Source organism: Streptomyces sp. SBT349 (assembly GCF_001083795.1).
Classification (GTDB): Bacteria; Actinomycetota; Actinomycetes; order Streptomycetales; family Streptomycetaceae; genus Streptomyces.
Genome location: NZ_LAVK01000003.1, coordinates 1 through 56,869 on the forward strand (window position 1 = coordinate 1; position 56,869 = coordinate 56,869).

Genomic DNA, 56,869 nt, shown 5'->3' on the forward strand with positions numbered 1-56,869 from the left:
GGGGGCGGCGGGGGGGGGGGGGGCCCCGAGGGGGGCGCCGGGGCCGAGGGCGACGCGTTCGCCACCGTGCTGGAGACGAGCCTGGCTCCGGGCGAGAGCGAGACGGCGGTCTTCGAGGTGCCCGACGACGGCTTCCTGCTGATCACCGACATCGTGGCCGACGCGCCGCAGGGGGACACCGGCACCCTGCGCGTCACCATCGACGACAGGACCGTCACCTCGCTGGCCCTGGAGAACTTCCGCAGCCACGACAACCACTGGGTGACCCCGATCGAGGCGCCGCCGGGCAGCACCATCGAGATGTCGGTGACCTGCCATCAGCCGGGGAACCCGCCCGACGGACCCACGCCCAGCACCTGCGAGGAGTCGCTCTTCGTCAACGGCACCTGGGGCGCGTTGCCCTGAGGGGGCGCCGGGGGATCCACGGTGATCGAAAACCCGTCGACACGGGTGATCACCCCGGGGATCGTTGGACGGCATGCGACAGGAAGAGATCTGGAACACCGACGTTGCCCACGGCTACGACACGCCCGGCACCGGCATGTTCGCGCCGGAGGTGCTGGAGCCGACGGTGGATCGCCTGGCCGAGCTCGCCGAGGGCGGACCGGCGCTCGAGTTCGCCATCGGCACCGGCCGGGTGGCCGTCCCCCTGGCACGACGTGGCGTGCCGGTCACCGGCGTCGAGATGTCACAGCCGATGGTGGACCGACTGCGGACCAAGGTGGACGAGGCGACGATCCCGGTCGTCGCCGGTGACATGGCGACCGCCCGCGCCCCGGGAACGTTCCAGCTGGTCTACCTCGTCTACAACACGATCTCCAACCTGCTCACCCAGGACGAGCAGGTCGCGTGCTTCCGCAACGCCGCTCGCCACCTGGCACCGGGTGGACGGTTCGTCATCGAGCTGTGGGTCCCCGAACTGCGGAAGCTGCCGCCCGGCCAGCAGGCCGTGGTCGGCGGGGAGTCGGGGACGGGCCACTTCGTCCTGGACGCCTACGACGTGCTGCGCCAGCACGTCGTCTCCCACCACTTCTGGTTCGGCGACGGCGAGGAGACGCGGATGTTCCGCAGCCCGCACCGCTACATCTGGCCGACGGAGCTCGATCTCATGGCCCGGCTGGCCGGCTTCCGGCTGGAGTCCCGGCACGCGGACTGGCACGGAGCCGAGTTCACCGCCGAGTCGCGGTCCCATGTCTCCGTCTACCGGCGTGGCGAGAAGGGCCCGGACCAGCTCGGCGGCTGAGCCCGCGCTGTCCGGGCACCTCCTAGCCGGCCACCCGCGTGGTGCGCTGGCCCGCGTCGAGGACGGTGATCGCGCCCGCCCACAGGCATACGCACGTTGAGCGGGCGGTGAGCGCGGGCACCCGGGCGACCAGCACGGTCGGGGAGCCCGGGGCCCAGGGCGCGGACACCGCCGGGACGCACGGCGCCGGGGTCGGCACCCCCGCCGCGGCGGCGGTGGCCGCCACCACCGCCGGATTGGTGCGGCTGTTGCACAGGCCGAACGGCGCCAGGTTCGCCACCGGCCGGATGTCGTCGATCCGGGCGACCGGCCTTCCCGACGCCGTGACTCCCCGGGGCGGCACCGCGAGAGGGGCGGGGGAGAGCCCGAACGAGCACCGGAGCATCGCGCCCGCGACGACCACCGCGCTCATGACCCCTCCCCGGCAACGGTCTCGGTGAGGAGGTCACGGGCGGTGGACCGCCGGGCGGGGAGGCCCTCGGCTTGTCGGAGCATGCGCACGACGGCAGTGTTCCCGGCGACGCGTGCGGCACGGCAGGGACGCGGGGGCAGACTTCCGGGCAGCGTGCGCGAGGCGTCGGGCGCGAGGCGTCGGGCGCGGGTGCCGCGCCTGGCCGCGCCTCGCCGCGGTCGGCGTCGGGTCACCACCGGGGGATGAGCGGCGCGTCCGGTTCGTGCTGCCGCCAGGCCGCGGTGAGGCGGGCGAGGCGGGTGGGGTGGGCGATGCCGCGCACGGTCGCGATCCTGCCGCCGGTGATGTCGAACGCCACGACGCCGACGACCTCGTCGCCGGGCACGAAGAGGATGGCGGGGGCGCCGTTGACGCGCGCGTAGTGGATGGCGGGCGTGCCGCCGGCGAAGCGCCGTTTCGCGGGTGTCGGTGTGAAACCGGCCCGTGCGACGGCCGCGATGCCCTGCGGAGTGTCATACCGCAGCAGCGTCCCGGCCAGGCCGCGGGCGCCGTCGGAGATCGCGGTCGCGTCGTCGGTGAGCAGCGCCACCAGCCGTTCGGTGCGGCCCGAGGAGGCGGCGGCGAGGAATTCCTCGACGATCCTGCGGGCGGATGCCGGGTCGCCGTCGCCGTTGCCGCTGCCGTTGCCGCGGCGGCGCGCGGCGGTGATGCGGTGCCGGGCCCGGTGGAGGTGCTGCTGGCTCGCGGACTCTGTGACGCCGAGGATCTCGGCGATCTCGGCGTGGCTGTGGCAGAACGCCTCGCGCAGGAGGTAGACGGCCCGCTCGACGGGGGACAGGCGTTCCATGAGCGTCAGCACGGCCAGGGAGACCGATTCGCGCTGCTCGAACGTGTCGGCCGGGCCGAGCATCGGGTCGCCGTCGAGGAGCGGTTCGGGCAGCCAGGCGCCGACGGCGCGTTCGCGGCGGGCTTGTGCCGAGCGGAGCCGGTCGAGGCACAGGTTGGTGACGACCCTGGTCAGCCACGCCTCCGGCACCTTGATCCGCCGCCGGTCGGCGGCCTGCCAGTGCAGGAACGCGTCCTGCACGGCGTCTTCGGCGTCGGCGGCGGAGCCCAGCAGCCGGTACGCCAGCGGGGCCAGCCGGTTCCGGCTGGCCTCGAACCGGCCGGTGTCGAAGCGATCAGCGGCGGCGCCGTCCACGCGAACCACCCTAGGCGGCTAGGCGACCGCCTGCCCGGCCGGCGTATGCGCGGATCCATCCGGCACGGCGGCCAGGCGGCGCGTGCGCCTGGGCAGGCCGAAGGTCGGGTGCGAGGAGCTCCACAGCGCGGCCGTGACGATGCCCCACTTGATCCGCGCGGCCTTCCGGCCGCCCACGTACGTCGGCCTCGGCCGCGCCTCGTCGTCGACCCTCTGCAGGATCCCGTCCCGCCGCCCGAGGCTGATGGCGTTGTACGCGTAGACCAGCCTGGTGTTCTCGATACCGCGGCCGGTCAGGCGTCCCACGATCGCGTCCGTGGCCTGCCGGCCGGTGTAGCCCGCCGAGGCGCAGGACATCGGCAGCGGCCGGCCGTTGTCGCCGATGGCGTGGGCGCTGTCGCCGACGGCGTAGACGTCCGGGTGCGAGAGCGACCGCATGGTGCGGTCGACGACGATCCGGCCGTTCGCGGTGACCTCAAGACCGCCGGCGGCGGCGATGGGGCTGACCGCGAACCCGGCCGCCCACACGGTCGCGTCGGACGCCAGGGCGGTGCCGTCGGCGCACAGCACCCGCGTCGCCTCGACGGCTTCGACGGTGGTGTGCTCCAGGACGGTGATGCCCAGCCGGTCGCAGGCCCGGCGCAGGTGGCCGCCGGCCCCGACGGCGAGCCGGGCGCCCAGCTCGCCGCGGGCGACCAGCGTCACCGGCAGGCCGGGCCGGGATTCGGCGATCTCGGTGGCGGTCTCGATGCCGGTCAGCCCGTCACCGACGACCAGCACGCTCCCGCCCGCGCCCCGCCGCTCCAGGCCGTCCAGGCGCTCGCGCAGGGTCAGCGCCGAGGGCCGGCCGGCGACGTCGAAGGCGTTCTCGGCCACGCCGGGGACGCCGTGGTCGGCGACGCGGCTGCCGAGCGCGTAGAAGAGCGTGTCGTAGCCGAGCTCGCCGCTACCGCCGTCGGCATGGGCCACGGCGACGACCCGGCGCTCGGGGTCGACGGCGGTGACACGGGCCAGGCGCAGCCGTATCCCCGTGCCCGCGAAGACGTCGGCGAGCTTCGGAGCCGCGATCTCCTGGCCGGCCGCGAGCTGGTGCAGGCGCATCCGCTGGACGAAGTCCGGCTCGGCGTTGACCACGGTGATCTCGGTGTCCGCCGGGGACAGCCGGCGGGCCAGGATCCCCGCCGTGTAGGCCCCGGCATAGCCGGCGCCGAGGAGGACGATGCGGTGCTTCATGTGGCGCTCCTGTCGGTTCGCTTGCTCCCTCGGTGGGTTGAGCGGAACAGCGCCCCGATTGCTGACAGGAACCGCGTGTGGCGTGGGTCACAGGGCTGGGTCACAGGACTTGGCCCCAGAGCTGGGTCACAGAGTCGTCCCCGGACGCCGCCCCGCCCCTCGTCCCTGCGCTGCCGGGCCATGCGCGGACCGGGTCGCGGATGATCGGTATTGTCCTCGCGGTGCGCGGAATCGTGCCGATTCTCCCCCCTACGCTTACCGTCCGAGTGGCCCGAATGACCAGGGGCCTTCCGCTCCGTGAGGGTAAGCGCTTACCGAGTCGAGGTCTCGCGCCCGGGGGCCGCCCGCCTCGCTGTACTCGACGACGAAAGGCGAGCCAAGGATGAGACGTTCAATGGCGTTGCGACTCTCCGCGGTGCTGGCCTCGATGGCCATAGCGACCGCGACCGGTGCGTTCCTGTCGATGCCCGAAGCGTCGGCGGCGGCCGGCAGCGCCACCGGCTACGCGACCCAGAACGGCGGGACGACCGGCGGCGCGGGCGGGCAGACGGTCCGGGCCACCACGGGAACCGCGATCCACGCGGCCCTGTGCGGCCGGGCCAGCAGCGAGACCCCGATCATCATCGAGGTCGAGGGGACCATCAACCACGGCAACACCAGCAAGGTGTCGGGCGACAGCTGCAACACCGCCGCGGGCGTGATCGAGCTCAAGCAGATCAGCAACGTCACGATCATCGGCGTCGGCAGCGGAGCCGTCTTCGACCAGCTGGGCATCCACGTGCGCGAGGCCAGCAACATCATCATCCAGAACGTGACCGTCCGGAACGTCAAGAAGTCCGGCTCGCCCACGTCCAACGGCGGCGACGCCATCGGCATGGAGAGCGACGTCCGCAACGTCTGGGTCGACCACGTCACCCTGGAGGCGTCGGGCGGGGAGTCGGAGGGCTTCGACGGCCTCTTCGACATGAAGGACAACACCCAGTACGTGACCCTCTCCTACAGCATCCTGCGCGACTCCGGCCGCGGAGGGCTCGTCGGGTCCAGCGAGAGCGACCGCTCGAACGGCTTCGTCACGTACCACCACAACCTCTACGAGAACATCGACTCCCGCACCCCCCTGCTGCGCGGTGGCACCGCCCACATCTACAACAACCACTACGTGAGCCTCCACGAGTCCGGGATCAACTCCCGAGCCGGAGCTCGCGCCAGGGTGGACAACAACTACTTCGAGGACTCCAAGGACGTCCTGGGCACCTTCTACACCGACGAGGCCGGCTACTGGCAGGTCGGCGGCAACGTCTTCGACAACGTGACCTGGTCCAGCCCCGGTGACGAGAACAACCCCGCCGGCCCGGACCCGCAGTCCACCACGACCGTCAGCATCCCGTACTCCTACAGCCTCGATGACGCCGGTTGCGTGCCGGACGTCGTCAGCCGGACGGCGGGCGCCCACACCGGTCTGGCCGAGTCGGACGGCGACTGCTCGCCGTAGACGCGGGGACGGCCCGGACCGAGCCGGATCAGCGGGGGTCCCGGCCGCGCCTCGCGGCGAACGCCGCGAAGCGCAGGGCCACCTCGCGCCAGACCTCGACGAGGGCGGGGTCGTCCGCGACGGCGCGACGGTGCAGTGCCTCCCGGTCCACCCCATGACGCGCGAGCCGCCCGGCTGACCACTGGGCGATCCGCTCCGGGTCGCTCTCCGGATGGAACTGAACGCCCCACGCCGCCTCGCCGACCCGGAACGCCTGATACGGGCACCGGTCGCTCTCCGCCAGCCACCGCGCGCCCTCCGGCAGCCGGACGATCGCGTCCACGTGGTTCTCGATCGCCACGGGACGCGGCGGCAACCGGCGGAACAGCGGGTCCTCCGCCGCCTCGCCGCGCAGCGTCAGCCGCGTGCTCCCGAACTCCGGCTCCCCGTGCTCCGCCCGCACGGCTCCGCCGGCGACGCTCGCCAGCATCTGTCCGCCGAGACAGATGCCGACCATCGGGATCTCCCGGTCCAGCGCGTCCCGCACCAGCCGCCGCGCCGGGGCCAGCCAGGGCGCTCGCTCGTCGTCGTCCGGCAGATAGGCGCCGCCGAGAACGAGCAGCGCCGCGTGGTCCAGCCTGCCGGGCAACGGCTCTCCGGCGTAGGCCCGCACGACGCGCAGATCGAGCCCGCCCTCGGCGAGCCACCCGGCCCACCGACCGGGACCACCGGCCGCCATGTGCTGAATGACCAGAGCCTCGGTCCTACGAGCCATGTTCCACTCCCGTGTCGTGCGCCTGCCCGGCCGTGCCGGTCTCCCTGTCGGAGACCGTTCTGCCCCACCCCACCGCACACCACCCCCCGGCGGGCACGCGCCATCAGCCGATCGGCTGATGCTCCTTCGAGCGCGATGGGCGATGTCCGCCCCCGTCCCGCCGCGGCACGCTCATTCCCATGGCAATCATCGAAGTCAGCGGCCTGCACAAGGGCTACGCGGGAAGGAAGGCCGTCGACGGCGTGTCCTTCACCGTCGAGAAGGGAGAGATCTTCGGGATCCTCGGCCCCAACGGCGCGGGCAAGACCACCACGGTCGAGTGCGTGGAAGGACTACGGCGCCCCGACGCCGGCAGCGTCCGCGTGGCCGGGTACGACCCCGTCGCCGACCGCGACTCCGTCACCCGCATCCTGGGCGCGCAGCTCCAGGAGAGCGAACTACAGCCCAAGATCACCGTCAGGGAGGCGCTCGAACTGTACGCCGCCTGCTACCCGGACCCCGCCGACTGGCGCGCCCTCGCCGAGCGCCTCGGACTCAACGACACACTCCGCACCCGGTTCGCGAAGCTCTCCGGCGGCCAGAAGCAACGCCTGTCCATCGCGCTCGCCCTGGTCGGCAAGCCCGGCATCCTCGTACTGGACGAGCTGACCACCGGCCTCGACCCGCGAGCCCGCCGCGACACCTGGCGGCTCATCCAGGACATTCGCGACAGCGGGGTCACCGTGCTGCTGGTCACGCACTTCATGGAGGAAGCACAGCGCCTGTGCGACCGGATAGCCCTGATCGACAAGGGCCGGATCACCGCACTGGACACCCCGTCCGGGCTGATCGGACGCACCGCGGGCAGCACGGCGATCTCCTTCACGCCCTCCGCCCCGCTCGACGTGCGGCTGCTGGCGGAACTGCCCTCGGTCGCGTCCGTGACGCACGAGGACGGCCGGATCGTGGTCAACGGCACGGACGAGACGGTGCACGCCGTGCTCTCGCTGCTCGCCGGGCAGGGCGTCTCCGCCCACCAACTCCGCGTCACCGAGGCCACCTTGGACGACGCCTACCTCGACCTGACGGGACCGGACGCATGACCACGTTCAACCTCGGCCGCAACCCCGGCCGCACGGCGGCCGTCAAGGGCAGCGCCACCGCCGTCCTCAAGGCGGAGGGACGCCTGATCCTGCGCGAGCCCGCCGCCCTCTTCTGGGTGCTGGCCTTCCCCGCGATCCTGCTGTGCATCCTGGGCGCCATCCCCTCCAACCGGGAGCATTCGGCCGAACTGGGCGGCCTGCGCGTCGTGGACCTCTACGTCCCCGTCGCCATCCTGCTCGCCGTGATCACGGCCGGCCTCCAGACCATGCCGCCCGTCCTCACCGGCTACCGCGAGCGCGGCATCCTGCGCCGCATGTCCAGCACCCCCGTGCGGCCCGGCTCCCTCATCGGCGCGCAGATCGCGCTGCACGGCGCGGCCATCGCGGTCTCCGCGCTGCTCGCCCTCGCCGTGGGCCGGATCGTGCTCGACGTGGCCCTGCCCCGCCAGCTCTTCGGATACCTGGTGGCGCTCGCTCTCGTCACCCTGGCCACCCTGGCGCTCGGCGCCACCATCTCCGCCGTCTGCCGCACCACGAAGATCACCCAGGCAGTAGGCTCGGCGGTGTTCTTCCCGGCGATGTTCGCCTCCGGTGTCTGGCTGCCGGTCGCGGCCATGCCCGACGTGCTCCAGCGCATCGTGAGCCTCACCCCGCTGGGCGCCGCCGCACAGGCCCTCGACGAGGCCGCCGCGGGAGACTGGCCTGACTGGACACACCTGGGGGTCATGGCGCTGTGGGCGGTCCTGCTGATCGCCGCGGCCCGCCGCTGGTTCACGTGGGAGTAGCTCGTGCCATGACGATGACGGTCGAGGAGCGCTGGGCGCAGTTCTTCCGGTACGGGCCGTACGCCCTGCTGGGCCTCGCCACGCTCCTCGGATCCGTGGCCGCCCCCCTGATCATGACCCGGTGGGAGATGTACGTCGCGGGGGCTCTGCTCCTCGCCACGCTGGCCGTGCAGGCGTGGTGGTCCCGGGCCATGCCGCGGCTGCTGGCGGCGGCCCCGGGCGAACACGCGGCCGACGCGGAACGGGGGGCCGGCACCCCGTTGCTGCCGGAGGGGACCACGGCCGGTCGCGTCTACTTCGTGCTGCGCACCGCCCTCGCCTTCGCCCTGACCTGGTTCAATTCCTTCTTCGCGATCTATGCCTGCCTCGGCTACTTCGACGCCGCGCAACTGCTGCCGCCGCGCGCCGCCCGGGCCGGGATCATGGTCACCGCCGTCGCCCTGGCGGGCTCCCAGTCCGGCGGACTGCCGCCGGACTCGCCGATGCAATGGGTGGTCTTCGGCGCGCTGCTCGTCTTCAACGCGACGCTCGCCATCAGCCTCAACCACCTCGGTGCCAAGGAGGCCGAGAAGGCCGAGGAGCGGGCCGAGACCATCACCGCCCTGGAGAAGGCCCTCGCCGAGAACGCCGCCCTGCACGCCCAACTCGTCCTCCAGGCGCGGGAGGCCGGCGTCGCCGACGAGCGACGCCGCCTCGCCGCCGAGATCCACGACACCATCGCCCAGGGCCTGACCGGCATCATCGCCCAGCTCCAGGTGGTCTCCTCCACCGCCGATCCGGACCTGGCCCGCGAGCACGTGGGCCGCGCCCAGGCGCTGGCCCGCCACTCCCTGGGCGAGGCCCGGCGCTCCGTGGCGAACCTCTCTCCCGCCGCCCTGGAGCACGACACGCTCCCCGAGGCGCTGAAGAAGACCGTCGGCGAGTGGTCCGAGCGCACCGGCGTGGCGGCCCGGCTCACCGTCACCGGCACCGAGGAGCCGCTGCACGACGAGGTCGCCGCCACCCTCCTGCGGATCGCCCAGGAGGCCCTCGCCAACACCGGCCGCCACGCCCGCGCCGCCCGCGCGGGCGTCACCCTCTCCTACATGGGCGACGAGGTCACCCTGGACATACGCGACGACGGCCGCGGCTTCGACCCCCTCGCCGCGGCGACGCGCACCGGCAGCGGCGGCTTCGGCCTCGACGGGATGCGCGCCCGCGCCGAACGCATCGCCGGCACCGTCGCCGTCGAGTCGGAGCCGGGGCAGGGCACCGCGATCAGCGCCCGCGTACCGTTGGTGCGCCATGGCTGACCGGACCATCACGTTGCTGATCGTCGACGACCACCCCGTCGTCAGGGACGGCCTGCGCGGCATGTTCGCCTCCGATCCCGGCTTCGCCGTCCTCGGTGAGGCCGCGGGCGGTGCCGAGGGGGTCGAACTCGCCCTGCGCCTGGACCCGGACGTCGTCCTGATGGACCTGCGCATGCCCGCCGGCAGCGGCGTCGAGGCGATCGCCGACCTCACCCGGCGCGGCGCCCGCGCCAAGGTCCTCGTCCTCACCACGTACGACACGGACTCCGACACCATCCCCGCGATCGAGGCGGGCGCCACCGGCTACCTCCTCAAGGACGCGCCCCGCGACGACCTGTTCACGGCGGTCCGCGCCGCCGCCGAGGGCCGCACCGTCCTGTCGCCCGCCGTCGCGTCCCGCCTCGTCGGCGCCGTCAGGAACCCCGCCACCCCCGCGGCCGAGGTGCTCTCGGCCCGCGAGCGCGAGGTGCTCGAACTGGTGGCCAGGGGCACCTCGAACCGCGAGATCGCCCGGGAGCTCTTCATCAGCGAGGCGACGGTCAAGACCCATCTGACCCATCTGTACAGGAAGTTGAGGGTCAACGACCGGGCGGCAGCGGTGGCCGTGGCGTACGACCGCGGCATCCTGGGCTGAGCCTCAGGCGCGCCGGCCGCCGCTCCGCGGCCGGGCTCAGCGGTGGCTCAGCACGTTGAGCACCCGGCCGTTGGGGTCACGGACGAAGAACCGCCGCACGCCCCACTCCTCGTCCTGGAGCGGATGGACGATGTCCGCGCCGCTCTCCTGCAGGGCGGCGTAGGCCGCGTCCACGTCATCCACCTCGATGCTCATGTCGGGGATGACCGGGGCGGTTTCGTCGCTGGTCATGAAGCTGATCTGCGCCGCCGGCAGGGTGGGGGAGGCAAGCGTCATGATCCACCCCAGGTTCATGACCTCCTCGAAGCCCAGTCGGCCATAGAACTCGCGGCTCTCTTCCGCGGCGGCCTCCGACGGGACGACGGGCATGACACGGCGAACGGACATCGGTGACTCCAGGTGAGGACGGAGGTGGTTCTCGGACTCTCCCGCACTACACCACACCGCCGCCGGCCGGCCGGGGGTCGGCGACCTCATGGCAGGGTCCAGGCCAGACCGTCCGCGGTGACGGCGAGTCCCCCGGAGGCGGCGGGGCCGGGGTCGTCGAGCGGACCGCCGTACAGCGCCTGCTCCTGGAGCTCGTTGCCGGTACGGAAGGTCGCGCCGACGACCCGGGAGGAGAGCAGCGGATTGACGCGGTCGCCCGCGGTCGCCAACCGGCCCACCGCGCCGTCCAGTTCGGCCGCCGCGGAACGCCAGTGGGCGCCGAGCCGCTGGGTGCCGACCACCGCCGCGTCGCCGGACACCAGCCCGCCGGCCAGCTCGGCGAACGCGGCGGCCTCGCCGGTGTCCACCCGGGCCACCTTCTTCGCCGACCAGAAGTACGAGCGCTCGTCGCGTTCCATGTCGTAGAACGCCATGAGGAACTCGTAGAACACGGCGTACTCGCGGCGGTAGCGCGCCTCGAACTCGGCGAAGCCGCGCGCCTCGGGCACGCTGCCGTCCAGCGCGGCGTTCACCGCGCGGGCGGCCAGCAGGGCGCCGTAGGTGGCCAGGTGCACCCCCGAGGAGAGCACCGGATCCACGAAGCACGCGGCGTCGCCGACCAGCGCGACCCCGCGCGCCCAGAACGCCTTCTTCCAGTAGGAGTAGTCCTTGCGCACCCGCACCCGGTCGTAGGGTGGCTCGGTCGCGACCGGCACGTCCGCCAGCAGCCGTCCGACCTCGGGGCAGGCGCGGATCATGTCCCGCCAGGCGGCGCGCGGATCGCGCTGGACCGCCGGGGTGTGCTCCGGCGCGATGACGGCGCCGACGCTGGTCAGGTCGTCGCGCAGCGGGATGTACCAGAGCCAGCCCGCGTCGAAGGCGGCGCAGAAGATGTTGCCGCTGTTCGGCTCGGGGAGCCGGCGCCCGCCCGCGAAGTAGCCGAACACGGCCAGGTTGCGGAAGAACTCGGAGTACACGCGCGCACCGCCGACCCGGCCGTGGATCCGGCTGGTGTTGCCGGACGCGTCGATGACGAAGGGGGCGTGCGCCGTGCGCGGGGTGCCCCCGGGGTCGGTGTACTCGACGCCGCGCACCCGTTCGCCGTCGGCCACCAGGCGCCGCACCGGGCTGCCCTCGCGGATCTCGACCCCGGCGCGGCCCGCGTTGCGCAGCAGGATCTCGTCGAACCGGGAGCGTTCCACCTGGAACGCGGTCGCCGTCGGCTCGGGCAGGCGAGGCGTCATGGAGAAGGAGAACTGCCACGGCCGTGGGTCGCGCCCCCAGCGGAACGTGCCGCCGCGTTTGGGTGTGAAGCCCGCCCGGGCGACCTCGTCGGCGACGCCGAGGATGCGGCACAGGCCGTGCACGGTGGCGGGCAGCAGCGACTCGCCGATCTGGTATCTCGGAAACGTCTCCCGTTCCAGGAGCAGCACCCGGTGACCGCGCATGGCCACGGCGGTCGCCGCGGTCGAGCCGGCCGGGCCGCCGCCCACCACGATCAGGTCGTAGTCCGGGGTCATCGGGGATCTCCTGTTCTCACGTGCTCTCACCCGGCCGGCCAGGCGCGGATCGCCGCGGCCGTGGTGTCGGCGTCGCGGTGGACGAGGGAGTAGTGGTCGCCGGGGACGTCGACGACGTCGTGGGGCAGCGGCCAGTGCGGGCGCCAGTCCCGGTCGGCGTCGATCCGCCGCATCTCCGCCGTCGGCCGGCCGCGGAGCAGGAGGGCCGGAACCGGCGACGGTTCGGGGCGCCAGTCCTCCAGCACCCGCGCATAGCCACCGCCGGCGATCAGCAACGAGTCGTCGAACTGCTCGACCAGCTCGTCCGGCAGGGCGGCGCCGGCGGCCATCAGGGCCAGCGCCCGCGCGTCGTCGCGGCGCAGCACGCCGGCGTGCGAGTCGAGCAGGACCACGCCGGCCGGTGGCCGCCCCGCGCTCGCGAGGTAACGGGCCACGGCGTGCGCGACGGCGCCGCCGGCGCAGAAGCCGACGAGGACGACCGGTCGGCCGGGCGACAGCGCGTCCACCGTGTCGGCGTGCGCGCGCACCAGCGCGGCCACGCTGTCCGGTACCGCCCGGCGGCCGCCGAATCCGGGATGTTCCAGGAGGAACAGGTCGCGTTCGCCGTCGAACCGCTCGGCCAGGCCGGCGGGGACGCGGTGGTGGGGCGTGAGGTAATCCGGGATGTACGCCAGCGCGGTGCCCTCGCCACGGGCCAGCCGAACCGGGGGGACGGCATGCCGGGCGCGCTCGGCCGCGGCGAAGGACGGCACCGCGGAGGACGCGAAGTAGCGCAGCGCCATCGCCTCCAGCGGGCCCCGTTCGCGCAGGACCCGGTGGTAGACGGCGCTCAACCGGTAGGACGGCGGCGGAGCGTGGCTCTCGGCGTCGGGCCCTGCCCCCGCTTCGGCCCCGGTCCCCGGCAGGCCCCCGCCGTTTCGCAGCTCGGCGTGGACATGCGCGGCCAGCGCGGCGAGCGTCGGGTGGTCGAGAACGACCGTCGGCGCCAGCCGCACGCGCGTGAACGCGCTGAGCCGGTTGCGGACCTGCACCGCGGTCAGGGAGTCGAAGCCGAGCCGGCCGAACTCCCGGTCGGCGGGGAACGCGGACGGGTCCGGAAAGCCCAGCACCGCGGCCAGCTCGGCACGGATCAGCTCGGTCAGCACGCTCTCGCGCTCCCGCGCCGGAACGGCGGCGAGCCGCTCGCGCCAGGCGCCGGGCGCCTGCGCGGTGGCCGACGGGGCGGCGCTCGTCCCCTCCGGAGACGGACGCGCACGCGCCAGGTCCGCCAGGTCCGCCAGGACCGGCGGTCCGGACGGGCCGCCGGCGGCCGCGGGATCCAGCGGGAGCGGCACCAGCACCGGCTCCGCACGGCGCAGCGCGGCGTCGAGCAGGCCGATGCCCTCCCGCTCGGTGACCGGCCGGATGCCGCCCTCGCCGAGACCGAGCGGCGCGACCCGGCCCGCCATTCCTCCGCCGTCCGCGGCGGACCACGGACCCCAGGCCAAGGATTGCGCGGGCAGGCCGCGGGCGACCCGGTGGCGGGCGAGCGCGTCGAGAAACCCGTTCGCGGCCGCGTAGTTCGACTGCCCCGGCCGGCCCAGCACGCCGGCGGCCGAGGAGTACAGCACGAACGCGGACAGCCCGAGATCCCTGGTCGCCTCGTGCAGATGCCAGGCGCCGTCCGCCTTCGGCGCCAGTACGGCCGCCACCCGGCGCGGGGTCATGGCGTCCACCACGCCGTCGTCCACCACCCCCGCGAGATGGAACACCGCGGTCAGCGCCGGTCGGCAGGCCGCGACCAGGGCGTCGACGGCCGCCCGCCCGCTCACGTCGCACGCCACCACGGTCACGGTGGCCGGCAGATCGGCCACCCACGCGGGGACCCGGCCGCCGCGGCCGGCCAGCAGCAGATGGCGGACCCCGCGTTCGGCCACGAGATACCGGGCGAGGCTCGCACCGAGCCCGCCGGTGCCGCCGGTGATCAGGACCGTGCCCTCGGGATCCAGGGCGGGCGCCTCGGCGGTCCGCGGATCCGCGGCGGTCAGCCGGGGCACCAGGACGACGCCGTCGCCCAGCGCGACCTGGGGTTCGCCGGTGCGCAGCGCCGCGTCCAGGGCCTCCGGGGAGGCGGGACGGCCGCGGCGGTCCACCAGCGCCATCCGGCCGGGGTGCTCGGACTGGGCGCTGCGCACCAGCCCGGCGACCGCGGCCTCGGCCAGGTCCGGATCGTCTCCGGTGGCGTTGCGGGTGAGGATCAGCAGGCGGCCCGGCCGCGCGTCGGAGACCCAGTCGCGCACCCGCGCCAGCGTGGCCGTGACGAGGTCCCGGACGCGTTCGGGCAGGTCGGCGCCCTCGGGCAGGCCCGCGGCCAGGCGTGCAACGTCGAGCAGTTCGTGCTCCGCGCCCGCGTCGCCGGCCGGCGCGGCGGGCCGCCAGAGAGGCCGGTACACCTCGGCGCGGGTGGCGGGCACCGCGGGGATCGCCCGGGTGACCACGGACTCGATCGCGGCGAGTAGCCGGTCGGCCGGGTCGGTGAGGGTGATCCGGAACTCGTCCGGTCCCAGCCGCCGCAGACGGGCCCGCGCGGCGGTGGCACCGGTCGTGTACACGGTCACGCCGGTGCAGGCGAGCGGGGCCCGCGGCTCGTCCGGTCGTTCGGCCAGCAGCGCGGCGTGCAGCGCGGCGTCGAGCAGCGCCGGATGCAGGGCGTACGAGCCGGCGGTCGCCGCCTCCCCGGGCGGGAGCGCCACGTCGGCGAAGAGTTCCGCCCCACGGCGCCACAGGGCGGTCACCGCGCGGAACGCGGGCCCGTAGCGGTGGCCGTACGGGGCGAGGCCTGGGTAGTCGACCGGGATCTCCTCCGCGCCCGGGGGCGGCCACGCCCCCGGCGGAACGGCGGGTGGCGCGCCGGCAGGCGCGATCGCCGCGGTGGCGTGCCGGGTCCACGGCCCCGTGGCGCCGGCGGTGCGGGCCCAGACGGTGACCGGGCGGGTCCCCGCCTCGTCCGCCGCGCCCGCGACCACCTGGACCCGCGCCGGATCGGCCCCGGAGAGGATCAGCGGCTCGTGAAAGGCCAGTTCGGCCAGGCGCACGGCGCCGGACGCCCCGGCCGCGCGGCAGGCCAGCTCGGCGAACACCGACGCGGGCACCAGTGTCCGGCCGCCGATCACATGGTCGGCGAGCCAGGGCTGACGGGCGGTGGACAGCACTCCCGTGTGCCGGACGCCGGGCCCGTCGGCGTCCGGCCGCTCCTCGCCCAGCAGCGGATGGCCGGCCGCGACCCGGTGCCGCGAGGCGTCCAGCCAGTAGCGCTGCCGCTGGAAGGGGTAGGTGGGCAGCGGGCGGCGACGGGCACCGCTGCCCGCGTACACCGCCCGCCAGTCCACCGGCACGCCGTGCACATGCAGGGCGGCCAGCGCCGCGAGCGTCGCGCGGGGGTCGGCGCACGCCGTGAACACCGCGCCCGCGTCCGGTGCCACGCACTCCTCCGCCGACACGCCGAGCGCGGCGGAGGGACCCGCCTCGACGAAGGCCGTGACCCCCTGGTCGGCCAGCCACTCCACCGCGTCGGCGAACCGGACCGTCTCGCGGACGTGCCGTACCCAGTGGTCGGCGGTGGCGAGCTCGTCCGGTTCGGGACGGCCGGTCACCGTGGACACCACCGGGACGGACGGCCGGTGGTAGGTCACCGACTCGGCGATCTCGCGGAACTCGGCCAGCATCGGGTCGAGCAGCGGGGAGTGGAACGCGTGGCTGACCCGGAGCCGGGTGGCCGGGTGGCCGATGCGGGCGGCCAGCTCGACCACCGCCTCCTCGTCGCCGGAGAGCACGAGGGACATCGGCCCGTTGACCGCCGCCACCGCGACCCGCCCGGGCACCTCGCCGAGCCGGTGCGCCACCTCGGCCAGCGGAGCGCGCACCGCGAGCATCGCGCCGCTGGCGGGCAGGGCGGCCATCAGACGGCCGCGCGCGGCGACCAGCCGTACCGCGTCGGCGCGGGAGAACACGCCGGCGAGGTGGGCGGCGGCCAGCTCACCGACCGAGTGACCGACCAGGTAGTCCGGTCGTACGCCGCACTCGGCGAGCAGCGCGTGCAGGGCGACCTCGAAGGCGAACAGCGCGGGCTGCGCGTAGTCGGTGCCGTCCAGCGGGCCGCCGTCGGGGTCGTCGATCACCTCCGACAGCCGCCGGTCGAGCCACGGCGTGAACGCCTCGCACACCTCGGTGAACGCCGCGCCGAACACCGGGAAGGACGCGGCCAGTTCGCGGCCCATCCGGGCCCGCTGACCGCCCTGGCCCGCGCACAGCAGCGCCACCTTCGGCCTGCTCCGCGCGGTTCCCCGGTACAGCGCGGGGCTGCCGGTGCCCTCGGCCAGATCGCGCAACCCCGCCAGCAGGCCGTCGGCGTCGGCGGCCAGCACGGCCGCGCGGCGGGCCAGCGGCGCCCTGGTGGTCGCCAGCGAGTACGCGACATCCAGCGCGTCCTGTCCGGTCCGGCCGGTTCCGCCGGTTCCGCGGGTCCCGTCCGCGAGCGTGGCCGCCAGCTTCGCCGCGTGGGCGCGCAGACCGGCCTCGTCGCCGCCGCTGACCAGCCAGGGCCCGATCGGCAGGCGGCGCGCCGGCTCGGTCGGGCCCCGGCCGGACCCGATGGCCGTGCCGGCGCCGGAGTCGACGCCGGAGTCGGCGTCGGCGCCGACGTCCGGCGGCTGCTCGATGATCACGTGCGCGTTGGTGCCGCCGATGCCGAACGAGGAGATCGCCGCCCGTCGCGGCCCCTCGCGCCGCGGCCAGGGCCGCGCCCGGTCGAGCAGCCGCACCGCACCGGCGGACCAGTCCACATGCGGCGACGGCTGCTCCGCGTACAGCGACCTGGGCAGTTCGCCGTGCCGCATGGCCTCGATCATCTTGATCACGCCCGCCACCCCGGCCGCGGCCTGCGTATGCCCGAGGTTCGACTTGACCGAGCCCAGCCACACCGGGTCGTCCGGGTCGCGGCCGGCGCCGTAGGTGGCCAGCAGGGCGCCCGCCTCGATCGGATCACCGAGCGCGGTGCCCGTGCCGTGTCCCTCGACCACGTCCACGTCCGTCCCCCGCAGTCCCGCCTCGGCCAGCGCCAGCCGGATCAGGTCGCGCTGCGCCTCGCCGTGGGGGGCGGTCAGCCCGTTGGACGCGCCGTCCGAGTTCACCGCGGAGCCGCGCAGCACGGCCAGCACCGGATGCCCGTTCCGCCGCGCGTCTGACAGCTTCTCCAGCAGCACCAGCCCGACGCCCTCGGCCCACGCGGTGCCGTCCGCGCCCGCCGCGAACGACCGGCACCGGCCGTCCGGGGACAGGCCGCGCTGGCGGCTGAACGCGATGAACGGCTGCGGGCTCGACATCACGGTCACACCGCCGGCGAGCGCGAGCGTGCACGCGCCCGCCCGCAGCGCCGCGGCGGCCAGGTCCATGGCGACCAGTGAGGAGGAGCACGCCGTGTCGACGGTCATGGCCGGGCCGCGCAGGCCGAGGACGTAGGAGATCCGGCCGGACGCCACGCTGCCCGAGGAGCCGATGCCGATGTGCGCCTCCAGCTCGTGCGCCGACACGCGGCTGCCGTAACTGGCGTGCATCAGGCCGACGTACACCCCGGTGTCGGTGCCCCGCAAGGACGGCGCGGGAATGCCCGCGCGTTCCAGCGTTTCCCAGGCGACCTCCAGGAGCAGGCGGTGCTGGGGGTCCGTGGCCAGCGCCTCGCGCGGCGAGATGCCGAAGAACAGCGGGTCGAAGTCCGCCGCGGCGCTGAGGAATCCGCCGCGCCGGGTGTACGTGGTGCCGATCCGGTCCGGGTCGGGATGGTGCAGGGCGGCGACGTCCCAGCCGCGGTCGGTGGGGAAGTCGCCGGTGGCGTCCACGCCCTCGGCCACCAGCCGCCAGAGATCCTCGGGCGAGTCCACCCCGCCCGGGTAACGGCAGCCGACGGCCACGATCGCCACCGGCTCGGCGTCCGGCCCGCGCCGCGGCGACGCCGTCGCGGGGGCGCCGCCGTGCAGCCGGGTGTCCAGGTAGGCGGCGACCTCGGCCGCGGTCGGGTGGTCCCAGACCAGCGTCGCCGGCAGCCGCAGGCCGGTGCGCAGGCCGAGCCGGTGCCACAGGGTCATCGCGTCCAGTGAGGTCAGCCCGAGATCGGCGAAGGACGTGCCGGCGTCCGGGGCGCCCGGCTCGGCGGCCGTCCCGCGGACGGCCGCGGTCTCCGCGCACACCAGGGCGGTCAGCGCGGCCCGCCGCTCGCCGGGCGTCCGGTCGGCCAGCCGCGCGAGCGCCGGCTCGGCCGGACGCGCGGCGAGCGCCTCGCGCAGCACCGCCCGCCGCGGCTTGCCCCCGGCGGTGCGCGGAACGGCGGGCGTGAACAGGACGTCCTCGGGCACCTTGTGCGCGGACAGCACCGTGGCGCACGCCCGCAGCAGGCCCGCGGGATCGAGCGTCTGCTCCGCCGGGACCACGAACGCCACCGGGACCTCGCCGAGCAGGGGATGCGCCCGAGCGACCACGGCCGCGTCGCGAACGCCGGGCAGGCCGAGCAGCACCTGTTCCACCTCGGCCGGGTCGACGTTCTCGCCGCCGCGTACGATCCGGTCGTTCACCCGGCCGGTGACGGTCAGACGGCCCTGCTCGTCGAGCCGTCCCAGGTCACCGGTGTGGTACCAGCCGTCGCGCATCGCCTCGGCGGTGGCCTCGGGCCGGTTGTGGTAGCCGAGCATGAGGCCGGGACCGCGCACGCGGATCTCGCCCTCGGCGCCGGTCGCGTCCCGGCCCGTCCCCGGATCGACCAGCCCGATGTCCATGCCGGGGACCGGCGGCCCGCTGCCGCCGGGCGGGCGCGGCCCGTCGACCGTCTCCATGGCGATCTTGCCGCAGGTCTCGGTGCTGCCGTAGCCGTCGAGCAGCGGGGCGCCGAACCGCCCCTCGACCCGCTCCCGCAGCTCCGGGTCGCTGGGCGCGCCCGCGGTGACGCACAGCCGCAGCGAGGGCACCGCGCCCAGCCCGGCGTCGAGCAGCCGCAGATAGGTCAGCGGCACGCCGCACAGGACGGTCGGCGCGAACTCACCGATGAGCCGTACCAGTTCCGCCGGGTCCGGTGACGCGGTGATCCGCGCGGTCGCCCCGGCCACGGTCGTGCCCAGCACGCAGAGCGAGTGGGCGTAGGTGTGCGCCAGCGGCAGGGGCCAGAGCAGGCGGTCCGTCGCCGACAGCCCGAGCCGCGGTCGGTAGCAGGCGACCGGGGACCAGAGGGCCGAGCGCTGGCTGGCCACCGCGGCCCTGGGCGCCCCGGAGGTGCCGGACGTGTAGAGCAGCCACGCCGGATCGTCCAGGGCGAGGTCGTCACGGGGCGCGGCCGGCCCTTGGGTGGCGAGGGCCTCGAAGTGCGAGACGGTGTCCGGCGCCGCGCCCTCACCGGTCACCACCAGGCGCGGAGACCGGCCGGCGGTCACCCGGGCTATCCGCGGCAGGTTCCGCCGGTCGGTGACCAGCACGGCCGGATCGCAGTCCTCCCAGAGCGCGGCGAGTTCGGCGTCGGTGCCGCGGGGGCTCAGCGGCACGCCGACCGCGGCGGCCCGGACGGTGGCGAGGAGGCCCTCGACGAGCTCGACGCCGTCGTCCAGGCAGAACGCCACCCTGGCGCCGCGGTCGACGTCCAGCCCCGCCGCCAACCGGGCGGTCCTGCGCTCCAGTTCCGCCCAGCTCACCCCGCGCCGGTCGTCGGTGAACGCGAGCTTCCCGCCGTGCCGTGCGGCGTTGTCGGTGAGCAACTCCGGGACGGGCCGGACCTCGATCGCTTCCGCCGCATCCATCGGGCCTCCGTCTCGGTGGGGCGTCCGCCACCGTATCGGACCGCCGAGCGGCGCCCGGCCCGGCACCGGACCCCCGGCCGTTCGCCGGAGCGCCTCGGTCAGAGAACGGGCCTGCCGCCGGTGACCGCGACGCGGGCGCCGGAGATGTAGCCCGCCTCGTCTGAGGCGAGCAGGACGTAGACGGGGGCCAGTTCGGCCGGCTGGCCGGGGCGCCCCAGGGGAGTGTTCTCGCCGAACGAGGCGACCTTCCCGGCGGGCATGGTGGAGGGGATGAGCGGGGTCCAGACGGGGCCGGGCGCGACGCTGTTGACGCGGATGCCCCGGGGGCCCAGCAGTTGGGCCAGCGCCGCGGAGAAGTTGGCGATGCCCGCCTTGGTGACGTCGTAGGCGAGAAGGCCGGGGGAGGGGGTGTCGGAGTTCACCGATGAGCTGTTGATGATGGACGCGCCGGAGGTCATCCGGGGCAGCGCGGCCTTGCAGAGGTGGAACATGGCGCTCAGGTTGGTGGCGAGGGTGCGGTCCCACTCCTCGTCGGGGATCTCCTCCAGCGACTGGTAGACCCGCTGCATGGCGGCGTTGTTCACCAGGATGTCGAGACGGTCCACCTCGTCATGGGCGCGGGCGATGACGTTCCGGCAGTGCTCCGGATCGGTGAGGTCGCCGCGGATGGCCACCCCTTTCCGGCCCGCGTCCTCGACCCAGTGGACGGTCTCCTCGGCGTCCTCGTCCTCCTCCAGGTAGGAGATGACGACGTCGGCCCCCTCCCGGGCGAAGGCGATGGCCACCGCCCGGCCGATTCCGCTGTCGCCCCCGGTGATCACGGCCGCCTTGCCGGCCAGCCGGCCGCTGCCGCGGTAGCTCTCCTCCCCGTGGTCGGGGACGGGCCTCATCTCGGCGGTGGTGCCTGGCGGTTGCTGCTGCTGGTCGGTGGGCATGGCGGGGGATCCCTCTCTGAGGCGGGGGTACGGAGGAGACGGGCGCGGCGCCGGCCGGGAAGGTCCCGCCGCATGGTCCGGTGACGGACGCCCCATTCATAGCCCTCCGGCCATCAGGCGCCCGGCACGCGCGCCGCGGGCCCGAGCCGATACCCGCGTATGGACGCGGCCCCGCCCACGCGGCGACGCCGGGCACCGTCAACTCACCGGCGCCGTGCGGATTCCCAGGCGTCTGACGTGCTGCCTTCCCCGGTTTGCCGTCCCTCGCCCCCGCCGCGCGCCCGCGCCGCGCGGTCCGTTCACGACTCCCGTTCCCGGGGGTTGACACGGCTGGGGCGGTGGGGCAGGGTCGTACGGGTAGTGCACAAGTGTGCGCTGTGCGAACATCGGGCGCCCGCCGTCCGGTCGTGCCCGATCGCGTGAGACGGTCAGTGAGGAGCGGCTCGTGGATGCCCTGTCGAGCCTGATGGACGGCTTCACGGTGGCGCTGCAACCGTGGAATCTCCTGTTCGCCCTTGTCGGTTGCGTGCTCGGCATGGTGGTCGGGGTCCTGCCGGGCGTCGGCCCGATCACCGGCATCGCGATCCTGCTGCCGCTGACCTTCTACCTGGACGCGACCGGGTCGATCATCATGCTGGCGGCCATCTACTACGGCGCCATGTACGGCGGGACGATCACCACCGTGCTCCTCAACGTCCCGGGCGAGGGCTCGTCGGCCATCACGGCGATCGACGGGCACAAGATGGCCCAGCAGGGACGCGCCGGGGCCGCCCTCGGCATCGCGGCCATCGGATCCTTCATCGGCGGCATCGCCGCGGCCGTCCTGCTGGCCTTCGCCGCGCCGCCGCTGGCCCGGATCGCGCTGGACTTCGGGCCACCGGAGTTGTTCGCGCTGCTGTTCCTCGGGCTGACCCTGCTGGTGGGTCTGGGCAGCCGATCGGTGTGGCTGAGCATGCTCAGCGGTGTGCTCGGGCTCGCACTGGTCATCCCCGGCACCGATGCCGTCACCGGGACGCCGAGGCTGACGTTCGGCAGCGTGGAGATGCTCAGCGGGCTGAACTTCGTGCCGATCATCATGGGCCTGTTCGGGCTGAGCGAGATCCTGTACCGCGCCCACCAGCGGCCCGAGAACGTGGGCGGCGACGCGACGGCCTACGCCCGGGTCAACCGTCAGGACCTGAAGGACTCGGCCGGTGCGATCGCCCGCGGCTCGGTGATCGGCTCGGCGCTCGGCATCGTGCCCGGCATCGGCACCACCGCGCCGACGCTGATGTCCTACGCGCTGGAACGGCGCGTATCGCGGACCCCCGAACGGTTCGGACGCGGCGCGATCCAGGGCGTCGCCGGGCCGGAGACGACCAACAACGCCTACGTGAGCAGCTCGATGATCCCGCTGTTCACCCTCGGCATCCCGGCGTCGCCGACGATCGCGATCCTGCTGGGGGCCTTCCTGATCAACGGACTGACGCCGGGGCCCGCGCTGTTCACCGAGGAACCCGACCTGGTGTGGGGCATCATCGCCAGCCTCTTCATCGGCAACCTCATGCTGCTCGTGCTCAACCTGCCGCTCATCCGGGTCTGGGTGCTGATCCTCAGGATCCCGGAGTCGATCCTGTTCCCGCTGATCATGATCTTCATGGTGCTCGGCTCGTACACCGTCAGCCGGAGCATGTTCGACGTCTGGGTGCTGATCGCGTTCGGACTGCTCGGCTACGCCGCCAAACTGCTCGACTTCCCGGTGGTGCCGATCGCCCTGACGATCATTCTGGGACCCCTGCTCGAAAAGACCCTGCGGCAGTCGTTGCAGATATCCGACGGGCACCCGGAGGTGTTCCTCCGGAACCCGTTCTCCTCCGCGCTGATCATCACCGCCGGACTCGTGCTCGCGTCACCGCTGCTGCGGCGGCTGGTCGGGCGGTTGCGCCCGCGGACCGTTTCCTCCCGGTGAGCCCGTCCCCCGACCGCCACCCACGACGACGTCATCGAGGATCGATATGAAGAAGCGGATCACCACTGTTCTGGCGCTGGCCCTGATGTCGGTCCTCTGCACGGCGTGCGGCAGCGGCCGCGGCGCCGGCGGGGCCGAGGCGGACTTCCCGACCCAGCCCATCTCCCTGATCGTCCCGTACGGGGCGGGCGGCAGCACCGACACCATCGCCAGACTCCTCGCCGACCACATGGAGGGCACCCTGGGGCAGCCGGTCACGGTCGAGAACGTCCCCGGCGGGGTGGGCGCGGTCGGCGTGCAGCGGGTGTTCAACGCCCAGCCGGACGGCTACACCCTGGCGATGGCGTCGGGGTCCATCCAGACGGTGACCCCGCAGACCACGGACCTGGGGTACGACCCGCTGGAGATGACCTTCGTCGCCTCGACCCACGAGTCGGTCGCCGCCCGCTTCGTCTCGGGCGACTCCGCCTGGCAGGACATCGACCAACTCGTCGAGTGGGGACGGCAGGACGGCCACGAGCTGGTCGACGCGACGTCCGGCGGCTTCGGCGTCAACGACATCGGCACGGCGGCGCTCTCCGAAGCGGTCGGCGGGCTCAACAGCCGGCCCCTCGCCACCGACGGCGGTGCGGAGGCGGTGCTGCGGATCCTGGCCGGCGACGCGGACATGAACCAGAACTCCGCGACAGCGGCACTGCCGTACGTGGAGTCCGGCGAGCTGCGCCCGTTGCTCATCGAGAGCCCGGCCTGGCCCGAGCTGGAGGAGAGGGGCGTGCCGACCTCGCAGGAGCTGTACGACTACACGATCATCAATCCGTCCTCGGTGCTGGCCCCACCCGGGCTGCCCGAGCCCATCCGGCAGACCCTCGAAGACGCCGTCCGGGCCGCCGTCGAGGACGAGGAGGTCGCCGAGCGGATGGCCGGGACATTCGAACTGGTCACCTTCCGCACCGGCGAGGAGGCCGAAGCCTACGTCCGCGAGGCGTACGAGAGCTACACGCCCGTCATCGAGGCGATGGGGGCGGGCACCAGCTGATGGCGAAACGAACGGAGAGCCCCGGCGGAGTACCGGACAAGACCGTGTCCGACCCGGCCGCGGCCGTGGCCGGAGTCCGCGACGGCGCCGTGGTGCTGGTCGGCGGCTGGGGCGGTATCGGAGTGCCCGAGGAGCTCATCGGCGCGGTGGCGGCGTCAGGCGTGACCGACCTGGTCCTGGCCTCGAACAACTGCGGCATGGGCCGCCCGGGCGACGTCGGCCAGCTGTTCCGCAACGGGCAGGTGCGCCGGGCGATCGCCACCTTCCCCGCGCACCCCGCGGCCACCGACTTCCGTACCCGGTTCGAGAACGGCGAAGTGGAGCTGGAGCTGATCCCGCAGGGCACGCTGGCCGAACGGCTGCGCGCCGCGGGCGCGGGGCTGGGCGGGTTCTTCACCCCGACCGGCGCCGGAACGCGGCTCACGGCCGGACGCGAGACCCGGGTGATCGACGGGCTCCCGCACATCCTCGAACCGCCGCTGCGCGGCGACATGGCGCTGATCAAGGCGGACCAGGCCGACGGGCTCGGGAACCTCCGGTTCCGCTACGCCGCGCGCGGGCTGAACCCGATCATGGCGATGGCCGCGCGCACGACGGTGGTCCAGGCCGACGAACTGGTGCCGGTGGGCGGCATCCACCCGGACGACGTGCACCTGCCCGGCATCTTCGTCGACCGCGTCCTCGTGACCGGGGGTGGCCGATGAGCCGCCAGGGCTGGGATGTCGCCGCGCAGGCGCGGCAGGTGGCGCGACGGCTGCGGCCCGGCAGCTACGTCAACCTGGGCGTCGGCATGCCGACGGCGGTCGCCGACCAGGTCGACCCGGAGCAACGCGTCATCTTCCACTGCGAGAACGGGCTGATCGGGTACCGCGGTCTCACGGACGGCGAGGAGGGCGACCCCGACGTGATCGACGCGGGCAGCCGCCCGGTGGCGCTGGCGCCGGGCGCCGCGATCGTCGGCCACGACATGTCGTTCGCGATCGCCCGTGGCGGCCGGCTGGACGCCACCGTGCTCGGCGCCTACCAGGTGTCCGCCGACGGCGACCTGGCCAGCTGGGCCACGCCCGAGGCGCGGCTGTCCGGCGTGGGCGGCGCCATGGATCTGGCCCTCGGCGCCCAGCGGGTCATCGTCATGATGCGGCACCGGGCCAGGGACGGTTCACCCAAGATCGTCCGCCGCTGCTCCTACCCGCTGACCGCCCCGCGCTGCGTCCGGCTGGTGGTCACGGAGCTGGCGGTGCTCGACGTGCTGCCGGACGGCCTGACGGTCACCGAACTGGCCCCGGACGTCACCTTCGAAGAGCTGGAGAACGCCACCGACGCGCCGCTGCGGCCACCGCCGCCGCCGGTCGGCCAAGGAACTGCGTGAGCAAGGAACCACGAGAGGAGCCCCGATGCTCGGAAAGACGATCGGCGATCTGGAGCCGGGCGACGTCTTCGCACCGATCCGTTACACCCTGACCTCCTTCATGTGCACCGCGTACGCGCACGCCATGGAGGACCCGACCGAGTGCTACTACTCCGACACGGCGGCCTTCGGGCGCCAGGTGCGACCGCCGACGATGATCCACGCGGACAAGATGCGGCTGCTGGAGGCCAACTGCGATCAGGAGCGGCGCATCGAAGGCATCCACACCGACGACGCGCGCATCCACTACGAGTACCACGCCAAGCACCACAGCCCCGCCTTCGTGGGGGAGGAGCTGGTCGTCAGCGGCCGGATCGTCGACAAGTACGTGAAACGCGGGCGCGAGTACCTGCACTACGAGCTGAGCGTCGAGACCTCCGACGGACGGCCGGTGACGACCTACCACGACCGCACGCTGCTGCGGTTCAAGAAGAACGAGGAGACCGAGAATGCCTGACGGGTCCCCCCTCCCCGACCTCGCCGTGGGCGCCGAACTGTCCGGGCCGACCCGCCCGCTCACCATGGAACGCGTCGAGTGGTACAGCATCGGCATGCTGTCGGCCGCGAGCGGCGTGCGCCAGGGCGTCCAGCGCAACATCCACACCGATCAGGAGTACGCCGCCTCGCAGGGCCTGCCCGCCGCGATCGCGGACGGCATGCACTCCACCAACTGGCTGTCGGCGATGATGGCCCACCACTTCGGGGGCCACTACCTCACCAGCGGCGAGCTGCGGACGAAGTACATCAAGCCGGTGTTCGTCGACACCCCCCTGACGCCGCGCGGCGTCGTCACCGCCCGGGAGGAGGGCCCCGACGGCGTCACCTACCGGCTCGACGTCTGGTGCGAGGACGCCGACGGGGTCAAGCTCACCGTCGGCGACGCCGCGGTGACCGTGACCGCGAGCGTGAGCGTGAGCGCGAGCGCGGGCGGTGACGCGTGACAGCGGCGGGGCCGCTGGCCGGGATCACGGTGCTCGACTTCACCCGGGTCTTCGCCGGTCCCTTCGCCACCCAGATCCTCGGGGACCTCGGCGCCGACGTGATCAAGCTGGAACGGGTGGACGGCGGCGACGAGTCGCGCGACTACGGCCTCACCGAGACGATGCCGCGCCCCGGCGCCCCCTTCCTGTCGCACAACAGGAACAAGAGGAGCGTCGCCGTCGACCTGAAGACGGAGGACGGCCGTGCGGTGGTGCGCCGGCTGGCCGAGACCGCCGACGTGCTCATCCACAACTACCGGCCCGGCGTCATGGAGCGGCTCCACCTCGACCACGCGAGCCTCACGCCGCTCAACGCCCGGCTCGTCTACTGCTCGATCTCCGGCTTCGGGGCGCACGGCCCGATGCGCACCAGGGCCGCGAACGACCTGTCGATCCAGGCGTACAGCGGCCTGCTCAGCATCACCGGCCAGCCCGGGGGCCCGCCGGCCCGCGTGCCGACGTCGGTGTGCGACCTGACCGCGGGCCTGTACGCGGCCATCGGCATCCAGGCCGCGCTGCACCACCGGTCGGTGAGCGGGGTGGGCCAGGAGGTCAGCACCTCCATGCTGGAGGGCCAGCTCACCATGCTCAACCACTTCCTCACCGACTACTGGATGAACGGCCGGCTGGCGGAGAAGATGGGCACCGCGAACGCGCTCGGGCTGCCGAACGAGGCGTTCCCCACGAAGGACGGCTGGGTCTGCATCACCTCCGCCAACGAGAAGATGTGGCGCCGGTGCGCCGCCGCCCTGGGCGTCGGCGAGCTGGCCGACGACCCGAGGTTCCGCACGCTGCGCGACCGTTACGCGCACCGGGAGGAACTGGTGACGCTGCTCTCCCGGGCCACGTCGGCGATGACCTCGAAGGAGTGCCTGGCCGCGCTGGAGGAGGGCGGCGTGCCCTGCTGCCCGGTGAACACCCTCGACCGGATCGCCACCGACCCGCTGCTCGACGCGCTCGGCAGCACCGTCGACATGGAGGTGGAGGGCGACCGGACGGTCCGCCTGGTGCAGACGCCGCTGCGCTTCTCCGCCACGCAGGTGTCGGCGCGCATCCCGCCGCCGCGCCTGGGCGAGCACACGGACGACGTCCTGGCCGGCGCGGGCTTCGCCGCCGACGAGATCGCGCGCATGCGCGCCGCCGGGGCGGTGGCCTGACGCCTGTGACCGCAATCATCGAGGGAGCGCACGCATGAGAAAGCTCGTCAACGACCCGGCCGCGTTCGTCGACCAGACGCTCACCGGGATCACGCTGGCCCACCCGGACCGGCTGCGGCGGCCCGACGGCGAGCCGGGCGCCATCGTCCGCGCCGACACCGCGTTCGCCGGCCGCGTCACCGCGGCCACCGGCGGCGGCTCCGGTCACCTGCCGCTGTTCCTCGGCTACGTGGGCCAGGGGCTGGCCGACGGGTGCGCCGTGGGGCAGGTGTTCGCGTCACCGAGCACCGACCAGATGCTCGCCGTGACCCGCGCGATCGACGGCGGGCGCGGCGTGCTGTACCTCTACGGCAACTACAGCGGCGACCGGATGAACTTCGAGCTGGCCGCCGACCTGGCCCGCGCCGAGGGCATCGAGGTCGAATCGGCCGTGGCCGCCGACGACGTGGCGTCGGCCCCACCGGAGCGGGCGGAGAGCCGGCGGGGCATCGCCGGCATCCACTTCGCCTACCGGGTGGCGGGCGCCGCCGCGGCCACCGGCGCCGACCTGGCGACGGTGGCGGCGACCACCCGGCGGGCCATCGCCCGCACCCGGAGCATGGGCGTGGCGCTGGCGCCGTGCGTGCTGCCGGCCGTCGGCCACGCCAACTTCGAGATCCCGGACGGGCAGATCGAGGTCGGCATGGGCATCCACGGCGAGCCGGGCGTCGGACGCGAACCGCTGCGGACCGCCGACGCCGTCGTGGACGACCTGGTCGACCGGCTGCTGGCCGACCGGCCGCCGTCGGACACGGACCGGGTGGCCGTGCTGGTCAACGGGCTGGGCGCCACCTGCCTCGAAGAGCTCTACATCGTCTACCGGCGGGTGCACGAACGGCTCACGGCGGCGGGGCTGACCATCGCGCACCGCTCGGTCGGCGAGTACGCCACCTCCCTGGAGATGGCCGGTGCCTCGGTCTCGCTGCTGTACCTGGACGACGAACTGGAGCGGCTGATCGGCGCGCCGGCGTCCTCGCCGCTGGTGCTGGTCCCGTGAGCGGCCAGGCCGCGGGCTCGGCCGCCTGGTCGGCGGACCGGCTGGCGCACGCCCTCGCGCTGGTCGCCCGGCGGGTGGCGGACGGCGCCGGGGAGCTGTCCCGGCTCGACGCGCTGGCCGGGGACGGCGACCTGGGAACGTCGCTGACGACCGGGTTCGCGGCGGTGGGCGCGCGGGTCGCCGAGCTGACCGGGCCCGACCCGGCGGCGGTGCTGACCGCGGCCGGCCGGGCGCTGGCCCAGGAGGCGCCGTCGACGATGGGCACGCTGCTCGGCACGGTCTTCCTGCGCGGCGCCGCGGTGCTGCACGGCCGCGCCGTCCTCGACGCGCGCGGCCTGGCGGACCTGCTGGCCGCCGGCCGCGAGGCCGTCGAGCGGCGGGGCGGCGCCCGCGTCGGCCAGCGCACCGTGCTCGACGCGCTGAGCCCCGCGGCCTCGGCCGCCCGCGCCGCGGCCGACGCCGGCCGCGGCATCGCCGGGGCGCTGGCGGACTCCGCGGCGGCGGCGCGCGAGGGCGCGGCGGCGACCGCCGCCATGGAGCCCCAGGTCGGCCGGGCCGGCTGGATACCCGACCGGGCCCGGGGCCATGTGGACGCCGGGGCGTCCGCATGGGCGCTGGTCATGACGGCCCTGTCCGACGCGGCCCGCCCGGCCCCGGCCAGCGGGCGCGCCGAGGGGAGCGACGATGGCTGACACCACCGAGGAGAAGGCCGGCACCGCCGAGGAGAAGCAGGCCGACGCGCACGACGACGCCCTGGTGCCGGTCGGTCCCGTCGTCCGGTACGGGCGGCTGGCGTTCGCGGGGGTCCTGATCCTGCTGGGCCTCTACCTCGTCCGCGAGGGCCTCGACATCGGCTACGACAGGGAGAACGAGCCGGGCCCCGGGTTCTTCCCGCTGTGGGTGGGGGCCGTGCTCGCCGTGCTCAGCGCCGGCTGGCTGGTGCGCGAGCTGCGCCGGCCGGCCGACGCGCCCGCGCAGAATCTGGAGGCGCGCGGCCCGTTGCGGGTGCTCGGCCTCGTGGGTTCGATGGCGCTGCTGACCCTGTCCTTCGAGCCGCTGGGCTACAACCTCTCGGTGCTGCTGTTCTTCCTCGTCCTGTCGATGACCACGGCGCGTGGCCACACGCTCGCCAAGGTCCTGGTGGCGGTCGGCGCGAGCTTCGGGGTCTACCTCGCCTTCGACTACGGGCTCGGCATCATCCTGCCCGGCTCCGTGCTGCCGTTCCTCGAAGCACAGGGGCTGTGACCGGCGTCGCCCCCGCCGCCCTGGTCCCCGGCCGCGACCCGCGGCCGGGGACCAGGCCGCGGGTCACGCCTCCAGGACGACCGCGAGGCCCTGGCCGACGCCGATGCAGAGGGTGGCCAGCCCCCAGCCGCCGCCCCGCCGGCGCAGCGCGTGGGCGAGGGTGGTCAGGATGCGCGAACCGGAGCTGCCCAGCGGGTGGCCGAGCGCGATCGCGCCGCCGGACGGATTGACGAGGGCCGGGTCGAGGTCGCGCCACTCGGCGAGGCACGCGAGCGTCTGGGCGGCGAACGCCTCGTTGATCTCGACGGCCGAGAGGTCGGACCAGGTGATCCCCGCCCGCCGCAGCGCGGTGCGGGCCGCCTCCACCGGCCCGATGCCGAAGACGTCCGGGTCGACGGCGGCGACGCCCCGCCCCGCGATGCGGGCCAGGGGCCGCAGCCCGAGGTCGTCGGCGACCCGTTCGGTGCCGAGCAGCACCGCCGAGGCGCCGTCGTTGAGCGGCGAGGAGTTGCCCGCGGTGACGGTGCCGTCCTTGCGGAAGGCCGGCTTCAGGCGGGCCAGCGCGTCCAGATCCGTCGCGGGCCGTATGGACTCGTCGGTGGCCAGCTCGTTGCCGGGGACCGCGACCACCTCGGCGTCGAAGGCGCCCGCCGCCCAGGCCGCCGCGGCGCGGTGCTGGCTTTCGAGCGCGAACGCGTCCTGGGCCTCCCGTCCGATGGCGTACCGGTCGGCGAGCACCTCGGCGCTCTCGCCCAGCGTGATGGTCCAGCGCTCCGGCATCTCCGGGTTGACCATCCGCCAGCCCAGCGTGGTGGAGAACAGCGTCTCGTGGCCGCGGGGGTAGGCCCGCGCCGGCTTGGGCAGCACCCACGGCGCCCGGCTCATCGACTCCACGCCGCCGCCGATCACCAGGTCCGCGTCGCCGGTGGCGATGGCGCGGTTTCCCTGGATGACCGCCTCAAGTCCGGAACCGCACAGCCGGTTGACGGTGGCGCCGGGCACGCTGGTGGGGAGCCCGGCCAGCAGCGCCGCCATCCGCCCGACGTTGCGGTTCTCCTCGCCCGCGCCGTTGGCGTTGCCGAGGAGCACGTCGTCGATCCGGGCCGGGTCCAGGCCGGGGGCCCGGTCGACGAGAGCGCGGAGGACCGTGGCCGCGAGGTCGTCGGGGCGCACGTCGGCCAGCGCGCCGCCGTACCGGCCGATCGGCGTGCGGACCGCGTCGAGTACAAAGGTTTCCGTCGTCACATCAGACCTCTCGCTTGGGTGGGGGCGGGCGCGCGTGCCGGTTCCGGGCGCGCGTGAACCCGCGTCATCGGGCCCGGCCCGCGGGCCGCCGCTGCCAGCGTGACGACCGGCCCAGGGTCAGGGCCAGTACGACGACGACGCTGGTGACCAGGCTGACGACGGTCCCGAGAGCGGCCAGGTCGGAGAACGTCCCGTGGTCCCAGATGTCGAGGAACACGAAGCCCACCACCGGGTTGGTCGTCCCGGCCAGGATGGCCGAGGCGGTGAGGTCGCCGACCATCACCACGAAGAGCAGCGCCCACCCGGCCGTGAGCCCCGGCCGCATCAGCGGGAAGAGGATGGTCCGGAACGTGCGGCCCTTCGACGCCCCGGACATGCGGGACGCCTCCAGCAGCTCGTCGCCCACCTGCCCGTGCGCCACCTCCACCGCCGTGGACGCCTGCGGCAGATAGATGATCACGTAGGCGATCAGCAGGATCTGCATCGTGCCGCTGAGGTAGAACGGTGCCCCGGCGAAGGTGACCAGCAGGGCGACCCCGAAGACGATGTGCGAGATCGCCCCGGGCGTCTTGGTGGCGCCCTCGACCAGCCTGGCGGGTACGCCGCCACGGTCGCGGCCGAACGTGATGACGACGGCGACCGCCACGATGCCGGTGGTCGCGCCGAGCACGCCGAGCGTCAGGCTGGTGCGCAGCGCGTCGAACGAGCGCCCGCCGTCACCGAAGAAGCCGCGGAAGTTGTCCAGGGTCAGCGTCGACAGGTCGACGCCGGCGGTCCAGAACGGCTGCAACGCCACCAGCGCCAGCGCGAGGAACGGCAGCACCGACACGCACAGCAGGTAGCCGATCATCACCGCGCGGGCGGGCCGGCGCCACCTGCCGAGCCGGACGACGGTGGCGTGGGCGGCCTTGCCGGAGATGGTGGAGTGTCTCCCGCGGGCGGACACCCGGCGCTGGAGCAGCCACAGGGCCCCCATGACCACCAGGACCAGCAGGCTGACGGCCACCGCCTCGTCCAGCCGGGAGGGGAAGCTCTGGGTCAGCCGGACGATGTAGACGGAGATGGTGTCGACCCGCGCCGCCGTGCCGATGGTCCGCGGGATCGAGTACAGCGAGGACCCCACGATGACCACCAGCAGCGCGGCGGCGGCGACCGCCGGGCGGATCGCCGGGAGCGAGACGCGCACGAGCGTGTTCAGCACCCCCGCGCCGGACATCCGCGACGCCTCCTCCAGCGACGGGTCGGCGTTCTTGAGCGCCGAGGAGACGATGAGGTAGACGTACGGCACCAGGGAGATCGTGTAGACGAAGATCAGTCCGGGCCACGTCGAGATGTTCAGCGGTCCCTCTCCCGGCATGTCCAGGCCGACCGACTCGCCCAGCGACCGGATCGCGCTGTTGACGAAGCCGGCCCGCTCGTCGGCCAGGAAGACCCAGCCGATGCTCAGCGCGATCGGCGGCAACAGCAGCGGCACGACGGGCAGCAGGTCGGACAGCCAGCGCAGCCGCGCGTCGGTGCGCTCGTTCAGCCAGGCGAACGCCGAGCCGATGAGCAGCGCCAGCGGCCCGGCCGTCACCAGCACGGTGCCGGTGTTGCGGGCGGCCCGGTGCAGGGCGCTGTCGGTCAGGACCAGGCGCATCGGGGTGAGGTCGAGGGCGCCGCCGTCCACGAAGGAGGTGACGATCGTCGACGCCAGCGGGTACGCGATGAACCCCAGGACGGCGAGCGTCAGCGCCAGCCCGAGAAGTCCGAAGAGGTCCGGCCGGGGCAGGGCGCGCCGGGGGCCGCCGGTCACCGGGCCGCCTCCTTCGCGGCCAGCACGCGCAGGTCGGCGGGTTCGGTGACGACGAAGACGGCCTGGCCCTCCCGCAGCCGGTCCCGGCCGGCGCCGCGCGAGCGCACCCGGTGCCCCTTCACATCCAGGAAGTGCTCGATGTACGGCCCGCGGAAGGTCTCCGTGGTGAGGGTGGCCGGCCAGCCGTTGGAGCCGTTGCCCGGGGCGGTCGCCGACACCCCGACGTCCTCGGGCCGGGCGATGACGGCGACCGTGTCGCCGGGCCCGGCGCCCTCCGGGACGTTGCCGGCCGCGACGCGGATGTCCCCGACATCGGTGCTGACCACCCGGACGGACCGGTCGGCGCCGTCGGGCTCCCGCAGGGTTCCGACCCACTCGTTCACGACGCCGAGGAACCCGGCGACGAACCGTGACGCGGGGGCCCGGTAGACCTCCCGGGGGTCTCCCACCTGGGCGACCCTGCCGTCCTTCATCACCACGACCCGGTCGGCGATCGCGGTCGCCTCCTCCTGGTCGTGGGTGACGAAGACGCCCGCGAAGCCGATGCGCTGCTGCATCGTGAGCAGCTCCACGCGCAGCTCCTCGCGGATCTTCGCGTCGACGTTGGAGAGCGGCTCGTCGAAGAGGATGACGTCCGGGTCGGCGACCAGGCAGCGCGCCAGCGCGACCCGCTGCTGCTGACCGCCGCTGAGCTGAGCCGGGTACTCCCCGGCGAGGTGCCCGATGCCGACGACGTCGAGGATCCGCTCCACGCGGGCGGCGATCTCGGCCCTGGGCCGCCGCCGGACGGCGAGCGGATAGCCGACGTTGCGCCGGACGGACATGTGCGGCCACACGGCGTAGGACTGGAACATCATGCCGAAACCGCGCCGCTCGGGCGGGACGTGCACGCCCCGTTCCGCCGACGAGACGACCCGCCCGTTGCTGCGGATCTCCCCGCCGGTGGGCACCTCGAGACCGGCGACGCAGCGCAGCAGGGTGGTCTTGCCGCAGCCGCTGGGGCCGAGGATCACCACCATCTCGCCCCGCCCCACGTCGAGCGACACGTCGTCGACGGCGGCGACGCGCTCGCCGCGGTGGCGCCGGAAGTGCTTCGTCAGCCCCGCGACGCTGACGGGTGCGTCGCCCCGGTCTGCCTCTGTCACGTCATCCCTCCCGTTTCACTCGATGCCCAGGGCGTGCAGCAGGCGTCGTTCCCGGTCGGCGTCGCCGATCACGTCGAGCGGCGTCGGCTCCCAGCCGTCGGGCAACTGGACGCACTGGTCGGCGTCCCTGAGCGGCGATCCGAGTTCGACCACGGCGCAACCGGCGTTCTGGGCCTCGGCGGTCAACCGCCAGTGCATGAACAGCCGCGCCGCGTTGGGGTGCGGCGCGGCGGCCGCGATGCCCGCGCAGGTCCCCAGCCCCGAGGGCGGATCCTCGACGATGCTGAAGTCCAGGGGGGCGCCCTGGTCGCGCAGCTCCGTGGAATTGCTCAGGTGCGCCATCACGTTCGCCTGGAAGGCGCCCGCCGCCACCTGCTGGGAGCCCGGCGAGGCGCTCTCGACGAGGGTGGGGTCCTGGTCGGCCAGCCGCTCCAGGTACTCGATGCCGTAGGTCTCCTCCATCAGCGCCGCCCAGCCCATGTACGCGGGCGTGGAACGCGGATCGGTCAGCAGGAGCTTGCCGTGCCAGTACGGGTCGAGCAGGTCCTCGTAGGAGGTGGGGACCTGGTCCGGCGGGACCGCCTCGGAGTTGTAGGTGATCCCGCCGATGCTGTACATCGTGTCGGCGCAGGCGCCGTGCCGGGCCTGCTCCGGGTAGTCCGACCAGCCGGGTACCTCCTCGTCGGACAGCTCGACGAACCAGTCGGGGTACTCCTCCCAGACCTGCTGGTCGACGACCTGGATCACGTCCGCGTTGGTGACACCGGCCCGCTGCTCGCCCGCGAAGCGCTCCAGCATCGGGCCGGTCGTCAGCCGCAGCGTCTCGACCTCGATCCCGTACTCGGCTTCGAAGGCCGCGGCGAGTGCCTCGTTGAGCTCGTCGGTCTCCACCGAGTAGTGGACGACGCTGCCCTCCTCCTTCGCCGCCTCGACCAGGGCGTCCATCCCCTGGTCGGCGACATCCTCCGCGCTCTCCTCGGGTGGCTGCCCGCAACTGGTCGCCGTGGCGACGACGATCGCGAGCAGGGCCAGGGCCATGCGTGCGCGCATGTGCTCAGTCCTCCTCGGTCAGCCCGCGCAGCGAGTACACGAGGGTTCGCATGCCGGGGCGCTGGGCGAGGACCTGGACGATGGCGGCGGCGACGTCGTCGGCGGTCATCATCCCGGCCAGCTCGGGGCTTTCCGGGGTGCGGCCCCTGCCCATGGCGAACTCGGTGACGACGCCGCCGGGGCACAGCGCGGTGACCCGTACGCCCCGCTTGTGCAGCTCGCGGTCCAGGCCGCCGGCCAGTCCCATCTGGGCGTGCTTGGTGGCCGCGTAGACGGCCTCGTTGCCGCGCCCGCGCAGCCCGGCGACCGAGCTGACGATCACGATGTCGCCCCCGTCGCCGAGCAGATGGGGAACGGCGGCCCGGACCGGCCAGACCGTGCCCGCGACATTGGTGTCGAGCATCTCCGCGAGCTCGGCGTCGGTACGGTCCATGATCCCGCCGTACATGCCGATGCCCGCGTTGGCGACGAGGGCGTCGAGCCGGCCGAAGTGGTCGACGGCGGTGGCGATCAGGCGCCGGGCGTCGGCGGGATCGCGGACGTCCATGGGCACGGCGCGGGCGCCCTCGCCGAGTTCGCCGGTGAGTTCGGCCAGGCGTTCCTCGCGGCGGGCGCCGAGCACGACCTTCGCGCCCGCCCGGACGAGGGCCCTCGCGGTGGCGGCGCCGATCCCCGAACTCGCTCCGGTGATCGCGACGACTCGACCTGCTACCTCTTGCATTGCGTGTTCTCCTGACGTTCGGGGTGCGGGCACGTTTCCTCAGGGCTCCTCGACGATCAGCAGCCCGTCCACGGCGGCGACGTACCGGTCGCTCCACTTGACGGGGTTCAGTTCGAGGGTGAAGCCCTGCCACGGGGCCGACGCCGCGAGCCGTGAGAAGTCGGCGACGAAGCCGGCGACGCGCTCCATGGCGGCCGGCTCGGAGTCATGGCCGCCGGCCCGGACGAACCGGAGCCGGCGCAGCAGCCGTTCCGCGGTGGTCCGGTCGAACGGCGCGCGGTGCAGCTGGACGTCGCCGATGAGTTCCGTCATGGTGCCGCCGGCGGCGCAGGAGACCATGACTCCGAAGGTGGGGTCGCGGAATGCCGAGACGAGCAACTCGGCGCCGTCGCCGACCATGTGCTGGACGTGGACCGCGTCCAGGAGGACGCCGCCGGCCGCCGCCCGTTCACGCAGCCGCTGGTAGGCCGCCCGCAGCTGGTCCTCGGAGCCGACGCGCAGGGCGACGAGTCCGGCCGCGGCCCGGTGGACGACGTCGGGCGACACGCCCTTGAGGACCACCGGGTACCCGATGGCCTCCGCCGCCTGGACGGCCGCCTCCTCCGAGGTGGCGGGCCGGCCCGCGGCGACGGGGAGGCCCGCGGCGGCGAGGATCTCGTGGCAGCGCGGCTCGGTGACCACCGTGCCGGCCGGGGCGGCACGCTCGGCCGCCGGCCAGGCGAACGCCATCGGCTCGGGCGGCGGCGCGCCGGTGGCCGGGGCGGGGCGTCCGGCCAGTTCGGCCGCCACGGCGACGGCCCGGACGTGTTCGCCGAAGACGTGGACGCCCTCGTCGCGCAGGTACGCGAGGACGCCGGGCGGGGCGAGCGGCCAGGCGACGCAGACGAGGGCGTCGGTGCGGCGGCGGAACGCGGACAGTTCGGCGGCCACCTCGGGGCCGCCGCTGTCCATCGCGCCCATCTGCGCCAGCAGGATGTCGACGCCCGGATCGGCGGCGATGGCGTCGAGGACGGCCGGCAGGTTCTTCAGCATCTCCGGCTTGTTGAACGCCTCCGGTGTGAGGTCGACCGGGTTCCGCACGGACGCGATGGCCGGGACCAGCGGCGTGAGCGTGCGGCGGGTGTGCTCGGTGAGGGCCGGGACGCTCAGCCCGCGGCGGGCGGCCTGGTCGGCGGAGAGCACGCCCATGCCGCCGCCGAAGGTGAGCACCGCCGTGCCGGTGCCGGTGGGCTGGCGCGGGGGATCGGTCCTGCGATCGGTCCTGCTGAGGAAGAGGGCGATGTCCAGCAGCCGTTCCAGCGACTCGACCTGGATCACGCCCAGTTCGTCGAGGACCGCTCTCCACGTGCTGTCCTCGCCCGCGAAGGCCCCGGTGTGCGCGGTGGCGGCGTGGGCGCTGGCCGGCGTGGCGCCGCCCTTGAGCAGCACGACCGGCTTGCCCGCGGCCCGGATCTCGGCGAGCGCGGCGGCCAGGCGGTCGCCGTCGCGCACGCCCTCCAGATAGCCGGTGACCACACGGGTGCGGTCGTCGTGGGCCAGCGCGTGCAGCAGGTCGGCGGCGGTGAGCACCGCCTCGTTCCCGCTGCTGATCGTGTAGCGGAACCCGACCCCGGCCTGCTGGGCCAGGGCCTGCGCCATGGTGGCGAGGCCGCCGCTCTGGCTGACCATCGAGATGTCACCGGGTATGAGGGCGTCGACATGCGTCAGGAACGACGCGAACGTCGCGGTCAGCGGCTGGTGGGAATCGATGAGGCCGAGGCAGTTGGGGCCCAGGACGGCGAACCCCGTCTCGGCGCACGCCTCGACGAGCGCCGCCTGGAGCTCCGCGCCGGCCGGGCCGACCTCCTCGAACCCGCCGGACCAGATGATGCCGTGCCGGGTGCCGGCCGCCGCGCACTGGCGGACCAGGTCGGGCGTCACCGCGGCGGGTACCGCCAGGATGGCGAGGTCCGCGGCGCCGGGCAGGTCGGCCACGCCCGGGTGGCAGGGGAGGCCGTCGACGCTGGACCGCCGCGGATTGACCGGCCAGATGTCGCCGGGGAAGCCGAACCTCCGCAGCCGCCGCACGGCCGCGCCGCCGACGTTGCCCGGCTGGTCGGAGGCGCCGATCACCGCGACCGAACGCGGCTGCAGCAGGCTCGTCAGCTCGGCGAAGTCGTGGCAGTCGAGGTCGGGGCGGAGGCGTGGTCGCGTCTTCATGGGCGTCCTTCCGCTAGGGCGAAGTCCACCTGTCGTGCGGAGCGGCTCTGATGTGGTTCCGCGGCGGAACGTGCCGATTCGTCGAGCACGTCAGCCGGCGAAAGGGCGGCACGACCGACAGTTGTGTGCGCTGTGCGAACAGTCGTACAATGTGCGAACGCCATGATGCAACCACGGCGAAACCTGCCTGTCAACGGCGGGGACCCGGGCATCACGGCGGCCGAAAGACCGTCAGATTCGGCGTGTCCCAGGGCCCGGGACCTGGCAGACTCGCGCCAAGGACCGCAGGTGGGCGGTCATGTGGTCATCAGGAGGTGACGATGACGGGTGAAGGCAAGGGCGCGGACTTCGTCCAGTCGCTCGCGCGTGGTCTGGCGGTGATCCGCGCGTTCGACGCCGAACACCCGGAGCTCTCGCTGAGCGAGGTCGCGCGGCGCGCGGGGCTGACCCGGGCGGCGGCCCGGCGGTTCCTGCTCACGCTGGAGGAGCTGGGCTATGTGCACGCGGGCGGGCGGCTGTTCGCGCTGCGCCCCAAGATCCTCGACCTGGGCTACGCGTACCTGTCCTCGCTCGACCTGCCGGAGGTGGCGCTGCCGCACATGGAGCGACTGGTGTCGCTGGTGCACGAGTCCTCGTCGGTGTCGGTGCTCGACGAGGACGACATCATCTACGTCGCCCGCGTGCCCACCAAGCGCATCATGTCCGTGAGCATAAGCGTGGGCACGCGGTTCCCCGCCGTCTCGACGTCCATGGGGCGGGTGCTGCTGGCCGGGTTGCCCGACGACGAGCTGGACGAGGCGCTGGAACGGACGGCGTTCGTCCGGCACACCGACCGGACGGTGGTCGACCCGGCCGAGCTGCGCGCGGTGATCGAGCGGGTGCGCGCGCGGGGCTGGGCGGCCGTCGACCAGGAGCTGGAGCACGGTCTGCGGGCGCTCGCGGTGCCGATCCGCGACTCGGGCGGCGCGACGATCGCGGCGATGAACGTCTCGGTGCCGGTGCGCGACAGCGAGATGTTCGAACTCACCGAGCGGTACCTCGGTCACCTCCAGGAATGCGCCCAGCGCATCGAGGCCGACCTGATCGCGGTCGGGGCGTGATGCCTCGGCGCCGCCGTTGACAGCCGCCGAGGGGACCGGATACGTTCGCGGCCGTTCGCCAGAAGTACATGTGTGCGGATCCCGCACACATGTGGTTCCTGATCGGGAGGTCGCGCATGCCGTCCAGCGTGGTCCGCTACGAGGTCGACGAGCGACGCGTGGCGACCGTGACCGTCGACCGGCCACCGGTCAACGCCCTCGACCGGGAGACGCGCGAGCACCTGCTGGCGACCTTCGACCTGGTGCAGGCGCGGTCCGACGTCCGGGCCGTGGTCCTCACGGCGGACGGGCCCGTCTTCTGCGCCGGCGCCGACATCAAGGAGAAGCAGGCGCTCAACGCCGGTGACGCCGAGGCGCGCCGCGCGGAGCGGCTGACGAGGGAGACGTTCTTCGCCGTCCTCGACAGCGCCAAGCCGGTGGTCGCGGCCGTGGGCGGGGCCGCGCTCGGCGCCGGTTTCGTGCTCGCCGCGTGCTGCGACGTGATCGTGGCCGCGGACGACGCGTTCTTCGGCATGCCGGAGATCGACGTCGGCCAGGGCGGCGGGGCGAGTTTCCTGCGGCGGATCCTGCCGGCGCCCAAGGTCCGCCGGATGGTGTTGACCGGGGAGCGGGTGCCCGCGGCCGAGTTGTACCGGCTGGGCGCGGTCGAGGAGTGCGTGCCGCGGGAGCGGCTGCTGCCCGCGGCCTCCGCCCTCGCCGCCGTCATGGCGGCCAAGAGCCCCGCGGCCGTGCGCGCCATCAGGTCCTCGTTCGGCGCCGTCGACGCGCTGCCGCTGCGCGACGGGTTCCGGCTGGAACAGAACTACACGGCGGAACTCAGCGGCACCGCCGACGCCGAGGAGGCCAGACGCGCCTTCCTCGAAAAGCGACCGGCGGAGTTCGCCGGATCGGAACCCCTGTCCGGTCAGCCCCGAGGAGATCGGTTGTGACCAGGTACCAATCGCCCTATGACCCCTCGTCGATGCCGCGCGATCTGGAACACGTCGTCTACGAGAAGAAGGGTCACGTCGCCTACGTGACCATCAACCGCCCCGAGGTGCGCAACGCGCTCCACTCGTACGCCTACCAGGAGTTGCGTGCCTGCTGGCGCGACATCTCCCTGGACCCCGACGTCTACGTCGGCATCGTCACCGGCACCGGCCCGGCCTTCTGCGCCGGGCGCGACGTCAAGTTCCTCGCCGAGTACCAGGCCCGGGGCGAGCGCACCCCGCACGAGGACCCCAACAGCCCGCTGTTCCACTGGGGCGGCGGCGGGCAGCCGCAGGACGTCGCCCTGGAGAAACCGCTGATCGCCGCGCTCAACGGCTTCGCGGTGGGCGTCGGGCTCAACATCGCGCTCCAGTGCCAGCTCCGGGTGATGGCCGAGGACGCCTGGATCGGCGACCAGCACACCAACGTCGGGCGCCTGGGCGCGCCGCACGAGATGTACCAGGCGCTGCCGCGCACGACGGCCGCGTACCTCACCCTGTGCAACGGCCGGCTCGGCGCGCGGGAGTGCCTGGAACAGAGCATCGTCAACCGCGTCGTTCCCAAGGACCAGGTGCTGTCCGCCGCCGAGGAGTTCGCCGAGATGATCTGCCTCGGATCCCCGCTGGCGGTCCAGGGCGCGATCCGGCTCTACCGGCTCACCGCGGAGTTCCCGCCCTCGCTCACGTCCTACGCGCGCCACCTCGACCAGCAGATCGCCGAGACGGACGACGGCGCCGAGGGGGCGAGGGCGTTCAAGGAGAAGAGGGCGCCGGTCTGGACCCTGCGCTGAGCCCCGCACCGGCCGGCGGGGAGTCTCCTCGCGCCGGGTGTCGTGCCGGGTCTCACGACGGCTGTCGCAGCCACGCGTCGAGAGCCGCGTAGTCGCCACCGGTGAGACCGGTGCGGGGATCGACCCGGTGGAGGAGGGCGTGTCCCCGGTGGTGGGCGGCGACCCAGGCCCGGTCGGCGTCGGTGACCTCGTCGTCGACCCAGGCGAACGGCCGCCCGGCCGCCCATGCGACGAGGGCGCGGGTCTTCCCGTGCAATCCCTCGCGCGCGTCCTGGTCGTCGGTGCCGGATGGCTCCGGCCAGCTCACCACGGGCAGCCGCGGCAGCCCGATGCGGGGGCAGACGCACTCGTTCGCGTCGGCCATCCATGTGGTGGCCCAGACGATCTCGCACGTGAGGGCCGTGAGCCGTGGCCCGTGCCCGGGATCGATCCTGGACAGAAGCGGATTCCCGTCGCCCTCACGCCCCCCGGGACCCGCCGCGTACGTCGGATACCGCCCGTGCGCCGCGCCGAACGGGATGAGCGGGCCGTCGACATCGAGGAACAGCAGCGGACGCCGCACGGAGCCGGTCACGTCGAGAACGATAGCGACGGGCCCCGACGGGGACCACCTCCGGCCTCGGGTTGATCCACTTCCCGGCGGACGAGGAATAGCATGCGAGCCATGGGAAAGGGCCCGACATCGCCGGGTGGCAGGCCGGAGGAAGACGTCCGGATCTCGGATACCGGCCGCGTCGAGGCGTTCAGCGACGCCGTGTTCGCCATCGTCATCACGCTTCTGGCACTCGATCTCAGACCGCCCGCGCACCGCCCCGGTGAGTTGCTCTCGGCCCTGGTGCACCAATGGCCCGCGTATCTCGCGTTCGCCGTCTCCTTCGTCTACGTCGGAGTGATCTGGCTGAACCACCACTCTCTCCTCCGGCGCGTACGAAAGATGGACGTCGGACTCCGGTGGATCAACCTGGGAATCCTCCTCGGGGCGGTCATCGTGCCGTTTCCCACGGCGACCCTCGCCGAAGCGCTCGCGGAGGGCGGCGGGCACGACGAGCGCGTGGCGGTCGTTCTCTACGCTCTCGCTGCCGCGATCATGGGAGGGCCATGGTGGGGTGTCTTCACGTATCTGCGGCGCCATCCCCATCTGCTGGAGCCGACCGTGACGACGTCCTACCTGCGCGCTCAGCGGATCCGACCGCTCACCGGCGTGGTGCTCTATGCCGTCTGCGGATCGAGCGCGTGGTTCATCACCCCCTGGCTGGGGCTCGTCTGCGTCATCGTGGTCATCCTCTACCACGGCCTGACGAGTGAGGGTTTGCACGAAGGCCCGCTCGGGCGCCTCCTCGCGTCCGCTCGTCGCTGACCACCGCCGGTCGTCACCGGGCGGCGGTCGCACGTCGGCGTTCCCGCCTGCCCGCGCGCCGTCCGGACCGTCCGGACGGCGCGCGGCTCGTCAGTCCCGGGAGAGGTCCGTTCCGTCGGCCGGCTCGGCCGTGGGGGGTCTGCGCCGCCAGGTCAGTGTGGCGAGGGCGGCGAGCGCGGCGAGCAGGAGGACGAGTCCGGCGGTGCCGGCGTTCAATCCGATGCCGTGGATGAAGACGTAGGCGAGCATGCCCGCGGCCAGGCAGTAGTAGATCATCGGCAGCACCGTCTTGCGGATCAGGAGGCCCTCCCTGCCGATGAGTCCGACGGTCGCGCAGGCGGCGACGACATTGTGGACCGTGACCATGTTGCCCGCGGCTCCGCCGACGGCCTGGACGGCGACGACGATCTTGGGGCTGACGCCGATCTGGTCGGCGGTGGAGAACTGGAAGAGCGAGAACATCAGGTTGCTCACGGTGTTGCTGCCGGCCACGAAGGCGCCCAGCGCGCCGACCCAGGGGGCGAACATCGGCCACGCGGAGCCCGCCAGGTCGGCGGCCCCGGTGGCCAGGGTCAGGGGCATGCTCTCCAGCCCGGTGGAGTTGAAGTCGGGGCCGGAGTTGATGAACACGCGCACCAGGGGCACGGCGAAGAGCAGCGCGATCCCGGCGCTGACGATCTGGCGCCCGGCCACGCGCCAGGATTCGGCGATCTCCCGGCGTTTCATGCGGAACGCCAGATAGGTCACGCCCACGGTCATCAGGAACATGAAGCCGGGCAGGAAGAAGGGCTCGACGGCCTGGGCGACCGGCGTGCCGAGGATGCTGTTCCACTCCAGGGAGATCCCGGACAGCCAGTCCTTCAGGGGGAGTTGGGGAAGGCGGGTGATCACCAGGAGCCCGGCGACCACCAGGTAGGGCAGCCAGGCGCGGGCCACGGGCATGTCGGAGGCGGTCGCCTCGCGCATGTCGGGCTGCACGGTCCCGCTCCACTCGGGGAGCCAGCGGTCGCGTGGCTCGAAGTCCCAGGCCCGGGTGGGTTGCAGGAATCCGCGCCGGGTGGCGACCATGACGATCACCAGGCCGATGAGACCGCCGAGGAGTGAGGGGAACTCGGGGCCGAACAGGATCGCGACCGTCACATAGGGCACGGTCATGGCGAGCGCGGCGAACAGGGCGAACGGCGCGACGGCCAGCCCTTCGCCGAAGCTGCGGTTGGCGCCGAAGTACCGGGTGAGCAGGCAGACGACGAAGAGCGGCACGAGGGTGCCGATGATCGCGTGCAGCAGTGCGACCTGCACGGCGACCTCCGGCACGTAGTCGGCGAGCACGGTGCCCTCCTGGGCGAGCCGCGCCTCGACGGCCGAGGAGCCGCTCAGGCCGTCGTTGACGCCGACGAGCATCGGGGTGCCCACCGCGCCGAAACTCACCGGCGTGCTCTGGATGATGAGGCCCACCATCACCGCGGCCATGGCGGGGAAGCCGAGCGCGAGCATGAGGGGGGCCACGACGGCGGCCGGGGTGCCGAAGCCGGAGGCACCCTCGATGAAGCTCCCGAAGAGCCAGCCCACGATGATCGCCTGCACCCGGCGGTCCGGACTGATCTGGGTGAACGCCGAGCGGATGCTGCGCAGGGCCCCGCTGGCGTCCAGGGTGGAGAGCAGGAGCAGGGCGCCGAAGACGATGTAGAGGAGGGTGAGGGCGATGATCAGGCCCTGGATGGAGGAGGCGGCGATCTCCGCCGCGCCGACCTCCCAGGCCACCGCGGCGATCACGACGACGAGGACGTATCCGGCGGGCATGGCATAGGTGGCGGGCCAGCGCAGACCCACCAGCAGGACGCCCACCAGGAGGATCGGGGCCAGCGCCAGCAGGCTGAGGACGGCCAGGTTGTCGGTCAGCATGCGGGACAGCTTCCGCGGACCGCGGGACAGTGCGGACGGTTCTCCATAGCTACCTCCCGGTCGGGCGACAGCCGTTCGACCGGGTGTGGGGGTGCCATCCGAGCCCGGTCGGGTGGCTCGTTTGGTGATGTTTGGTCGGACCAAGCACCGGTTGGACCGTAGGATTGCCTTTGTCCTGTGTCAACAGGACGGACAGGCAAGGTAATTGATCCTTTTACCGATCAGGAGTGGGCCGTGCCGGAAGCCGCGGACTGGCAGCCGCTCTCCCGCACCCGGGCCCACGAACATGTCCTCGGCCAGATCGAGGAGAAGATCGTCTCCGGCGTGCTGCGCGTCGGGGACCGGCTGCCGCCCGAGCGGGACCTCGCCGCGATGCTGGGGGTCGGCCGGGGGGCCGTCAGGGAGGCCCTGCGCGTGCTGGAGTCCCAGGGGGTCCTGCGCCGCCCGCGGGTCGGCACCGGCCCCGACGCCGGCAGCGTCATCGCCGGCACCCCGGGCACCGGCCTGGCCCCGCTCATCCGCATCCATGCCGCCCTGGCCAGCTTCGACCTGAGCGAGATCACCGAGGCGCGGGTCGCCCTGGAACGCGCCGCCGTGGCGCTGGCCGCCTCCCAGGCGGGCCCCGACCACGTGTCCCGGATGGCGCGTCTCCTGGAGCGCATGGACGACCCGGCGTTGCCCCGCGAGGAGTTCAACGACCTCGACACCGCCTTCCACATGCTGCTCGCCGAGGCGGCGAGCAACCGGCTCATCACCGCGCTGACCACCGCCATCCGGGGCGCGATCCGGCCCACCCTGCTCAACGCCTTCGGCCGGCTGGAGCACGCCGACGCGGTCCTCGACCGGCTCAGGCGGGAACACCGCGCCCTCTACGAGGCCGTCGCGAACGGCGAGGGCGGCCTCGCGGCCGACCTGGTCGAGCGCCATATCCGCGCCTTCCACCAGACGGCCGGGGAGGCGCTCGACACCCCCGGCGCGTAGGGGCCTGGCCGGGACGCCGACCTGGTTCGCCGGGCCGCGGGCCGGGGCGGACCCGGGGAATGTCCTCGGAGTGGCAAAAGTATGGACAGCCGCGTCGGAAGTCGCCTACCGTGGCCATGATCTCTACGCGTACATGACAGGTGGTCGCCTCGGGGCCGGGATCCCGCCCGGGGCGATCGCGCCCCTCCGCGACGTGCCCCCCACCGCTCCGTCAGCGCCAGGAGGAACAGTTGAATCCACGGCAGCACCGGCGTACGCGCCCACGCGCACTGGGAGTGCTTCTCACCGCGCTCGTCCTCGGCACCCTCGCGGCACCCGCGGGCGCCGCCGACCTCCCCCCACAGGAGCCGGGGGTCACCCTGCGCACCTTCGACGTCCAGACCCCGCTCGACGAGATCTGCACCCTGAAGCCCGGCCAGACGCCCAATGTCGACAAGCTGATGCCGACGATCGACTGGCAGTCGACCGAGGACTTCGGCGTCAGCGACAACTTCGTCTCCCAGGTGATCGCCAACATCAACGTCCCGGAGGCCGGAGACTACGCCTTCCGCCTGATCAGCGACGACGGGTCACGGCTGCTGATCGACGGTCAGCTGGTCATCGATCACGACGGGCTGCACTCCGCGGAGCCCAAGGACGGCTCGATCCAGCTCGCCTCCGGCTACCACGCCCTGGAGATCGACTACTTCGAGCAATCGGCGGACCAGGTGCTCAGCCTCCAGTGGCGGCCGCCGGGCGCCGCCGACTTCAGCGTCGTGCCGAACTCGGTGCTCAGCACCGACGCCGGCGTGGTGCGCGTGACCGCGCCGGGCCGCAAGGAGTGCGAGGGCGGCCTCGACACCCCCGGGGACGGCCTGCCGCTGACCTCGGTCCACCCGAACTACACCCTGACCGACCTGCGGCCCGAGGGCTTCGAGCCGCAGATCAGCGCGATGGACTGGCTGCCCGACGGCCGCCTGGCCGTGGCCACCTGGGGCGGCAGCGAGACCACGGCGGGCGAGGTCTACCTCCTGGACAACGTCACCGGCGACACCGGCCCCGGCGAGGTCACCTTCACGCGGGTCGCCGAGGGGCTCAGGGAGCCGATGGGCATCACCGATGTCGACGGCACGCTCTACGTCTCCGAGAAGCACCAGCTCACCGAGCTGAACGACCTCGACGGCGACGGCGTGACCGACGAGTACACCCCGATCGCCCAGTGGCCCCACAGCGGAAACTTCCACGAGTTCGCCTTCGGCCTGCTGTACGAGGAGGGCCACTTCCTCCTGAACCTGTCGGTCGCCATCGACTACGGCGGTGCCACGACCGACCCCCAGCCGGCGGCCGACCGCGGCACCACCATCAAGGTCAGCAGGGAGACCGGCGAGATCACCTATGTCGCGGGCGGCCTGCGCACCCCCCACGGCCTCGGCCGGGGACCGGGCGGCGACCTCTTCGTCACCGACAACCAGGGCGGCTGGCTGCCCTCGTCCAAGCTCCTGCACATCGAGCAGGACCGGTTCTTCAACCACTACACCAACCCCCCGGGGCCCTTCGACGAGAACCCCGTGACCAAGCCCGTCCTGTGGCTGCCGCAGAACGAGATCGGGAACTCCCCGAGCACGCCCGTGATGCTGACCGAGGGCCCCTTCGCCGGTCAGATGCTCATCGGGGACGTGACCTACGGAGGTCTCCAGCGCGCCTATCTGGAGGAGGTCGGCGGTGAGTACCAGGGCGCCGTCTTCCGCCACACCCAGGGCCTCGAAGCCGGGGTGACCCGCGTCAGCGTGGGCCCCGACGGCGCGATCTACACCGGGGGCCTCGGCGCGGACGGCAACTGGGGCCAGGAGGGCAAGCTCAGGTTCGGCCTCCAGAAGCTGACGCCGAACGGCACCAACGCGTTCGACATCGCCTCCATGCGCGCCACCCCGGACGGCTTCGTCCTCACCTACACGCAGCCGCTCTCCCAGGAGACCGCGGACGCGCTGGCCACCAGCTACCGGGTCCAGCAGTGGCGTTACGAGCCCACCGCCGACTACGGCGGACCCAAGCTGGACCAGGAGACCCTGCCCGTCACCTCGGCCGAGCTGTCGGAGAGCGGCACGGAGGTCACCCTGGTGATCGACAACCTCTCGACCGACCGCGTCGTTCACATCCAGTCCCCGCGCCCCTTCAGCTCCGCCGACGGCGAGACGCTGTGGAGCACCGAGGCGTGGTACACGCTGAACGCGATCCCCACCGCCTGACCCGCACCCAACTCCCGGCCCGGCCGCGCCCGTTCCCGCATGGGGCGCGACCGGGCCGGAGAGCTGTCCGGCCGCGGCCCGGCCGCGGGCGCACCTCGGGCGTCGGGCCACTCAGCCGTGTTCGCCCTGTTCCTGCGGGCCGAGCCGGAGGACGTGCCGGCGGTCCGCCCCGCAACGCCCTGGTGGATCGATGTCCGGGGGGCCCACTGGCGCCGCCCGCACGGCCCGCTGAGCGACCTGGCCGGCCTGGACCGCCATCCCGTCGTCCACGTCAGCCGCGCCGACGCCGAGTCCCGCCGTTATCCCCGGGGCGACGAGCTCACCCCCGGCGGCCGCCACCGCTGCAACATCTGGCAGGGCGCCCCCCAACGGCCACGGGCTCCTCGACACGGCGGGCAACGTCTGGGAGTGGTGCGCCGATTGGTTCGACCCGCACTACTACACCCGGTCCCCCGAGCACGACCCGCGCGGGCCGGACCGGACGTCCCTGGCCGTCATCCGGGGCGGCTCGTTCCTCTGCCACGACACCTACCGCAACCGCTACCGCACCGCGGCGGATCTTGCCAGGACTTGTCGGGACCATGACGATAAGGAATCGACCGTGCCGGCAGAGGGAACAGACGGACAGGACAACGCCATGTCACCTTCCGGATCCACCAGTCGTCGAGCACTGCTGTCCGCCTCGGCCGCCACCGCGGCCGGGGCCTCACTGATCGGCGGCCGGGCGGCCGAGGCCGCGCCCGCCGCCCCCGCCGCCCGCCGGGTCACCGCGCAGCCCCCGGGACGTGACCTGGTGGCGATGGCGCGCGAGATCGACCCGGGCCGGATCGAGTCCATCGTGCGCCGGTTGGTCGCCTTCGGCACCCGGCACACCCTGTCCGCCCAGGACGACCCCGAGCGCGGCATCGGCGCGGCCCGGGACTGGATCCACGCGGAGCTGCGGCGGATCGCGGACGCCTCCGGCGGGCGGATGACCGTGGAACTCCAGTCGTACGTGCAGGAGCCGGACGGGAACCGCATCCCCGTGCCGACGACGATCACCAACGTGGTCGCCACCCTGCGCGGCTCGGCGGCGCCGGAGCGCGTGTACGTGGTCTCGGGGCACTATGACTCCCGGGTCTCCGACGTCGGCAACGCCACCGACGACGCGCCCGGCGCGGACGACGACGCCTCCGGGGTCGCGGTGGTGATGGAGCTGGCCCGGGTGATGTCCACCCGGACCACCGAGGCGACCGTGGTGTTCGCCGCGGTGGCCGGCGAGGAGCAGGGCCTGTACGGCGCGGGTCACATGGCCCAGCGGTTCAAGGCGGCCGGGGCCGACGTCCAGGGCATGTTCACCAACGACATCGTGGGCAGCCCGGTCGCCGACGACGGCACCGCCGACCCGCGCGTCGTCCGCCTGTTCGCCGAGGGAGTGCCGACCTCGGAGACCCCGGAGCAGGCCGACGTCCGGCGTTCCGTGGGAGGGGAGAACGACTCGCCCTCCCGCCAACTCGCCCGCTTCGTACGGGACGTGGCCGAGAACCGCGCCACCGGGATGACCGTGAACGTGATCTACCGCCGCGACCGCTACCTGCGCGGCGGGGACCACATCCCGTTCCTGGAGGAGGGGTACCCGGCCGCGCGCTTCACCGAGCCGCACGAGGACTACGCCCACCAGCACCAGGACGTCCGGGTGGAGGACGGGCAGCAGTTCGGCGACCTGCCGGAGTTCTGCGACATGGACTACATCGCCCGGGTCGCCCGGGTGAACCTCGCCACCCTGTGGACCCTCGCCCAGGCGCCCGGCACCCCGACCGGCGTGCACATCGACACGGGCGACCTGACCAACTCCACCACCCTCGTCTGGACCCGCGGCCCCGAGCCCGACCTCGCCGGCTACGAGGTGGTGTGGAGGGAGCCCACCGAGCCGGAGTGGACCCACGTGCTCGACGCGGGCGACACCACCACGCACACCGTCGACATCTCCAAGGACAACGTGTTCTTCGGCGTCCGCGCGGTCGACCGCGCGGGCCACCGCAGCCCGGTGGCCTACCCCACCCCGTCCCGCTGAGGGCCGCGGGCGGACCGGCGCCGCGTCACCGCGCCGGTCCGCCCGCCCGGTGAGCGGGTCAGCCCTGCCGGTCGGTGCCGGGAGCCTGGTCGGCTCCGGTGGGCTCGGCGGCCTCGTCGGCCTCGTCGGCCTCGGCGGGCAGGTCCGCCTCGGCGACCGGGTCCCCCTGCGTACGCTCGCGCATCCGGCGCAGCAGTTCCTGCTTCTGGTCGGCGGCGGCCCTGCGGTCCGCCACGCGGGCGGGGGCGGAGCCCTGCCGGTCGGCGCGGGACAGCTTGTTCCGCTGTCCTCCTATGCCGAGAAGGTTGTTGTCGCGCTTGGCCACGGGTTCTCCATCGTGGTGAGAGGTGATCCGGAAGGGATCTGCGGGGTGGTGCGGGGACCAGTCTCCCCAAGCGGATCGCTGTCCACCAAACCGGAGCGACGACACATGACCGCGGCGCGCCCGTCGCTGGCACTATGTCGGCAGGCACACCGACCCGGGAAGGACCAACCGCATGATCATCTTTGGCACCAGGGGATACCTGTACCAGCTCGCGATACTCACGCTGGTGTGCGGCCACTGCGGCAATCCCTCCGCGCACACGCTCAGGAAGCGTGTCACCAAGTTCACGCTGTTCTTCGTGCCGCTGTTCCCGGTCTCGACGTCGTACGCGACGCAGTGCACCTTCTGCGGCGCGGAGCAGAGGGCGACCAAGGAGCAGGCGGAGCAGCTCCAGGCGCAGGCCGCCGGTGGCCACACCGGTCCGATGTACGGGCAGCAGCCACAGCAGCAGCCGTACCAGTCCTGAGGGACCCGGAGCCCGGAGCCCGGTTCCTTCCGGGCAACTCCGGCGGCGGTCCGGGCTGGAGCACCTCACCCGTACGTGCGTCGAGCGGGGCCCGTTCCCCGAGGGGGCGCTCCAGCTCCAGCGCGTGGAAGTCCGGGGAGCTGTCCGCGATACCGCTGCCCATCTCCCCGAAGGCATCGGCGGCCGACATCAGGGGCACGGGCATGGCCTCCCCGTCCTCCCACCGGCGCGCCCCGTCCGATCCCTCCCAGGCGTCGGCCACGGCGCACATGCGCGGCAACGGGGTCCGGCCCCGGGCTCCGCTCCTGCCACGCGTCCGCGCCACAGCCGAGAACTCCCGCGACGAGGACGCCCGTCAGCAGGCACGTGCCCCAACGGCCCCGGGAGGCCCGCCTGTTCCCATGAGACATGCCCCTCTGACGGGGGAACGCCCCGGCCGGTTCCCGTCGCCGCCGGACGGAGCGTCGCCGCGTCCGGGCGAGGACCGAGGACCGAGGACCGACCGCCGGGGCGTCGCGCGCCCCGGCGGTCGGCCGCGTCAGACGGCCGGAAGGAGGCTGCGGACCAGGCGGCACGTGGTCGTCGACGGTGGGTGGACGCCGATGCGCTCGGCCACCCGCCGTATCACCTCGTTCCTGGCCTGCCGCGGCGTGTAGACGCCGGAGTCGAGCAGGGCGATGGCGATGCGCATCGCCTTGCGCATCCGGTTGTGCTCGATGTACCACTCACGCGGCATGCCCGCCGGGAGCGGCTTGGTGCGCATGGATTTCGGGGCGTACGCCACTGGCATGGGCGACCTCCTCGGCCTGACTGAACCCTGGCTCGGTTATCTCCATGATACTGCGTCAGACTGACAAAGATGCTGGTCACAACCGTTTTTCGGGACGCCAGTTCGAATGCGACGGGCCGGGCCGCCCTCTCGGTTCGCGGGCCTCAGCCGTGGGCCAGGGCGCGGTCGAGGAGGGGGAGCAGGCGGTCCCAGTGACGCCGCAGCGCGGAGGGGGCGAAGGCGTCGGTGTCGGCCATGGTGAAGCCGTGGACGGTGCCGGGGTAGATCTCGGTGGTGTAGCCGACACCCGCGGCATCCAGGGCCTGGTTGAGCTCGCCGACGGCCTCGGCCGGCATGTCGTTCTCGGAGAGGCCGAGGTGGACTCGGGCGGTGAGCTCGGGGACGGCGCGGTGCGGGCTGTCGGGCGCGTCCGTGACCAGGTAGGCGGGATGGAACCCGGCGACGGCGGCCACCTGGCCGGGGTGGGCCGCCGCGGTGCGCAGCGCCAGGGCGGCGCCGATGCAGTAGCCGATCGCGGCGACCGGCCCGGCGCCGACCTCGGGCTGGGCACTGAGGAACCCGAGGTAGGCGTCGGCGTCGCGCAGGGCTCGTTCCGTGGTGTGCGCCTCGATCAGGGGCATCAGCCGGGCGAAGACCGCGGGCCGGACCTCCTCCCCGATGTGCTCGGGGAGTTCGATCACCGGCGCCGGGCCGTGCCGGTAGTAGAGGTGGGGGACGAGCACGTAGTACCCGTGCTCGGCCAGTTCGCGGGCCATCCCCTCCACCACGGGCCGCACGCCGAAGGCGTCCGTGTACAGCAGCACCCCCGGGCGCGGCTCGCCACCGTCGGGGAAGGCGGCGAAGGCGTCGGCCTGGCCGTCCGCGGTGGGGATCCGGAGCGTCCTGGCGGGCATGGTGGACCTTCCTTCCGTGGGCCGGTGGCCGGGCGAACGCGTACGAACCGTAGCAGTGACGATCAACCCGGCCGCCATCCGGACGCCGCCCGTGACCCACGCGGGAGGACCGCCGATCCCCTACAACCAGTCGTGGTCGCGCGCGTACCGCGCCGCCTCGTGCCGGGTGCGGGTCTGCGTCTTCTGCATCGCCTTGGAGAGGTAGTTGCGTACCGTGCCCTCCGCCAGGTGGAGCCGGGCCGCGATGTCGGCGACCGCGTACCCCTCGCGGGTCACCCGCAGCACGTCGATCTCCCGGTCGGTGAGCGGGCAGTCGTCGACGACGGCGCGCGCGGAGACATCGGGGTCGATCCACCGCCTGCCCTCGTGCAGGGTCCTGATGACCGACGTGATGTGGGACGGTTCCGCCGACTTGCTGACGAAGCCCTGGACCCCGAGCCTGAGGGCCTTGCGGAGCACCCCGGGTCTGGCATGGCGCGTCAGCATGAGGATGACCTGGTCCGGCAGCGCGCGACGGATCGCCGAGACGGCACCGAGTCCGTCCACCCCGGGCATCTCCAGATCGATGACGAGCACATCGGGCCGGTGCCGCAGCGTGGCCTGGACGGCTCCCTCGCCGTCCTCCGCTTCGGCGAGCACGGTGATCTCCCCTTCGAGAGGGAGCAACGCCGCCAGCGCCTTCCGGAGAAGGGCCTCGTCGTCCGCCAGCACCACGGTGGTCATCTGTCGTCCTTCCGCGTTCGCGTGTTGTCAGAGGGTGGCGCCGGAGGGCGGGCGCGGGAGGTCCGCGGCCGTCAGGAACCGCCCGTCCTTCTGCTCCACCCTCAGCTCCCCTCCGTCCCCCGCCACTCGCTCCCCGAGGGTGGAGAGCCCTCTGAGCCGGGGAACGAGATCGGCCCGCACGCCGTCGTTGACGATGACGATGCCCGTCTCCGAGAGGGTGATCCGCACCTGCTCGGCCTGCGAATGCCGCAGGATGTTGGTCGTCGTCTCGCGGAGGACCTGGCCGAGCAGCTCGTCGACCCGCTCGTCGCCGTCGGCCTCACGGTCGACGCGCACGCGGATGCCGGCGGCCTCGAAGAGGTTCTTCGCGTTCTCCAGCTCCGCCGACAGGTTGAGCCTCCGCTGCGCGTAGGCGAGCTCCTTGGTCTGGGCGATGGTGTCGCCGACCAGGGCGCGCACCTCGCGCAGTTCCTGCCGCACGCGCTCCAGGTCGCTCCCCACCAGCTTCTCGGCCAGGGCGATCTTCAGTTTCACCACGTGCAGCGTGTGGCCCTGGATGTCGTGGAGATCACTGGCGAAACGGATCCGTTCCCGAGCCACGGCCAGCTCCGCCTCGCGTTCCCGTGCCCGCTCCATGAGCGCGTAGAACCGCCGGTTGGCGAAGTTGAGGCCGGTCGCCACCCCGGTGACCACCGTGGGGACGAGTACGTACGAGGTCAGAACCCCGGCCACGCTCTCCTGTGACACGGCCGGCCGCGTCGCGCCCACCGCGGCGACGAATCCGATCAGCCCCCAGGCCGCCATGCCCCGGTGGCGCCGCAGCTGCGGGATGACGAGGGGGCCCACGATCGTCAGGCCGTAGGACGCCGTGGCGCTGCCGACCACCAGGACCCCCAGCGGCCACACGGCCGCGGTGATGACCAGGCAGGGGAGGACGACGCGGGAGAGGTCGCCCGCGGTCCACCGCTCGACGGCCACCAGCGCCGCTATCACGCCGGGGACCAGGATGGCCGCGTCCCACCCGGTCCGGGCGTCGGCCGCCACCAGCAGCGCCCCGACGACGGCGAGCGGCGCGAGCAGCATGACGAGGTTGAGCCTGCGCAGCCCGCCCTGCGTCTCCGCGTCGTGCTCGGGCATCCGGTGCGCCGCTCTCCTGAGCGGGGTCACCGGCCGTCACCTCGCCGCCGAGGGAGCGGGCCGGGGCCGTTCTCGGACCGGGGCCGGACCGGGGCCGTCGTGGCCGTCAGCACGGTGTGCGGGGGCCGGGTGTCCATGTGCGGCTCTCCGGGAGGTGGGTCTTCAGAGTCTGCTCCGCAGTATTCTTCCGGCTCCCGGGGCGGCGCCAGTGTCACCACGTCATGCCCTCTCCCGAGGAACGTCATGGCGAGGCGATGACACGGCGCCACTGCCGGACGAGCGTGGCGGCGGGTGGGATCGGCCCATGATCTCGACACCGGTCATCGACGTTGACCATCTGAATCTCTCCTACGGTGACTTCCACGCCGTGAAGGACCTGTCCTTCCAGGTGCGGCGCGGGGAGCTCTACGCGCTGCTCGGCACGAACGGGGCGGGCAAGACCTCGGCCCTGGAGGCCATCGAGGGTCACCGCGCCGCCACCTCGGGCAGCGTGCGGGTCTTCGGGCGGAGCCCGCGGGACCGGCGGGCCGTGCGGCCCCGGATGGGCATCATGCTCCAGGAGAGCGGTTTCTCGCCGGACCTCACGGTGAGGGAGACGGTCCGGCTGATCGGGAAGCTCACGCGGCGCGGCGACACGGTCGACCGCGTGCTCGGCGTCGTCGATCTCACGCACAAGGCCGGCACCAAGGTGTCCCAGCTCTCCGGCGGCGAGAAGCGACGTCTGGACTTCGCCACCGCCGTGTACGGGGCGCCCGAGCTGATCTTCCTGGATGAGCCCACCACCGGCCTGGACATCCGGTCCAGGGACGCCCTCTGGGACGCCGTGGACAGGCTGCGCGAGGACGGGTCCACCATCGTGCTCACCACGCACTACCTGGAGGAGGCCCAGCAGCGCGCCGACCGCATCGGGCTCATGCACCAGGGCACCTTCCGCCGGGAGGGGACGGTGTCCGAGCTGACGCGGACCCTGCCGGCCACCGTGCGCTTCTCCCTCCCGGCACCCGCACCGGCGCTGCCGCTGCCGGCCACGCGCGAGAGCGACGGCACGTTCCTCGTCCAGACCTTCCAGTTGCAGAAGGACCTCCACACCCTGCTCGGCTGGGCGCACGACAACGCGCTGGACCTGCGGGAACTCCAGGCCGGGCCGACGCGGCTCGACGACGTCTTCCGCGCCATCAGCAGCGAGTAGACCGCTCCCGCACCTCACCGGCAGGGGCCGGGTGCGTCCGCCCGCAGGCCGTCCTGGTGCGCTCGGGCCGTGGCGATCACCACGTCGAGGGTGCGCCGGGTGCGCACGAGGTCGGTGATGTGCTGGGAGAGCCGGTCGCGCTCCTGCACCATCCGCTCCAGCGAGACCTCGGAGTTCTCCTCGCTGGGCGAGTCGACGCAGGGCAGGAGCTCCACGATGGTGCGGCTGGAGAGACCCGCGGCGTACAGCCGCTGGATGAGCGCGACCCGCTCGGCCTCGCCGTCCGTGTAGTGCCGCTGCCCGCCGGCGCTGCGGCTGCTGCTGAGCAGTCCCCGTTCCTCGTAGTACCGCAGGGACCGGACGCTGACCCCGGTCCGTGCCGCGAGCTCTCCGATGCGCATGCCGCCCCCTCGCTGTGATCCGTGACACACGGTCTTGCCTCTGACATCGATGTGAGGTTTTAGCGTACCTGTCGTGCCCGGGAAACGGGCGTGCCCCTTCGCGAGGGAGTCCCGACGTGACCACGCTTTTCGACAGCCACCGGCTCGGAGACCTGACCTTGCCCAACCGGGTGGTGATGGCCCCGATGACGCGCGTCCGGGCCGCCGCCGGTGGTCTGGCGACCCCCTCGATGGCCACGTACTACGCGCAGCGGGCGACGGCCGGCCTGATCGTGACCGAGGGCGTGCAGCCCAGCTCGATCGGACAGTCCAACCCCGGGACACCGGGCCTGCACACCGATGAGCAGGTCGCCGCGTGGCGCCCGGTGACCGCCGCCGTGCACGCCAACGGCGGCCGTCTCTTCGCCCAGCTCATGCACGGCGGACGGGTCTCCCATCCCGACACCACCGGCATGCGGCCCGTCGGGCCCTCGGCGGTCCCCGCGGCGGGGAAGGTGTTCACCCCGACCGGGCTCCAGCCCCCACCGACGCCGCGTGCCCTGGAGACGTCCGAAGTGGCCGAGCACGCACGGTCGTACGCGCGGGCGGCCCGCCGTGCCCTGGACGCCGGCTTCGACGGCGTGGAGCTGCACGGTGCCAACGGCTACCTGATCTCGCAGTTCCTCTCCTCGAACGCCAACCTGCGCACGGACCGCTACGGGGGTTCGGTGGCCAACCGGATCCGCTTCGCCGTGGAGGCGGCGACCGCGACCGTCGAGGCCGTCGGTGCGTCCAGGACCGGCGTCCGCCTCTCCCCGGGCGGCACGTTCTGGGGGATCCGGGAGGCCGATGTCCCCGCGCTCTACGCGGAGTTGATCACCGAGCTGGCCCGCCTCCAGGTGGCCTACGTCCACCTGGAGGCCACCGCCGGCGACGAGGTGCTGCTCGGGCTGCGCCGCGCGTGGCCGGGCGCCCTCATCATGAATCCCGTGCTCCCGATGGGACCGAAGCAGACCGGGCGGGCCGAGGCCGACCACTGGCTCGGGCTGGGCGCCGACCTCATCAGCTTCGGCCGCGCTTTCCTGTCCAACCCCGACCTGGTCGAGCGCCTGCGCACCGGACTCCCCCTCGCTCCCGTCGACGAGGCCACGTACTACCAGGGGGGTGACGCGGGATACCTGACCTACCCGGCGTACCAGCACACGGCCTGATCCCCGCGCGCGGTCCGTCCTCCGCGGGAACTCCCGCAGAATGGACGGGGAACGGGCCGGGCGGCACCGCCCGCGGCAGGCGACGGCGACGACGGGGAACAGGCCGATGGAAGAGGTGCAGGACAGCCTGCGCAACGGGCTCTACTGGTGCGTGGCCTTCTCGGTGATCCTGCTGCCGGTCGGCTTCGCGAGCGGGCTGTGGGTGTGGGTCACCCTGGGCTACGCGGCGATCATCTGCGTCAGCCTGATCGTGGGCGTCGTACTGGCCATCGGCGGCCCGGTGCTGACGGCCGCGGCCTTCCTGCTGTGGCTGCTCGCCCTCGGAACCGGCCTGGGCCTGGTCGCCTTCGGAGTGCACGCCATCGTGGAGTTCGAGCCCTACTGCACCCCCTCCGAGACGGTCGACTGCCGCCTGCTGCTCAACGGGCAGGACATGGGCGAGGCGAGCGTGGCCGACCAGCGCAGGAGCATGGTCGTCGACTCCCTGATGCCCATCGGGGGCGGGGCGGCGATCGCCGTCGCCGCGCTGGCCGTCGGGATCGCGCGGGTGCGCGACCGCGTCCCGCGGGCCGGGCACCCGTTCCGCCGCCGGT

General features: G+C 73.3%; 48 protein-coding genes and 4 pseudogenes (1 of these 52 cut by a window edge). 30 read left to right on the top strand and 22 right to left on the bottom strand.

Annotated features, from left to right (window positions below; translation table 11 throughout):
• Positions 1-405 (top strand): annotated as a pseudogene (locus ADY01_RS00660) (hydrolytic protein); the annotation flags it as partial.
• 73 nt (positions 406-478) lie between these two features.
• Entirely contained in the window at positions 479-1,243 is a 765-nt protein-coding gene (locus ADY01_RS00665) for a class I SAM-dependent methyltransferase (RefSeq protein ID WP_049564023.1), read from the top strand.
• Positions 1,244-1,265: 22 nt separating this feature from the next.
• Here ADY01_RS00665 and ADY01_RS00670 read toward each other — a convergent pair whose 3' ends face one another.
• From ADY01_RS00670 to ADY01_RS00680, 3 genes are all read right to left on the bottom strand, one after another.
• Positions 1,266-1,655, bottom strand: coding sequence for a DUF4280 domain-containing protein (locus ADY01_RS00670; RefSeq protein WP_049564025.1), 390 nt, complete (start codon positions 1,653-1,655; stop codon positions 1,266-1,268).
• A gap of 229 nt (positions 1,656-1,884) precedes the next feature.
• Positions 1,885-2,856: a sigma-70 family RNA polymerase sigma factor gene (locus tag ADY01_RS00675; RefSeq protein WP_420715556.1), complete on the bottom strand. Its 972-nt coding sequence runs from the start codon at positions 2,854-2,856 to the stop codon at positions 1,885-1,887.
• Positions 2,857-2,874: 18 nt separating this feature from the next.
• Positions 2,875-4,089 (bottom strand): NAD(P)/FAD-dependent oxidoreductase, encoded by a 1,215-nt coding sequence (locus tag ADY01_RS00680; protein WP_049564028.1) that lies wholly within the window; start codon positions 4,087-4,089, stop codon positions 2,875-2,877.
• A 382-nt stretch (positions 4,090-4,471) separates the two neighbouring features.
• On the opposite strand from ADY01_RS00680, the pseudogene ADY01_RS00685 reads away from it, so the two are divergent.
• Positions 4,472-5,578 (top strand): annotated as a pseudogene (locus ADY01_RS00685) (pectate lyase family protein); the annotation flags it as partial.
• 31 nt (positions 5,579-5,609) lie between these two features.
• Here ADY01_RS00685 and ADY01_RS00690 read toward each other — a convergent pair.
• Positions 5,610-6,335 carry a type 1 glutamine amidotransferase gene (locus ADY01_RS00690; protein WP_049564032.1) on the bottom strand — a complete coding sequence of 242 codons (726 nt, stop codon included), beginning with the start codon at positions 6,333-6,335 and terminating at the stop codon, positions 5,610-5,612.
• Positions 6,336-6,514: 179 nt separating this feature from the next.
• Between ADY01_RS00690 and ADY01_RS00695 the strand changes: the two genes are divergently transcribed.
• Genes ADY01_RS00695 through ADY01_RS00710 form a run of 4 tightly spaced genes read left to right on the top strand, consistent with a single transcriptional unit; the run spans position 6,515 to position 10,128 of the window.
• Complete coding sequence (locus ADY01_RS00695; RefSeq protein WP_049564034.1) at positions 6,515-7,417, top strand: ABC transporter ATP-binding protein; 903 nt, start codon at positions 6,515-6,517, stop codon at positions 7,415-7,417.
• Positions 7,414-8,202 (top strand): ABC transporter permease, encoded by a 789-nt coding sequence (locus ADY01_RS00700; protein ID WP_049564036.1) that lies wholly within the window; start codon positions 7,414-7,416, stop codon positions 8,200-8,202. Before ADY01_RS00695 ends, ADY01_RS00700 begins: the two co-directional genes overlap by 4 nt.
• A gap of 8 nt (positions 8,203-8,210) precedes the next feature.
• Positions 8,211-9,494 carry a sensor histidine kinase gene (locus ADY01_RS00705; protein ID WP_049564038.1) on the top strand — a complete coding sequence of 428 codons (1,284 nt, stop codon included), beginning with the start codon at positions 8,211-8,213 and terminating at the stop codon, positions 9,492-9,494.
• Positions 9,487-10,128, top strand: a complete 642-nt coding sequence (locus ADY01_RS00710; RefSeq protein ID WP_049564040.1) for a response regulator — start codon at positions 9,487-9,489, stop codon at positions 10,126-10,128. The genes ADY01_RS00705 and ADY01_RS00710 overlap by 8 nt, the downstream gene beginning before the upstream one ends.
• A gap of 36 nt (positions 10,129-10,164) precedes the next feature.
• Here ADY01_RS00710 and ADY01_RS00715 read toward each other — a convergent pair whose 3' ends face one another.
• The 4 genes from ADY01_RS00715 to ADY01_RS00730 form a co-directional block, all read right to left on the bottom strand.
• Entirely contained in the window at positions 10,165-10,515 is a 351-nt protein-coding gene (locus ADY01_RS00715; protein ID WP_049564042.1) for a VOC family protein, read from the bottom strand.
• An 86-nt stretch (positions 10,516-10,601) separates the two neighbouring features.
• Entirely contained in the window at positions 10,602-12,074 is a 1,473-nt protein-coding gene (locus ADY01_RS00720; RefSeq protein WP_049564044.1) for a tryptophan 7-halogenase, read from the bottom strand.
• Between the two features lie 26 nt (positions 12,075-12,100).
• Positions 12,101-19,885: a type I polyketide synthase gene (locus ADY01_RS00725; protein ID WP_049564047.1), complete on the bottom strand. Its 7,785-nt coding sequence runs from the start codon at positions 19,883-19,885 to the stop codon at positions 12,101-12,103.
• A gap of 98 nt (positions 19,886-19,983) precedes the next feature.
• Positions 19,984-20,820, bottom strand: a complete 837-nt coding sequence (locus tag ADY01_RS00730) for an SDR family oxidoreductase (RefSeq protein ID WP_049564050.1) — start codon at positions 20,818-20,820, stop codon at positions 19,984-19,986.
• Positions 20,821-21,265: 445 nt separating this feature from the next.
• Between ADY01_RS00730 and ADY01_RS00735 the strand changes: the two genes are divergently transcribed.
• From ADY01_RS00735 to ADY01_RS00780, 10 genes are read left to right on the top strand one after another with little or no spacing between them, the layout of a single operon-like run.
• Positions 21,266-22,768 carry a tripartite tricarboxylate transporter permease gene (locus tag ADY01_RS00735; RefSeq protein WP_049564052.1) on the top strand — a complete coding sequence of 501 codons (1,503 nt, stop codon included), beginning with the start codon at positions 21,266-21,268 and terminating at the stop codon, positions 22,766-22,768.
• Positions 22,769-22,814: 46 nt separating this feature from the next.
• Positions 22,815-23,804, top strand: a complete 990-nt coding sequence (locus ADY01_RS00740; protein WP_049564054.1) for a Bug family tripartite tricarboxylate transporter substrate binding protein — start codon at positions 22,815-22,817, stop codon at positions 23,802-23,804.
• The gene (locus ADY01_RS00745; protein ID WP_049564056.1) at positions 23,804-24,508 is read left to right on the top strand and encodes a CoA transferase subunit A; all 705 of its coding nucleotides are present in this window, start codon (positions 23,804-23,806) and stop codon (positions 24,506-24,508) included. The genes ADY01_RS00740 and ADY01_RS00745 overlap by 1 nt, the downstream gene beginning before the upstream one ends.
• Positions 24,505-25,173 carry a 3-oxoacid CoA-transferase subunit B gene (locus tag ADY01_RS00750; RefSeq protein ID WP_049564058.1) on the top strand — a complete coding sequence of 223 codons (669 nt, stop codon included), beginning with the start codon at positions 24,505-24,507 and terminating at the stop codon, positions 25,171-25,173. The genes ADY01_RS00745 and ADY01_RS00750 overlap by 4 nt, the downstream gene beginning before the upstream one ends.
• A gap of 25 nt (positions 25,174-25,198) precedes the next feature.
• Positions 25,199-25,669, top strand: coding sequence for an FAS1-like dehydratase domain-containing protein (locus tag ADY01_RS00755; protein WP_049564060.1), 471 nt, complete (start codon positions 25,199-25,201; stop codon positions 25,667-25,669).
• Complete coding sequence (locus ADY01_RS00760; protein ID WP_049564062.1) at positions 25,662-26,153, top strand: MaoC family dehydratase; 492 nt, start codon at positions 25,662-25,664, stop codon at positions 26,151-26,153. Before ADY01_RS00755 ends, ADY01_RS00760 begins: the two co-directional genes overlap by 8 nt.
• The gene (locus tag ADY01_RS00765; RefSeq protein WP_049564064.1) at positions 26,150-27,349 is read left to right on the top strand and encodes a CaiB/BaiF CoA transferase family protein; all 1,200 of its coding nucleotides are present in this window, start codon (positions 26,150-26,152) and stop codon (positions 27,347-27,349) included. Before ADY01_RS00760 ends, ADY01_RS00765 begins: the two co-directional genes overlap by 4 nt.
• Positions 27,350-27,383: 34 nt before the next feature.
• Positions 27,384-28,385 (top strand): dihydroxyacetone kinase subunit DhaK, encoded by a 1,002-nt coding sequence (locus ADY01_RS00770; protein WP_049564066.1) that lies wholly within the window; start codon positions 27,384-27,386, stop codon positions 28,383-28,385.
• A complete protein-coding gene (locus tag ADY01_RS00775) occupies positions 28,382-29,077 on the top strand; it encodes a DAK2 domain-containing protein (RefSeq protein ID WP_049564069.1) in 696 nt (231 codons plus the stop codon). Before ADY01_RS00770 ends, ADY01_RS00775 begins: the two co-directional genes overlap by 4 nt.
• On the top strand, positions 29,070-29,630 hold the full coding sequence (locus ADY01_RS00780; RefSeq protein WP_049564072.1) for a tripartite tricarboxylate transporter TctB family protein: 561 nt from the start codon (positions 29,070-29,072) through the stop codon (positions 29,628-29,630). Before ADY01_RS00775 ends, ADY01_RS00780 begins: the two co-directional genes overlap by 8 nt.
• Before the next feature lie 63 nt (positions 29,631-29,693).
• Here the strand turns inward: ADY01_RS00780 and ADY01_RS00785 are convergent, their stop codons facing one another.
• The 6 genes from ADY01_RS00785 to ADY01_RS00810 all read right to left on the bottom strand — a co-directional run bounded on the left by ADY01_RS00785 (position 29,694) and on the right by ADY01_RS00810 (position 37,785).
• Positions 29,694-30,875: a thiolase family protein gene (locus ADY01_RS00785; protein WP_049564075.1), complete on the bottom strand. Its 1,182-nt coding sequence runs from the start codon at positions 30,873-30,875 to the stop codon at positions 29,694-29,696.
• Between the two features lie 64 nt (positions 30,876-30,939).
• A complete protein-coding gene (locus ADY01_RS00790) occupies positions 30,940-32,670 on the bottom strand; it encodes an ABC transporter permease (protein ID WP_049564077.1) in 1,731 nt (576 codons plus the stop codon).
• Entirely contained in the window at positions 32,667-33,815 is a 1,149-nt protein-coding gene (locus ADY01_RS00795) for an ABC transporter ATP-binding protein (RefSeq protein ID WP_053170406.1), read from the bottom strand. Before ADY01_RS00795 ends, ADY01_RS00790 begins: the two co-directional genes overlap by 4 nt.
• A gap of 15 nt (positions 33,816-33,830) precedes the next feature.
• Positions 33,831-34,865 carry an ABC transporter substrate-binding protein gene (locus ADY01_RS00800; RefSeq protein ID WP_049564079.1) on the bottom strand — a complete coding sequence of 345 codons (1,035 nt, stop codon included), beginning with the start codon at positions 34,863-34,865 and terminating at the stop codon, positions 33,831-33,833.
• A gap of 4 nt (positions 34,866-34,869) precedes the next feature.
• A complete protein-coding gene (locus tag ADY01_RS00805) occupies positions 34,870-35,586 on the bottom strand; it encodes an SDR family oxidoreductase (protein ID WP_049564081.1) in 717 nt (238 codons plus the stop codon).
• 39 nt (positions 35,587-35,625) lie between these two features.
• Positions 35,626-37,785 carry an acetate--CoA ligase family protein gene (locus ADY01_RS00810; RefSeq protein ID WP_049564084.1) on the bottom strand — a complete coding sequence of 720 codons (2,160 nt, stop codon included), beginning with the start codon at positions 37,783-37,785 and terminating at the stop codon, positions 35,626-35,628.
• Between the two features lie 320 nt (positions 37,786-38,105).
• Here ADY01_RS00810 and ADY01_RS00815 point away from each other — a divergent pair, with 320 nt between their 5' ends.
• The 3 genes from ADY01_RS00815 (at position 38,106) to ADY01_RS00825 (ending at position 40,644) form a co-directional block, all read left to right on the top strand.
• A complete protein-coding gene (locus ADY01_RS00815) occupies positions 38,106-38,885 on the top strand; it encodes an IclR family transcriptional regulator domain-containing protein (protein ID WP_049564086.1) in 780 nt (259 codons plus the stop codon).
• A gap of 116 nt (positions 38,886-39,001) precedes the next feature.
• Positions 39,002-39,814 carry an enoyl-CoA hydratase/isomerase family protein gene (locus tag ADY01_RS00820; protein WP_049564147.1) on the top strand — a complete coding sequence of 271 codons (813 nt, stop codon included), beginning with the start codon at positions 39,002-39,004 and terminating at the stop codon, positions 39,812-39,814.
• Positions 39,811-40,644: an enoyl-CoA hydratase/isomerase family protein gene (locus ADY01_RS00825; protein ID WP_049564088.1), complete on the top strand. Its 834-nt coding sequence runs from the start codon at positions 39,811-39,813 to the stop codon at positions 40,642-40,644. The genes ADY01_RS00820 and ADY01_RS00825 overlap by 4 nt, the downstream gene beginning before the upstream one ends.
• Positions 40,645-40,696: 52 nt before the next feature.
• Here ADY01_RS00825 and ADY01_RS00830 read toward each other — a convergent pair whose 3' ends face one another.
• Positions 40,697-41,218 carry an HAD domain-containing protein gene (locus ADY01_RS00830; protein WP_049564091.1) on the bottom strand — a complete coding sequence of 174 codons (522 nt, stop codon included), beginning with the start codon at positions 41,216-41,218 and terminating at the stop codon, positions 40,697-40,699.
• A gap of 90 nt (positions 41,219-41,308) precedes the next feature.
• Between ADY01_RS00830 and ADY01_RS00835 the strand changes: the two genes are divergently transcribed.
• Entirely contained in the window at positions 41,309-42,001 is a 693-nt protein-coding gene (locus tag ADY01_RS00835) for a TMEM175 family protein (RefSeq protein WP_049564093.1), read from the top strand.
• 90 nt (positions 42,002-42,091) lie between these two features.
• Here ADY01_RS00835 and ADY01_RS00840 read toward each other — a convergent pair whose 3' ends face one another.
• Complete coding sequence (locus ADY01_RS00840; RefSeq protein ID WP_063784076.1) at positions 42,092-43,903, bottom strand: L-lactate permease; 1,812 nt, start codon at positions 43,901-43,903, stop codon at positions 42,092-42,094.
• A gap of 234 nt (positions 43,904-44,137) precedes the next feature.
• On the opposite strand from ADY01_RS00840, the gene ADY01_RS00845 reads away from it, so the two are divergent.
• The 5 genes and pseudogenes from ADY01_RS00845 (at position 44,138) to ADY01_RS00860 (ending at position 49,162) form a co-directional block, all read left to right on the top strand.
• On the top strand, positions 44,138-44,884 hold the full coding sequence (locus tag ADY01_RS00845; RefSeq protein ID WP_049564095.1) for a FadR/GntR family transcriptional regulator: 747 nt from the start codon (positions 44,138-44,140) through the stop codon (positions 44,882-44,884).
• Positions 44,885-45,114: 230 nt separating this feature from the next.
• On the top strand, positions 45,115-47,109 hold the full coding sequence (locus ADY01_RS00850) for a PA14 domain-containing protein (protein WP_078899891.1): 1,995 nt from the start codon (positions 45,115-45,117) through the stop codon (positions 47,107-47,109).
• 39 nt (positions 47,110-47,148) lie between these two features.
• A pseudogene (locus ADY01_RS41695) lies at positions 47,149-47,343 on the top strand (hypothetical protein); the annotation flags it as partial.
• Positions 47,344-47,410: 67 nt separating this feature from the next.
• A pseudogene (locus ADY01_RS41700) lies at positions 47,411-47,611 on the top strand (formylglycine-generating enzyme family protein); the annotation flags it as partial.
• Positions 47,612-47,746: 135 nt separating this feature from the next.
• Entirely contained in the window at positions 47,747-49,162 is a 1,416-nt protein-coding gene (locus ADY01_RS00860; RefSeq protein ID WP_049564100.1) for a M20/M25/M40 family metallo-hydrolase, read from the top strand.
• 58 nt (positions 49,163-49,220) lie between these two features.
• Here the strand turns inward: ADY01_RS00860 and ADY01_RS00865 are convergent, their stop codons facing one another.
• Positions 49,221-49,487, bottom strand: coding sequence for a DUF6243 family protein (locus tag ADY01_RS00865; RefSeq protein ID WP_049564103.1), 267 nt, complete (start codon positions 49,485-49,487; stop codon positions 49,221-49,223).
• 172 nt (positions 49,488-49,659) lie between these two features.
• Between ADY01_RS00865 and ADY01_RS00870 the strand changes: the two genes are divergently transcribed.
• A complete protein-coding gene (locus ADY01_RS00870; protein WP_049564105.1) occupies positions 49,660-49,953 on the top strand; it encodes a zinc-ribbon domain-containing protein in 294 nt (97 codons plus the stop codon).
• A 538-nt stretch (positions 49,954-50,491) separates the two neighbouring features.
• Here the strand turns inward: ADY01_RS00870 and ADY01_RS00875 are convergent.
• The 4 genes from ADY01_RS00875 to ADY01_RS00890 all read right to left on the bottom strand — a co-directional run bounded on the left by ADY01_RS00875 (position 50,492) and on the right by ADY01_RS00890 (position 53,526).
• Positions 50,492-50,743 carry a hypothetical protein gene (locus ADY01_RS00875; RefSeq protein WP_049564107.1) on the bottom strand — a complete coding sequence of 84 codons (252 nt, stop codon included), beginning with the start codon at positions 50,741-50,743 and terminating at the stop codon, positions 50,492-50,494.
• Between the two features lie 143 nt (positions 50,744-50,886).
• Positions 50,887-51,636 carry a dienelactone hydrolase family protein gene (locus ADY01_RS00880; protein ID WP_049564109.1) on the bottom strand — a complete coding sequence of 250 codons (750 nt, stop codon included), beginning with the start codon at positions 51,634-51,636 and terminating at the stop codon, positions 50,887-50,889.
• Positions 51,637-51,756: 120 nt separating this feature from the next.
• Positions 51,757-52,359 carry a response regulator transcription factor gene (locus ADY01_RS00885; protein ID WP_049564111.1) on the bottom strand — a complete coding sequence of 201 codons (603 nt, stop codon included), beginning with the start codon at positions 52,357-52,359 and terminating at the stop codon, positions 51,757-51,759.
• Between the two features lie 27 nt (positions 52,360-52,386).
• Positions 52,387-53,526 carry a sensor histidine kinase gene (locus ADY01_RS00890; RefSeq protein WP_234319977.1) on the bottom strand — a complete coding sequence of 380 codons (1,140 nt, stop codon included), beginning with the start codon at positions 53,524-53,526 and terminating at the stop codon, positions 52,387-52,389.
• Between the two features lie 274 nt (positions 53,527-53,800).
• On the opposite strand from ADY01_RS00890, the gene ADY01_RS00895 reads away from it, so the two are divergent.
• A complete protein-coding gene (locus ADY01_RS00895) occupies positions 53,801-54,685 on the top strand; it encodes an ABC transporter ATP-binding protein (RefSeq protein ID WP_049564116.1) in 885 nt (294 codons plus the stop codon).
• A 14-nt stretch (positions 54,686-54,699) separates the two neighbouring features.
• Here ADY01_RS00895 and ADY01_RS00900 read toward each other — a convergent pair whose 3' ends face one another.
• A complete protein-coding gene (locus ADY01_RS00900; protein WP_049564118.1) occupies positions 54,700-55,086 on the bottom strand; it encodes a MerR family transcriptional regulator in 387 nt (128 codons plus the stop codon).
• 116 nt (positions 55,087-55,202) lie between these two features.
• On the opposite strand from ADY01_RS00900, the gene ADY01_RS00905 reads away from it, so the two are divergent.
• A complete protein-coding gene (locus ADY01_RS00905) occupies positions 55,203-56,276 on the top strand; it encodes an alkene reductase (RefSeq protein ID WP_049564121.1) in 1,074 nt (357 codons plus the stop codon).
• A 106-nt stretch (positions 56,277-56,382) separates the two neighbouring features.
• Positions 56,383-56,869 carry the 5' portion of a hypothetical protein gene (locus ADY01_RS00910; RefSeq protein ID WP_049564123.1) on the top strand. The gene runs 2 nt beyond the window's last position, so only the first 487 of its 489 coding nucleotides appear in the window; its start codon is at positions 56,383-56,385; the stop codon is cut by the window's right edge — 1 of its three bases falls inside, at position 56,869.

Excerpts from the sequence above, each read along its gene's own strand:
- ADY01_RS00730 (WP_049564050.1), bottom strand. The coding sequence starts at position 20,820 with ATGCCCACCGACCAGCAGCAGCAACCGCCAGGCACCACCGCCGAGATG.
- ADY01_RS00725 (WP_049564047.1), bottom strand. The coding sequence starts at position 19,885 with ATGGATGCGGCGGAAGCGATCGAGGTCCGGCCCGTCCCGGAGTTGCTC.
- ADY01_RS00840 (WP_063784076.1), bottom strand. The coding sequence starts at position 43,903 with ATGCTGACCGACAACCTGGCCGTCCTCAGCCTGCTGGCGCTGGCCCCG.
- ADY01_RS00805 (WP_049564081.1), bottom strand. The coding sequence starts at position 35,586 with ATGCAAGAGGTAGCAGGTCGAGTCGTCGCGATCACCGGAGCGAGTTCG.
- ADY01_RS00780 (WP_049564072.1), top strand. The coding sequence starts at position 29,070 with ATGGCTGACACCACCGAGGAGAAGGCCGGCACCGCCGAGGAGAAGCAG.
- ADY01_RS00670 (WP_049564025.1), bottom strand. The coding sequence starts at position 1,655 with ATGAGCGCGGTGGTCGTCGCGGGCGCGATGCTCCGGTGCTCGTTCGGG.
- ADY01_RS00690 (WP_049564032.1), bottom strand. The coding sequence starts at position 6,335 with ATGGCTCGTAGGACCGAGGCTCTGGTCATTCAGCACATGGCGGCCGGT.
- ADY01_RS00860 (WP_049564100.1), top strand. The coding sequence starts at position 47,747 with ATGTCACCTTCCGGATCCACCAGTCGTCGAGCACTGCTGTCCGCCTCG.
- ADY01_RS00745 (WP_049564056.1), top strand. The coding sequence starts at position 23,804 with ATGGCGAAACGAACGGAGAGCCCCGGCGGAGTACCGGACAAGACCGTG.
- ADY01_RS00800 (WP_049564079.1), bottom strand. The coding sequence starts at position 34,865 with ATGCGCGCACGCATGGCCCTGGCCCTGCTCGCGATCGTCGTCGCCACG.
- ADY01_RS00885 (WP_049564111.1), bottom strand. The coding sequence starts at position 52,359 with ATGACCACCGTGGTGCTGGCGGACGACGAGGCCCTTCTCCGGAAGGCG.
- ADY01_RS00835 (WP_049564093.1), top strand. The coding sequence starts at position 41,309 with ATGGGAAAGGGCCCGACATCGCCGGGTGGCAGGCCGGAGGAAGACGTC.
- ADY01_RS00810 (WP_049564084.1), bottom strand. The coding sequence starts at position 37,785 with ATGAAGACGCGACCACGCCTCCGCCCCGACCTCGACTGCCACGACTTC.
- ADY01_RS00755 (WP_049564060.1), top strand. The coding sequence starts at position 25,199 with ATGCTCGGAAAGACGATCGGCGATCTGGAGCCGGGCGACGTCTTCGCA.
- ADY01_RS00870 (WP_049564105.1), top strand. The coding sequence starts at position 49,660 with ATGATCATCTTTGGCACCAGGGGATACCTGTACCAGCTCGCGATACTC.
- ADY01_RS00705 (WP_049564038.1), top strand. The coding sequence starts at position 8,211 with ATGACGATGACGGTCGAGGAGCGCTGGGCGCAGTTCTTCCGGTACGGG.
- ADY01_RS00710 (WP_049564040.1), top strand. The coding sequence starts at position 9,487 with ATGGCTGACCGGACCATCACGTTGCTGATCGTCGACGACCACCCCGTC.
- ADY01_RS00715 (WP_049564042.1), bottom strand. The coding sequence starts at position 10,515 with ATGTCCGTTCGCCGTGTCATGCCCGTCGTCCCGTCGGAGGCCGCCGCG.
- ADY01_RS00880 (WP_049564109.1), bottom strand. The coding sequence starts at position 51,636 with ATGCCCGCCAGGACGCTCCGGATCCCCACCGCGGACGGCCAGGCCGAC.
- ADY01_RS00720 (WP_049564044.1), bottom strand. The coding sequence starts at position 12,074 with ATGACCCCGGACTACGACCTGATCGTGGTGGGCGGCGGCCCGGCCGGC.
- ADY01_RS00895 (WP_049564116.1), top strand. The coding sequence starts at position 53,801 with ATGATCTCGACACCGGTCATCGACGTTGACCATCTGAATCTCTCCTAC.
- ADY01_RS00815 (WP_049564086.1), top strand. The coding sequence starts at position 38,106 with ATGACGGGTGAAGGCAAGGGCGCGGACTTCGTCCAGTCGCTCGCGCGT.
- ADY01_RS00770 (WP_049564066.1), top strand. The coding sequence starts at position 27,384 with ATGAGAAAGCTCGTCAACGACCCGGCCGCGTTCGTCGACCAGACGCTC.
- ADY01_RS00700 (WP_049564036.1), top strand. The coding sequence starts at position 7,414 with ATGACCACGTTCAACCTCGGCCGCAACCCCGGCCGCACGGCGGCCGTC.
- ADY01_RS00740 (WP_049564054.1), top strand. The coding sequence starts at position 22,815 with ATGAAGAAGCGGATCACCACTGTTCTGGCGCTGGCCCTGATGTCGGTC.
- ADY01_RS00760 (WP_049564062.1), top strand. The coding sequence starts at position 25,662 with ATGCCTGACGGGTCCCCCCTCCCCGACCTCGCCGTGGGCGCCGAACTG.
- ADY01_RS00680 (WP_049564028.1), bottom strand. The coding sequence starts at position 4,089 with ATGAAGCACCGCATCGTCCTCCTCGGCGCCGGCTATGCCGGGGCCTAC.
- ADY01_RS00695 (WP_049564034.1), top strand. The coding sequence starts at position 6,515 with ATGGCAATCATCGAAGTCAGCGGCCTGCACAAGGGCTACGCGGGAAGG.
- ADY01_RS00875 (WP_049564107.1), bottom strand. The coding sequence starts at position 50,743 with ATGCCAGTGGCGTACGCCCCGAAATCCATGCGCACCAAGCCGCTCCCG.
- ADY01_RS00900 (WP_049564118.1), bottom strand. The coding sequence starts at position 55,086 with ATGCGCATCGGAGAGCTCGCGGCACGGACCGGGGTCAGCGTCCGGTCC.
- ADY01_RS00750 (WP_049564058.1), top strand. The coding sequence starts at position 24,505 with ATGAGCCGCCAGGGCTGGGATGTCGCCGCGCAGGCGCGGCAGGTGGCG.
- ADY01_RS00665 (WP_049564023.1), top strand. The coding sequence starts at position 479 with ATGCGACAGGAAGAGATCTGGAACACCGACGTTGCCCACGGCTACGAC.
- ADY01_RS00820 (WP_049564147.1), top strand. The coding sequence starts at position 39,002 with ATGCCGTCCAGCGTGGTCCGCTACGAGGTCGACGAGCGACGCGTGGCG.